This is a genomic window from Candidatus Krumholzibacteriia bacterium, assembly GCA_029865265.1.
Lineage (GTDB): Bacteria > Krumholzibacteriota > Krumholzibacteriia > WVZY01 > JAKEHA01 > JAKEHA01.
This window is the reverse complement of record JAOUHG010000005.1, coordinates 1-57,671: the sequence shown is the minus strand read 5'-3', so window position 1 is coordinate 57,671 and position 57,671 is coordinate 1. Positions and strand designations below refer to the sequence as shown.

Genomic DNA, 57,671 nt, shown 5'->3' with positions numbered 1-57,671 from the left:
CTGCCGGTGCGCGGGGGCGACGATGTGCCTTCCCCATCCGATGCCCGCGTTCGACAGCGCCTCCTGCACCGCGCGCTGACGCGGGTGCCTTGCGGCGAGAATGTGGAACACCGGCTCGGAACCCGGCAGGCGGCGCTGGAACACAAACTCCGTCCCGCGCAACCGCTCCTGATAACGCCCCGCGATCTCCCGGCGGCGCTGATTCCAGCCGTCGAGATGCGGGAGCTTCACGCCCAGTACCGCGGCCTTCATCGTGTCGAGCCGGTAGTTGAACCCGGTGCATGGGAATACATTGGGTTCGAACTGCCCGTGGTGCCGGAGGGCCCGCACCTTCTGCGCGATGTCGGCATCGTTCGTCGTCAACGCTCCTCCGTCGCCGATCGTCCCCAGGTTCTTCGTCGGGTAGAACGAGAACGCGGCCGCGTGGCCGAACGAACCCATCTTGCGCCCTTCGAGAGTCGCCCCGTGCGCCTGGCATGCATCCTCAACGACCGCGATACCGTGGCGGGATGCGACCGACATGATCGATTCCATGTCGCACGGCTGGCCGTAGAGGTGAACCGGGATGATCGCCTTCGTGCGCGGGCCGATGGCCCGCTCGAGTGCCCTGGGATCCAGACAGAAGCTATCGGGGTCGACATCCGCCAGCACGGCCGTCGCGCCGGTGTAGAGAATGGACTCCACCGTCGCAATGAACGAGTTGGGAACGGTGACGACCTCGTCACCCGGCCCGACACCCAGCGCAACCAGTGCGAGATGCAGCGCCGCCGTACCCGAGCTCACGCCGATGGCGTGCTCGCAATCACAGTAGCGCGCGAACTCCCGCTCGAAGTCGCCGAGCGCAGATCCCAGAATGAAATCGCCACGGTCGAGCGTGCGTTGCACGACCGCTTCGATTTCAGCCCGGAGCGCCCGGTGCTGAAGCGACAGGTCCAGAAAAGGAACCGCTGGCTTAATCCCCATTTAGGACACCCGGAAACGTTGACCCTTGCCCCTGACGCGAGTCGATTGATTTTAGCACACTTACAGGGCCCGCTACCAGCCTCTTTTCCGCGCCGGTACGGGCTGTCAGGCGTGTCCCCGCCGCACCGCAGCACCCACCAGGGCGCGGATGCCCTCGCTACGGGCCCGGGGCCCGTAGCGCGTCCGGACGGCCTCCCGGGCCCTCCCGGACAGGGACGCGGCAAAGGCGGGGTCCCCCAGCAGCCGTTCGACGTGGTCGCGGTACTCCTGCGGGGTCCGGGCCACCAGAACCTCGCTCCCCGCCACCAGGTCCATGCCCGCCACCGCGGCCGGCGAGGCCACCACCGGGAGCCCGGCCGCCATGGCCTCGATGATGCGGATTCGAAGGCCCCCGGCGTAGCGCAGGGGCACGATCATGCAGGTGGCCCGGCGCAGGTAGACGCGGGGGTCCGGCGCGTGTCCGGTGACGGTGACGCCGGGGGCGTTCCCCAGTGCGGACGCCTCCGGGGGCAGCGCTCCCCCGACGATGGTAAAGCGGATGCCGGGCAGCCCGGCGAGGAGCGGATGGATGTCGCGCTCGAAATGGACGATGGCGTCGCGGTTGAAGACCGCCCCCATCGCCCCCATGAAGAGGATCTCACCCGGCTCGCGCGGCGTTGCGGATTCGGTGAATGCGTCATTCGGAAGTCCGAACGGCAGCACGTCGACCGGTGTGCCGCCGGAAAGTGCCCGCACCGAATCCGCATCGCGCGCGGTCAGGGCCCACACGCGCCCGGCACGCCGGTAGGCGCGTACCTCCTCGCGCCCCTCGGCCCGGTTCCGCCACGCGGCCAGGGCACGTCGCAGCGCGCCGCGCTCCAGGGTGGCGCGGTCGCGGCTGACCTGGAGATCGATGTCGTGGGTGAGCAGAACGGTGCGCGCCGCCGGAAACACATCCAGCAACGGATACAGCTGCCAGTACTCCACGATCACAAGGTCGAACGACTCGCGGGCCAGTTCGCGCGCGCGGCGCAAGAAGGCGCCGGGGCAGTCGTAGAGACTTTTCAGGGAACGCCCTGTCACCAGTGCGCGGGTGCCGTAGACAAGCTTGTAGGCGATGCGCGCGCCCATGCTGCGGCGGTTGTCGGGAAGCACCGTCACCACCCGCGAACACCAGCGTTCCAGCGCACGCGCCTGCGCTTCTTCACCGGCATCCAGGATGCGGGCGAGCACGGTGACGTCGAACGCCTCCGAAAGCGCTTCCACGATGGCAAACGAGAGCACGCGGGTTCCCTGCTCGGGCGGGAACGGCAGCACGGGTTTCACCAGGAGTACGCGGGGACGCTTCACCGTGCGCGCGCCCCGGTCGCCAGTTCGCGGTAGATGGCACTCGTGTCATTCACCTGGCGTTCGAGTGTGAACATCTCCTGGTAACGCGCGCGCGCGGACTCCCCCATGCGCCGGCGCAGCGCCCCGTCTCCCAGCAGTGTTGCCATCGCGCGCGCGAGCGCGGCCACGTCGCCCGGCGGGGTAAGCAACCCGGTTTCCCCGTCGCACACCGCCTCGGGAATACCGAACACCGCGCACGAAACCACGGGCAGACCCGCAGCCATCGCCTCGAGGATGGTGTAGGGCAGTCCCTCCATGTGTGACGGCAGGGCGAGCAGGTCTCCGGAGGGCAAAGCGGCACGCACCGCTTCCGGCGGCCTGCGCCCCAGAAAGACCACCCGATCCGAGATCCCCGCCGCGGCGGCCAGGTGCTCGGCGCCATCGCGCTCGGGTCCGGCGCCCAGCACAGCGAGACGCCAGTCGCGCCGGCCACAGATCGAAAGCGCCTCAACCAGTTCCCGCAATCCCTTGTGAGGAAGAAGATTGCCCACGAACCAGATGAGGCTTTCCCCCTCCCTCGCACCCACCTCCCGGCGGATTGCGGCGCCCGCAGCGCTTGGGGCGGGCGCGTCCGCGATGCCGTTGTGAACCACGCGAATACGCGACGCAGCCACCCCCTGGCGTTCGTGCAGGTAGGCCACGTTGGCGTGCGACACGGTGATTGCCAGATCCAGCGAGCGGTACGCGAGCGCCTTGAGTGCAACCCGTTTGCGGCTTCCCTCCACCATGGGCAGGTGCTCGGTGACGACGGTCCTCGCGCCGAACAACCGGCCCAGCGGCACCAGCAGTGCGTTCTGTCCGCTGTGGGGTCCCGGCATGTTTACATGAACCACCTGTGGCGCCAGTATGTCGAGCCCGCGCAGGATGGCGAGTGCGTCCGCGGGCCGGTAGGGGAGGTTCATCGGCGCCGACAGCACGCGCACGTGCGTCTTCTGCAGATCGGCCACCCACCCGTCGAGATCGGGATGGCGGGGCGTGCGCACGATCACCGACGCCTCGAAGGCGCCGCGGTCGAGTGCGGTGGCAAGCTGGGAGATGTACAACTCCGCGCCGCCCAGAAAGCCCGCGTCCACCATGTAGCACACGCGGATCATCGCGCCACTCCCGGACGCACCTCGATGGTGGCGCACGCCACCCCGGAGTAGTGGTCACGGTTGAAGAGCAGGTCGGTCACGTCGAAGTTGGGCAGGAGGGTCGTCTCCACCGCCGTCACCTCGACGCGGTACCTGCCTGGCGCCGCTCCGGAAGGTACCGCGATACGGAATTCCTCTGTCAGCGGGGTTCCCACCGGCCAGAGGTCGGGCTCGTAGATCCCGTGCCCCGCCACCAGATCCGAACGAAAACGGTAGCGAACGTGAAGCCATCGCTCGCGCATGCGGCGCACGTACTTGTCGCCGGGTACGCGCGCCGCCCCGGCCAGGCTCTCGTGGTCGAAGCGGACGTGAAAGATCACGTCGGGCCGCAACGCCGACACCCGGTCGCGCCGGTATCCAAAGGTGACCATAAGTGAATCCCCCGCGGACACGACCGCCGGCGCCACGCCAAAGCCGGTAACCTCAAAGCGGTCGTTTGGAACCGCGATGCGGCATGTGGCCGGCGGCCCGCCACCCGTCTCGACCGGCGCGCGCACGCCGTCGAAATCGTTCGACTCGCGGGCATCCGGGTCGAAGCGCAAGACGACAAAGTCGTCTCCCCGGGCGAATTCTCGAAACGAGTCAGGCATCGACGCCAGGCGCAGCCAGGCGGCGTCGAACGTGTCGGGACGTCCCGGCGTGAGATATCCGGGGCCAATCCCCCACGCGCGGCCCGACAGCACGACGAAATCCACGCGGTAACGCCTGCACGCCTCGACCGCCGACTGGGGCAGTGCGAACGGGGAGATCACGTCGCGAACCGCGGCGAGGCGGTCGAGCGCCCACGGATCGCGCGGGTTGGCATGCTGGTGCAGCACGGCGACGAAGCGGTGGCTGGTGAACGCGCTCAGCCGGTACGACGTCACCGGGTCGGAAAGCACGGTTGCCCCGACCGGGAGTCCCGCAACCAGCGTGTCGAGGTCAAGCGGGCGGGGCGCGGCCGTGCCCGCCGCGCTGCGCCGGCCCAGTTCACCGGCACCTGCGCGCAACGACGGACCCATGAAGACGATACCCCACAGCACCAGCACGATTGCACTGGCCACGCGCAATGCCGGACCCCGCCGTCGCGCGCCGCGAATCATCCACGCCACCGTCACCACGATGGCCGGAAGGAGCGGTGCGTTGAGAAGCACGCGAAAGGCCATGTAGCCCGCGTACTGGTACGACAACGTCGCCAGCGGCGGCACGAAGGCGATGCACACCGGAATGAGCGAGAGTGCCACCACCGCGCGCGCACGCGCGTCGGTGCGTGCGGCCACGGCGGTGAACGGCAGGAGGGTGATGCCGCCCAGGAACAGCAGCCCGTGCTGGCGCAGTATCTCCATGGGACTCATCACGAACCACCGCCCCGTCACCGTCATGATTCCATGCACGTGCGTGTGGATCTCGTTACCCGCACCGGCGCCCCACGCGCCCGCGGTGCGCAGCGCAAACGCGGCCGCCACACCGGCCAGCATCCACAGTGCGTCGCGCCGGGCGTTTGCGCGCGCGATACCCAGCATGCCGCCGAACACCAGCAGCGTCAACGCGAGCACCGTTGCGTGCATGGCAACCCCCAGGTGCGCCAGAACACCCCCGCCCGCCAGAAGGAGGACCATTGCCTTGCGCGCGCGGCCCGCCCCGCCACCGCCCAGCACCAGCACGGCCAGGGTCCAGTACCACGTCGCGGCCAGACCCTGCCCGTAGGCGGCGGCATCGGCAAAGCGAACGGCGTTGCCCGCATACGAGAGCAGGAAGAGGCCCATGCACAACGCAAGCGCCACGCCGCGCGTAAACAGCGAGGCAAACCCCGCGAATGCCAGAACGCCCAGCGGGTACATCAGCAACCGCAGCATCCACCAGACCGGCACCGCATCGGCACCGGCGAGGTCCGCAACCAGCGCCACCAGATCATGAAACCCGCCCTTGCGGGGATCGGGCGGCAACGCGTCCACCGCCTCCACCGGAAGCGACAGCACCCCGTCCGGCCGCATCGTGTCGAGGGTGATGACGCGGCGTACGTAGCCCATGTGATCGAAAGCGTCCTCGGCGCCGGTGTAGCGCGGCGCCAGAACAGCGGCGAGGCCGACCAGCAACAGCAGCGGCGGGATCATGCGGTGCAGGCGCAACCCGCTCACTCCGGGGAGCGGCCGCTCCGGCCGGCGTAGCCGCGCCGCCAGCACGCCGGCGAAACCGGCGAGCGTTCCCCATATGACGGTGGTTGCGTAGGCGGAGAAGGGGACGCCGGACAGCGCGAAGATCGTTGCCACGCACGCGTGCAGGGACAAAACGCCGACGAGCGAAACCGGCAGCACGCCGCCCAGCAATCCCCCGGCGGTGACGACGCCCCGCAGGCGCGGGGCAAACACCAGCGCCGGCGCGACGATCAACCCGGCCAGTGACAGCACGATGCGCACCCAGGCCGGCGTCGCGTCCAGAAACCCCGCGGCGAGCGCCCCCACGAAGACGAATCCGGCCGCCGCGGCGCCGGCGCCGCGTGGCAGCGGGGTCAACTGAAGCGCTTGGTCACGAGGAACATCAAGTTGCGGAACCCGTCCCGCCACTTCTCCAGCTTCACCTCGCCAACCCGAGGGTGGTAGTTGATCGGATACTCCCCGAATTTCACATCGCGGTGCCGGATGGCCTGGATCTTGATCTCTTCCGAGAACGCCATCCCGTCGCTGGTGACATTGAGTCCCGGATAGACCGCCGAGCGGTACACCCACATCCCCGACTGCGAGTCGCGCACCACGCGCGCATACAGGACCGCCATCGCAACCGTGAGCACCATATTGCCCACCTTGTTGGAGAAGTTCATCGCCTCCGGGTTCTGCAACGGAAAGCGCGATGCACTCACGAAGTCGAGCTTCTCGTCCACCAGGTGATCCACCAGTTCGGCGATCTGTTCCGATGGATACGTTCCATCCCCGTCCAGCGTGACCGTCACGTCGCCCGTCACCGCGGGCAGCCCGGCCTTGTAGGCGGCACCGTATCCTTTGCGTTTCTCGTGGACCACGCGCGCCCCCAGCGACGCGGCCACTTCCGCGGTGCGATCGGTGCTGTTGTTGTCCACCACGACGACTTCGTCGACATACGCCGGTAGGCGCTCGATGACGTGGCGAACGCCCTCTTCCTCGTTATAACAGGGGATGACGACGCTGATCTTCAGGTCACGATGCATGGTTCTCCGATCACTTTCTGAAGAAAGCCGCGAGTCTCGCGGAGCCCGGCAGCGGGATGGCACCCACCGCGTCGATTTCATCCCCACCCAGCACACCCGCCTCGCGGTATGCGAACACCACCGCCACGCCCGCCACCACACCCGCGGCGGCCAGCCCCGGCACGCCCGGAAACAGGTGCAGCACCGGCAGGGCCACCACAACCGCGGCGGAGGCAAGGAAACACCGTCCGATGAACGCGAACGGAATGCCGATACCCGCGATCTCGCGCCGCGCGGCGAGGTAGTAGGCCAGCGGCTGCAGGGCGATGGCGATCGCCACCGGCACCACTGCCCCAAAAACGCCGTACTTGGGTATCAATAGAAGGTCCAGACCCAGGTTGATGACGGTGAGAGCACCGTAGATTACCAGATTGATGTGTGTCTTTTCCAGAACGTACAGCGACATCGACAGCGGGGTCGATAGGAACGACACCGTCAGGATAAGAAAGAACAGTTGCATCGGCACGGCGGCCGGCATCATGTCCTCGCCGAACATCACCGCGACCGCGCGAGGGGCGAGCACGGCACCCATCGCGCAAATGGGAGCGCACAGCACGAAGAGCATGCGGTAGTAACGATCCACCGCGCGCCGGATGCTGGTGCGGTCGCGCGCGAATGCCTCCGACATCCCCGCCATCACCAGCGGCCAGACCGTCCCGGGCACGAACTCCAGAATGGTCTGCGGCAGACGGTACGCGAGGTCGAAGTATCCGGTTTCCTCGGGCGAGCGGAAATGCCCCAGCAGCAGGACTTCGGACTGTCGCCACACCACCAGGTTGAGGATTCCGATGGCCGCGAAGGGCGCCGAGTAGCGCAATATGCGCCCCGGGCCGAACTCGCCGCCCGCCGCGTTGCCGTAGTCGACGGACGGCCGCAGCCGTCCCGCCACAATCGCGCACGCCACGGCACTTCCCGCGGCGGCGGCCACCAGCACATCGATCACTCCCAGCCCGCCGCGCAGCGAGACCAGCAGTACGCCCAGATACACGGTGTGACTCGCGGTGGATGCAAACGCCAGTCTGCGCGCCTCGAAGCTGGCGTTGAGCACCTGTCCGGCCAGCGTGAACAGGATCTCAAAGAGCGCCAGCGCCACCGCCGCCACAACCACCACCCCGATGCCATCCACGTGGAACAGCCGCTCGGTCCCGTGGCGCGCGGCCAACGCCACCACCACCAGCACGCACCAGCCCGTGAGGTGGACGAGAACGACGCGCCGCAGCAGCCGCCGGGCCGCCACGCCCGACCCGACCACGCGCATGGCCGGGAGGAACTTGAGCAACGCCTGGCCGGTGCCGGCACCCGCCAGCATGATCACGAACATGAGCACCGAGCGCACGACGCTGAGCACGCCGTAGTCGTGCTGCCCGAGGCCGCGCACCACGACGACACTTGACACCAGCCCCAGCAGAAAGCGGATGCCGCGAGCGGCCACGCTCCACGCCATGGCGTTTCCGATGCGCCGCGCGGTGCCCTCCACTACACGCTCCCCCGCAGCAGGCTCTGCAGGAACGTCTTGAACCCGAGGACCGATTCAGGAGCGGTCGCGCCCGCGTCGGTGAGGAAGCAGCCGCGCGAGAACGCGTCGTCGGGATGGTAGCCATGCATGGCAGCGATGGCGCGCGAACCCATGAAGCTCGGGACGATCAGTACGCCGGGGTCGGCGAGGAAGACGCTTTCGCCGTACTCACGTCGTGGAAACAGGCACCCGAGGGCATCGAGTTCCCCGTCGCCGAGGCGCCGGCCGCACCCCTGCAGGGCCCGGGTCGCAATCTCCAGTGCGCCGCCGTCGCCCCAGAAGCGCGCCATGGTGGAATCGAAGAAGGCCAGGTAGTCCTTCCCGGCGCGCAATCCCGCGGCATCCAGCGCGCCCCACACGTCCACCGTGGCGGTCACGTCGGTCATGCCGTGGTCGCTGAGCACGACAGTGGTCATCCGACGTCCCGCGCGCGACGCCGCCTCCTGCATGTCGCTCATGAAGGTTGCGTACGCCTGCAGGCGCGCGCCGACCGAATCGTGAAAGATACCGACCCGGTGCATGAGCGCGTCCAGCTCCGCCGTGTACACGAACACCACATCCAGACCATCGGCCACCGCCGCAACCGCCTCCGCGAAGTTCTGTTTCTCATCGCCGCGGTAGTCCCACAAACGGTAGCGCACGCCGCGCGCGGCCATCCAGTCGAAGACCGTCTCCGCGTCCAGACCTCCGAGATCGAACGGATTGCCCTTCTGTCCCACGTCGAAGGCGTGCAGCAGATGCAGGGGTATTTCGTAGAGATCGTAGTAGGCGCGCACCGCGGCGCGGCGGTCGACCAGGCGGCGCACGTAGCGGCGGGCGCGCCACTCCAGTGCGTTGGGAAGCCGCGGGACCCCGCGCATGAAGGAGAAGGACCCCTTACGTTCCGCGCGACGGAACATGGACCACGACCCGTGCTCCACCGGCCGCGCGCCCGAGAGCAGGCTGGGGATCGCCGCCGAACTGTAGCCCAGGACCGTTCCCAGCGCCCCGCGCGAAGGCAGTGTGCCCCGGCCGAAGCCGAAGTGTTCGGCAATGGGCCAGCCGAGCGCATCGATGAGAAAGACGAATACAAGGGGGCGCTGCAACACAGACTCCTAGGAAATGGCAGCGTGCGCGGCGCGCACGCGCTCATCCAGCGTTCCCAAACCGAAACCGAGCGCGGCGGTCACCCGGCGGGCATTGGCCGCGTGGACTTCAAGCGCGTCCCCGCGCAGGAGTACCTGCGCCAGCGGGTGCAACCGGAGCACCGAACGGGGTGAACGTGCGCTGCAACGCCACACGGCCAGCAGCGCCCGCGGCTTCGCCACCCCCGCGCATCCCGCGGTGCGCACCCATTGGCGCGCGTTGGCTAGGCGCCGCCCCTGTGCGCAGCGGGCCGCAAACAGCGCGGCGGCATCCGCACCGGGAGCGTCCAGCGGCCACGGCGCCAGGGCCAGCCACGCCCGGCCCACCCGCTGCAGCGGCGACTCGCCGTTCTCCTCCAAGTCCGCGAGCGCCCCCGGATCACACCGCGCGTCGATCGCACGGACCCCGGCCGCGCGCACGTCCTCATCGATCGCAAACGTGGCCGGCGCACGCAACGCCGGCGCCGGATTGGTGATCGATGCCACCCCCGCGCCGGCCACGATCATGTGCGCGACGGCGATGTCCAGGTCGAGCTTGAGCGACAGCACCCGCCGGAGGCGCTCGCGGGACGCGTCGCCGCGTGGCGGGCGCCACGCGTCCCACGCACGGTTCTCCAGCAGATAGAGCGCCTCCACCCCGTCCATCTCTTCCGGCGCGGGAAGCATCCCCGGCAGCCGTCCCGGGTCTCCGTACAGCACCAGGTGGTTCGTGCCCAAATCGGCGGTCCCGGGACGCACGGGCTGCGCGCGCAGGTCTTCGCGCGTATACACACCCACATCGACGCCCCGCAGGAAGAGGACACCCGGTTCCCTGCCCGCCTCCACTTCCGCGATCGCGCGTCGCGCCGCCGCCTGCACCGCGGCCACAAACGACGGGTCTTCCACCACCACGTAGAGATCGATATCCGAGTAGACCTCCAGCGTCCCCGCGACATCGCACGCCCACACCGCACCGCGCGCAAGACTGCCCCCGGCAAAGATCAGCGCGACCGACCCGGCCGGGGCGCGGCGCACAATCGACTCCGCAATCGTCCCGGCACGGCGGCGGAGCACTGCGAGGGCGGATTCCACGAAGGGTGGCGACGGTGGCTAGAGCCGGCGGTAGATGAACTCGGGGATGAAGTAGCGCTTGCGGTTGAGCGCCACACCGAGCACGCGGCCATCGAACTGCCGCACGAGGTTGATGGAACGCTGCACGACTTCGCGCTTGGTGCGTCCGGACAGCACCACCATCACCACACCGTCGGCCTGGCGCGCAATGGGCGGCGTCTCGGGATACAGGACGATGGGCGGCGCGTCGACGATGACCGTGTCGTGGGTCTTGAGCGCCTCCGCGAAGATCCTGGGCAGCGCGCGCTCCAGGTTCACCTGGATCTTGGTGGGGCTGGCCTCTCCGACGTGGATCGCGTCGAAACCAGACTGAGGCGCGGCCTGCGTCAGCGCAGTCAGCGGGGCCTGCCGGGTGAAGTAGTCCGTGACGCCTTCGCGTGCGGCGAGTCCCAACCGCGACGCGAGCGAGGGTGTGCGAGCGTTGAGCTCGATCAGCAGGACGCGCTCTCCCCCGTGCAGCGCCAGCAGGCGCGCGTAGCTCGTGGCCAGGGTGGTAACGCCCTCCTCAGGCAACGCGGATGTGAACACGATCACCCGCTTGCGCTTCTCGCCCAGCTGGGATTCGATTGCGTTGCGCAGAATCCCCAGTTCGCGCAGCAGGTCCCCGGGGAACGGATCCGCCCCGTTGACGTGCGGCGCCGGATGCAGCGGCGCGTCCGGGTCCACGGGCTCCAGACGGTGGGCCGGAATTTCCACCCGCGGCTGCTCCTGCGCGGCGCCGGCGCCGGCACGCCCCGCCTGTTCGTTGTCGGACTTGCGGCGACGTTCCGCCTCCGCGCGGCGCAGCGCGTCGAACATCTTGCTCATGCCGCACCACCCCCGCCCATCGCCCGGCGCGGCGTCGCCGCGCCCGATTCGAGGATGCCGAGCTCGCGCGCCGCTTCGATGACGATCTCCGGTTCAATGGCGCGCGCACGCTGCAGGTACCCGCGCAGGAGCACGCGATCACACAGCATGTTGATCAGGCGGGGAATGCCGCTTGAAAGGTCGTAAACCCCGTCAATGGCGGACTCCGCAAAGATCAGCTGTCCGTTGCCCAGCCCCGCGGTCGTCAGCCGGTAGCGGATATAGCGATAGACCTCTTCGCGTGACAGCAGCTTCATCTGGCACACCCCGGGGATGCGCTGGCGCAGCTGGCGCAGGTCCTCGCGCTCCAGGAGGTCCCACAACTCCGGTTGTCCCACCAGCACAATCTGGATCAGCTTCTGCTGGTTGGTCTCCAGATTGGAGAGCATGCGCAGTTCCTCCAGTACCTCGGGCGACAGGTTCTGCGCCTCGTCTATCACGATTACCGGGTTCCGGTTCTCCGCGAAACGGCCGATGAGATACTCGTTGAGCTGGGTGAGCATCGCAACCTTGGACTCGCTCTTTATGTCGATGCCGAAATCCGACAGGAGCATGTACATCATCTCGCGGAAGTCGACCTTGGTGTTCAGAACGAACGACACATCGAGACACGGATGGAAGGTCTGCACGAACGCCCGCACCACGGTGGTCTTCCCCACCCCCACCTCGCCGGTGAGCGCGAGGAAGCCCTTCTTCAGGAACACGCCCTGGGCCAGGTACGCCAGCGCCTCCCGGTGTGCCTTGCTCTTGTAGAGGTAGCGCGGGTCCGGTGTGGTCCCGAACGGGTTCTCGTTCAATCCATAAAAGGCTTCGTACATCAGCCGTCGTGCCCCACGGTCTTGCGCGGCCGCACCGACAGGTCGGCGATGGTCACCAGCACGGGCGTATCCAGGTACTCCTCGGCCTCCGCCGCGTTCTTGATGGAGTGATCCATGCTCTCCATGAAGAAGGCAATGCCAAGGCCCACGATGAGGCTGAGCAGCGGACCGATGGCGAGCCTCACGTAGTCCCGCGTCTTCTTGGTGTAGGGAGCACTGGCCGCCGCGAGGATGACCACGTCCCAGTCGGTGTGCCCGGCCTGTGCAATCTGCGTCTCGCTCTGCCGCTCGAGCATCAGCGCGTGCCTCTCTTCGAGCTTCTTGATCATCGCGTCGATCTCGGCCAGCCGACGTTCCTTGTCGGGGACGGTCTCCAGTTCCGCACGCACGCCGTTGAGTTCTTCGAGGAGCTGGGACCGACGGGCCTTGAGCTCGTTCAACCCCGCCACTTCGATGGTATAGGCATTCAGCACCTGCTGCTTGAGGTCGGCGTGCAGGCGCGCAATCTGCTCGTCGACCGCGATCACTTCTGGATGCCGATCGGTATACATCTGAATGAGCTCGTCGCGCTTCAGGTTCAGGTTCTGCAAGGCAAACTTGATGTTCTGCAGAATGCCGCCCTGCAGCACGTACTGCGACAGCGAGAAGGCGAGCTCCGTCTCCAGTTCCACACCCGACTTCTCTACCAGCTTCGCAAAGGTCTCCGTGCGCATCGCCTGCGAGGAAACATCCCCGTTGAGGTCGGAAAGACGCTGTTCCAGCGCGGTGATGCGATTGAGCAGGAAACGGCTGGTCTCGGTGGACCCATAGTAGCGCTCTTCGTCCATGAAATGCTGCCGCCGCACCCGCCAATTGTCGAGCTCGTCGCGCACGTCCACGATTTCAGCAACGAAGAAATCGGACAGCTCCGGAGGATTCTTGCGCTTGCGGTAGAAATCGTGGTAGCCGATGGTCACCGCCTGGCAGCCGAGTTGTACGACGGCGGGGTCCACGTCCGTATAGCGGATAACAAACGCGTTGGACTCTCCAATGACTTCCGCGCGCACCGCGCCGGCGTTGAAGGTCCAGCCCGCGGGATATCCGTTCATGCGCACCGAGTCCGCGAACACATCACGCGCCCGCGAAAACACGTCCTCGGAGAGGATCACCTGGATCTCCGACGCCACTTCCTCTTCCCAACCGACGTAACGCACGTTGGTGTTCAGGACACTGGGTTGCTCGCCGCGGCGTACCAGAACGCGCGAACTCGACTCCCACGCTTGGGGTTGACGCGCGTTCAGGACGGCGACCAGTCCCGAGGCCAGCACCACGATGGAAATGATGATCCACTTGCGCCGGAACAGGACGTCCAGGAAGTCGCGCAGGCTGGTTTCCTGGCGGGTGGCGTTTTGCGAGTCCATCAGCGTTGCCCCGCGTTGTTCTGGAAGAACTCGTAGCTGGCCGACAGGTTGGCGATCTGCCAGCCCTTGAAAACGATGTCCAACGGCGCGCCGATGATGGACGTGGCAGCCTTGATGAAGTCGGACGCCGAATAGATGGGATGTCTGGGCATCAGAACCACGTCGTAGTTGCGCAGCAGGATGTCATTGGACATTCCCGAACCATCCATCACCGACTGCAGGTCGATCTCGATGCCAACGATCCTTGACAGTCCTTCGCGGCGAATCAGAACGGCGTGGCGCGGCAACGCCTCGTTGGTAAAGCCTCCCGCCAGCGCAACGGACTGCAGCACGCTCACGTCGTCCGTCACCTCGTACGCGCCCGGCAAGCGCACCTCGCCGAGAACGAAGATCTTCTGCGGCGCGGCCTGCGTCACGATCACGGAGATGTTCGGATCGCGCAGGATCTCCGCGAAGCGCACGGTAAGAACCGAATCCAGGGTCATGGGGGTGATGCCCGCCGCCATCTGATCGCCGACATAAGGCAGCGAGATACGGCCGTCCCGCCGCACCAGCAACCCGCGCGTGGTCAGGTTGCTGTGGAACAGGAACACCACGTCCATCTTGTCGCCCACGCCGATCACGTACTCGGAGCGGGGGGTGATGCGGAACGGCGTCTGCGTCTCGCTGGCGAAGGTCGCGACCGAGTCGGCGTGGTACCAGCCCGCGGAACGATCCGCCCCGCGCGGGCCGGACGCGCAACCCAGGGCCGCGGCGAGCAACCCGCAGGCACCCCATACGGTCGCCCGCCGAAGCGGCTGGGCGCTTGGGCCGAAGCGGCGGGAGCGGGTGCGCCGAAACGCCCATTTCTCAAAACACGAAAACATGGAACTTACTACCATTATTAAGGTTGCGACTTGAGGCCGGGAACCGCAAGCATTAAAACGGCAAAGAGCATGCCACCCGGTCAGTACGCTCCGCGCCGAGCCATAACCGCCGGTATTGTCTTTGCCAGGATCACGACGTCCGTCCACAGGCTGCGCGTCCGCAGGTACTCGACATCCAGCCGCATCCACTCGTCGAAACCGATGTGGCTGCGGCCGGATATCTGCCACAGGCACGTCAGCCCCGGACGCGCCTCCAGCCGCCGCCGCTGCCACGGCTCATACTTCGACACCTCGGCCGGAAGCGCCGGCCGCGGGCCGACGATGCTCATATCTCCCCGCAGGACGTTGAGAATCTGAGGAATCTCATCCAGGCTCGACCGGCGCAGGAAGCGCCCCACCGGGGTTATGCGCGGGTCGTCCCGCATCTTGAAGATCGGGCCCGCCTGCTCGTTGAGCGCCGCCAGTTCGTCGAGTTTGCGATCCGAGCCGGCGTACATCGACCGGAACTTGAGAAACGTGAAGCGCCGTCCCCCCTGCCCGATCCGCGTCTGGCGGTAGAGGATCGGGCCCGGGCTGTCCAGCCGGATCATGACCGCGAGCAACGGTACGACCGGCGCGATGAGCAGCAGTATCAGGAAGCCGAAAACGAGGTCGAACAACCGCCGGGACACGCGGTACCCGAACGGCTCGGCCGTCGCCATGACGTCGACTGCGGGGAACTCCGGGGCAGCCCTCGACGGGGACAACGCGGCGCGCGTCCCGCCTTCCTGCTGCAGAGGCGAATGGTGCTTCATCTGGGTCGCTGCCAATTAAAAACCTGTGGAACCGCACACCAGGCTTCGCCGGGTGGCGCCCACGTCGTTCGCGGACTTGCGGGGTCACGCCCCGCGGCAAAACCAACTGTACCGAGAATCCGCTAGCAAACGGCCCGAAAGGCACCTCCTGTAGACGCTAGAGGATATCAGACCCGGGCGCGCCGGTCAAGGTCGCACGCCGGGGGGGGCGGACCAGGTGGGGACTCGTTCGCGGCCGCGCGATCTGGTATGATTAACGGGTCGTGACCGCCACACCAGGGGGCCGGTCGTCCACCAGCGATTCGCAGTTGTCAGAGGAGTACTGATGTCCCGCATCTACACGGCGGTCTTCGCCGCTTTGCTCATGCACTCGTTCGTCTTCCTGGGCAATGCCCATGCATATCTCGACCCGGGCACGGGAAGCTACATCCTGCAGATGCTCATCGCCGGCCTGCTCGGCGCAGCCTTCGCCGTAAAGATCTTCTGGATGCGAATCCGGCGCTTCTTCACGGGCGTCTTCTCCCGTGGGAACAGAGACGACTGACGAATGAGCCGGATCGACGGCGGCTCCTTTCGAGACCCCAGCGGATTCATCTTCGAGACCAACGGACGCCTGTTCAGACAGGTGAACCGGAGCTTTGCCCCGGCGTTCGACGGCTTCGTGCAGGGTGGTCTCTACGACGCACTCGTGAAGGATGGACTCCTCGTCCCCCACCAGGACGTCCCCCTGGATGGCATCGACTCCCCGCGCCCGGAAATCGCCCACCGCATCATCGAACCGCGGCGAATTCCCTTCGTATCCTACCCCTACGAATGGTGCTTCTCGCAGCTCAAGGACGCCGCCCTCACCACGCTGGCCATACAGCGCCTGGCACTCGAGCACGACCACATTCTGCGGGACGCGAGCGCCTACAACATCCAGTTTCTCGACGGGCGCCCGGTATTCATCGACACGCTGTCCTTTGAACCCTACCGCGAAGGCGAACCGTGGATCGCATACCGGCAGTTCTGCCAGCACTTCCTGGCGCCGCTGGCACTCGCCGCCCACACCGATATTCGCCTCACCCGGCTGAGCCGCGAGTACATCGACGGGGTTCCCCTCGACCTCGCCAGCCGGCTGTTGCCGTTCCGCACCCGGCTGTCCCCGCCGCTCTTCCTCCACCTGCACCTGCACGCGGGTTCCCAGCGGAGGTACGCGGGCACCACCGCGGTCCGCCGGCGCAAGGTGAGCCGCCTCTCCATGCGCGGGCTCATTGACAACCTGAGCGCCGCGGTGAACCGCCTGCACTGGCGGCCGGGCGGAACCGAGTGGGGCGACTACTACGACGCCACCAACTACACGGGTACCGCAGCGCAAAGCAAACCGCGCATCGTGGCTGACTTCATCGCCCGAGTTGCACCCCGCTCTGTGTGGGACCTCGGCGCCAACACCGGCGTGTTTAGTCGTATCGCCGCGGACCAGGGCATCCACACCGTGGCCTTCGACGTGGACCCCGCGGCGGTGGAAAAGAATTACCTGGAGACCCGGCGCCGTAACGAGCAGCACATTCTCCCCCTGGTCATGGACCTCACCAACCCCAGCCCCCCTCTCGGTTGGGCCCACGCCGAACGCGCCTCACTGGGCGCCCGCGGGCCGGTGGACATGGTCATGGCACTGGCATTGATCCATCACCTCGCCATTTCCAACAACGTGCCGCTGGAGCGGATCGCGGCCTACCTGGCCGGCGCGGGCGAAAGTCTCGTCATTGAATTCGTGCCGCGGGAGGACTCGCAGGTCAGGCGACTGCTTGCCACCCGCGCAGACATCTTTCCCGAGTACACCATCGACGGGTTCACGGTGGCGTTCTCGCGCTACTACGACATCCTCGATACCCGCCCGGTCGAAGACTCGGAACGCACGATGTTTCTCATGCGCCGCACGCAGCGATGAGAACACGCACCCTCCTGCTGCCCTTCCTGTTTGCGGTCGCGCCGGTGCTCTCGCTCGCGGCCAGCAACGCCGGGCAGTTTCAGGCGTCCGAAACGCTTCTCCCCCTGGCGGCGGTGGTGCTCCTGACCGTGCTGGTACTGCCCCTGCTGACGTTCGCCCTGCGCGGACTGCAGCGGGGTGCGGTGGCCCTGGCGCTGGGATGGTTCGTCTTCTTTGCGTACGGGCACGTGGCCGCCGCCATCGGCGGCGCCGGACTGACCGGACTGGCCGGTCCCAGTGTGCTCCTGCCCTTATTCGTTCTCGCATTCCTGCTGGCTGTGGTGGCGATTGCGCGCGCTCCGGCGCCCCCCGCCCGCCTGGCTTCCGTCCTCTTCCTCGTCGTCTCCGTCATGATCGGGTTCTCGGCGGTCACCCTGGTACGCTTCGCCGCCACCCAGCGCACACCGCCGGCCGGCAACCTCCTGCCGGAGGAGTCCATCGTGGCCCGGCGTGTGGAGCGCCGCCCGGACATCTACTACATCATCTTCGACCGCTACGCATCCGCGCAGACGCTGGCGGACCGGTACGGTTTCGACAACGGACCCACGCTCGACTTCCTCCGATCGCGCGGTTTCTACGTGGCCGACGACAGCCGCGCCAACTACCTCGTCACGGCCCAGTCGCTGGCGTCGTCGCTCAACATCGCGCACGTTGACGTCCTTGCAAACACGGTGGGGCCCAACTCATCGGACTGGAGACCGGTCTTCGGCCTGTTGACCGACCACCGTGTCGCGCGCCTGCTGAAGTCGCTGGGTTACCGCTATCTCCACGCCGGCCCCGCCTGGAACGCCACCGCCGAGAACCCCTATGCCGACCACAACTACGTCTACGAGTTCCTTCCCGAATTCACGGCGATTCTTCTGAGGACGACCGCGGCGTACCCGGTTCTCCACCGCATGGGGATTGGACGCCTCGACGTGGAGAAGTACCGGCGGATCAACTACCAGCTCGAACTCTTCGGCGGGCTGGCGCGCACGGAGCAGCGCCCCTTCTTCCTGTTCGCGCACCTTCTGGTGCCGCATGGACCATTCGTTTTCAATGCGGACGGGTCTTTCCGGGATCCGGGCACGGCCACCTCCCACACCGAGCCGGAGAACTACCTGGCGCAGATGCAATTCATCAACCAGCGTATCCAGCGCCTGGTGGACGAGATACTCTCCCACTATCCGGCCGACGATCCACCGGTGATCGTACTGCAGGGGGACGAGGGTCCCTATCCCGCGCGCACCCAGCCGCACGGCTTTGACTGGTCACAGGCCACGGATGAGGAAATGAATGAGAAGATGAGGATACTCAACGCGATTTATGCGCCGGGGTGCGAGGACGCGTTCTACCCCTCACAGACGCCGGTAAACACGTTCCGCATGCTCTTCAACTGCCTCTTCGACACCGGTCTCCCGCTGCTCCCCGACCGCAGCTACGCCTACCTCGACCTCCAGCACCTGTATGATTTTCAGGACGTGACCGACCGCATCAACGCGACGTCGCACTGACGCCGTTGGCCTGCGCCGCCAGCTTGCGGCGCACGAGCGCGGCCGTCGCCACGACCACGCCGAAGCACATCCAGACGATGTAGGGATAGATGTCGTCGCGCTGGTGATCGGTGCGCAGCTGCTCCACTGCCAACACGACAAACCATATCTGCCCGAGGGCCAGAAATGTCCCCAGGGGCGTGCCGCGCACCCCAGGAAGCCGCCACAGCCGGGACTCCCGGAACACGGCCCACATCACCCACAGGAACCCGCCCAGCCCAAGCAAGCCCAGCGTGACCAGGTAGAAGAGGTAGCCGTTGTGCGGCCAGTAGCGCTTGGTCAGCCCGATACCGGTTCCGTAGTAGGGGCCGTGACCGATGAGCGGGCTCTCCATGGCGTAGTCGAGGGCCGGCCTCCAGGTCATGGTTCTGTTCTCGGGGACGAAACCCTCAAATTCGGTCTGCTGGAAACGATCGAACACCGACACCGCGATTGTCCGCTCACTGAGCACGCTGTCCATCACGTACAGCGTCGAGAGCCCGAAGACCACCAGCAGGATGACACGCGCCGTTCCGATGGTCCGCCTGAAAAAGAAGAGCGCCATGGTCAATCCGATCAGCAACCCGGTGGTCGCGCCCCGGTTCGCCGTCGCGAGAATCGCCACCAGCGTGGTCCCCACCGCCACCAGCCAGAAGCTCTTCTCCGCCGGATTGCGTGCGCGCAGGAAGTAGAAGACCATGAACAGAATCATCTGCGTCCCGAAGTCCGCTAGCATCCCGTGGCTTTCAAAAGCACCACCGACGCGCAACCCCTCGATGCGGCGGGACAGCTGTCCCTCGCCAAAGTTCCGGGCCAGGCCGATCCAGCCGGGAATGAGGGCCGCTCCGGGGAAGAACAGCTCCATGACCGCCGTGATCATCACCAGGAAACACGCCACGCACATGATCTTGCCGAGGCGGAACAGGCGCGTCTCGTCGTTGACGAACATCATGATTGAGTAGGCAAACGCGCACGCGGTGAGGTTCCGCCACAGCACTCCGACTCCCCGCGCAAGGACCAGCGAGTCGCTGATGGTGATCATGGACACCACGAACGCGAGCAGGAACAACGCCACCGGGCGATCGATCGGCGTGCGGTGGGTCAGCGGAATCTTCGACGAGGACGCGCGCACCGCCCAGATCATCGGAATGATCGTCATCAGCACGTTGTTGGAACTGCCAATCGAAATGCCGCTGGGGAACGGAAACAGGAGCGCAAAGAGATACACCGACCACACCATGTCGAAGCGAAACATCAGCGTCATCAGGCCCATGATGACCAGGGCCTTGATGGCACGGTGGGAGGGACGCACCGCCTGCTGCGCGGCGAAGAAGGCTCCGACCGCAACCAGCGCCGCCACCGGGACCACACGCAGCGCGATGTCGAGCCCGCGGTCGAGCACGCGCGGAACCGCACCGCGGCGGGATTCTGGGAGTGTCTGTGACTTCATGGCTGTGGAAGCCGCGTGGCTCCCTGCCGGGGTCTGCAATCTCCGTGCCCCCGGCGGACTACCGCCCGCCCTTTCCGGGCGCGATCTGGTAGGACTTCAGAATCGCCGCCACGTGCCCGATGACCACCTTGCTCTTCATGAGCACGGGCATGCGCACGGCATCGTCGGTCAGCCACACGGTGAGACGCCCCTTCTGGGTGAAAACACCGGGGCCGCGCAGGATCGGCTCCACCACCAGGCAGTCGAACTCGCCCGCGTCCACCTTGACGCGCTCGCGCCGGTGCACCTTCACCACCAGGGGGTAGTTCTTGCCATCGATGTGATTAGCGATGGCGATCGACTGCCCCACCTCCAGCGGCAGGGTGCGAACGTAGTAAAGCGCCGAGAGGACATCCTGCGCCATCGGCGGGATGGGCACGGTCTTGTCCTTGTAAATGGCCTTGTGTCCGATCTGGTCGAATTCCACGGATTCATCGCGTTTGAACTTTCCCTCGCGGACATGTTTCTCATAGTGAAGGCTGTACAACTCGGTGGTGTCCACGAATGACTCGTAGCGATCGCGCACCTCGTAGAACTTGGAAAAGAACTCGTTGGTGCGGGCGTCCGATACGATTCGATAGGCGGGACGACCGCGGATGGTCGCCACGTTGCGCACCTCCAGTGTCGCCTCGCCTGCGGTAATCAGACCGTACTGCACCGAGAACACCAGCTTCTCACCGGCGCCAAAACCCACGTGGGACGGCGCCAGGATGATGGTGCTGTCCGGCGGCAGTTCGTCCGCGTACAACGAATCATAGAAGGTATAGCTGGAATCCACGGGGGCTGCGACACCGTCCCCGGCAGCAGGACGCAACGTTGCAAAGACGGCTGGAATCAGCAGGCACAGGAACATCGCAGCGTGCTTCATCGGATGGCGTCCTTTTCTCCAGGGGGGTGATTCGCGTGACAGAGGCGGCGATAGACGTCCAGGGTCTTGTACACCGTGTTGCGGTAGTCGTATCCGTGCGATCGTTCGCGACCGCCCCGGATGCACGCCTCACGCAGGGTTTCATCGTCAAGCATGCGCAGAATCGCGGCCGCAAGCAAGTCCGGGGAACGGGGCGGAACCAGGAGCCCGCTCTCGCCGTCCTCGACGATCTCGGGAATGCCACCGGTGCGCGTGGCCACCACCGGGATTCCCACCGCCTGGGCGTCCATGATCGAAGTTCCCAGCCCTTCCAGGTAGGAACTCATCACGAACACATCGAACATTCGCAACAGATCCAGCGCGTCGGGCCGGAACCCGGTGAACACCACCCGGCCAGCGATGCCCAGGCTCCCCGCGAGCCGCTCAAGGTCCGCGCGCAGGGCCCCCTCCCCGACCACGAAGAAGCGAACATCGTCGCGCGTGGCAAGCACGTGTCCCGCCGCACGCAGCAGGTCCGACTGTGACTTGTGCGGCGCGAGCGCGGCGATGTTGCCCACCACGCGCGTGGCACCGTCGAGACCGAACTCGGCGCGCACCGCCGTCGCCTCGCGGCCGCGGGCGAACTTGTCCAGATCGATACCGCTGGGAACCACGTCGATCGACGCGGGCGGCACGCCGCCGGAGATCAACACCTCGCGCACCTGGCGTGAGATGGCGATGTACGCGTCCGCGCCGCGGCGGTACTTCCAGCGCCCGGGCAACCCCTTGCCCACCGGAAAATCCACCCGGCGGCTGACCACGTGCGGCGGCCGCGCCGCGAGCCCCACGCGCGCGGCCGACACGGCGCCGTGCGCACGCGACGCGTGCGAGTGGACGATGTCGAAGCGCCCCGACGCCATGGCGCGGCGCAGCGCACCCAGGCCCGTGGCACGGCCGTTCCAGGCGATGCGATCCACATCGAGCGCTGCGGCGCGCTCGAACAACGCACCCTCGGGCGGCGCCGCCAGCGTCACCGCCGCGCCCTCGGCCACCAGCCCCTTCATGAGCAGGCGCACCTGCTCCTGCCCGCCACGCCAGGAGCGTTCCGAATCCACCATCAGCACGCGTAGCCAACTCATGCCGCCGCCTCCAGCGTCCTGCGCAGCACGGTCATCACGTCATCCACGGCAAGGTCCATGCAGGGCGCACCGTATGGACACGACAGGCGCCGACACGGTGAGCACGACAGTCCCTTCCACAAGTACGCGTCTCGCGCGCCGCCCATGTGCCATTCGCGCGGATCGGTGGATCCAAACACGGTGACGGTTGGAACGCGCGCGCATACCGCGAGATGCTTCAATCCGGAATCGATGCTCACCAGTGCGGCCAGGTTGGCCAGCGCGCCGGTGACGTCGCGCAGCGCAAACGACGGCGACACCACCGCGCCCGACTGCGACGCAATGCTCTGCGCCAGCGCTTCTTCGCCCGGCCCCCACATCACCAGCGCCTGGCCACCGTCGCCCGCGATGGCACGCGCGAGATCCGCGAAGCGCCCGGGCGCCCAGAACTTGGACGCAACCGGTCGGCCCGGGTTCAACCCCACCAGCCGGCCGCCGTCGATCACCGCGGCGTCCACACCCGCCTCGATCAACCGGGTGCGCGCCTGCTCACGGCTCTTCTCGTCCACCCGCAACGCCGGCGGCACGCTGCCGGCGGCGGCGGCCCCGGCGTGACGCGCCAGGCGCGCGCCCCACACCAGCGGGGTGTGCGGAATGCGCACGCCGTCATGAAACTCTCCCCGCGGCTCACGAACGGTGTAGGCGAGACCGCGGCCGCGCACGTCGTACCCGGCGCGCATCGGCGCACCCGACATCAGCGAGATCAGCGCCGAACGGGCGCTGCCGTGAAAATCGATCGCCGCCACCGGGTGCAGCGCGCGCAACTGGCGCACGAATGGGATCCACGCCGGCGCGCCGCCACGCCGCGGCGCCACCATCACGCGGTCGATATACGCCAGTCCCTTCAGCACCTGGTCGAACGGCGCGTCCACCACGTAGGCCACGCGGCGCTGCGGTGCAAATTGCCTGAGCGCGCGCACCGAGTCGAGCGCCGCCAGCACGTCCCCGAGCTGACGCAGGCGGATCGCCACCACCCACTCCTCGCGAACGCTCATGCCGACGCCCCGCTGCGCTTCCACGCGAGCACGTCACGCACCTGTGCCAGCACCGCCGCAGCGGAGAGATCGTTCAGGCACCGGGTGTGTCCCAGCGGGCACTCGTGCCGATGGCACGGCCGGCACGGTACGTCGATGAACGCCGCGCGGTACGGACCGTGCCCCGCGTACGGAAACCACACCGACGGTTCGCTGCTGCCAAAGACTCCCACCGTGGGCGTTCCCACCGCGGCCGACACGTGCATCACGCCCCCGTCGCACGCCACCATGGCGTCCAGACGCGAGAGCATCGCGGCCAGCTCGCGCACGGCCATCGGCGGCGCGTAGCGGGCCTCGTCTCCGATCTCCGCTCGTACCGCCTCGGTGGCCGCCACCTCCCCCGGCCCGGTGAACACGATCACCTCCGCACCCAGCTGCGCGCTCAGCGTGCGGATGAGTTCCACGAACCCCGCCGTCGGCCAGCGCTTGACACTCCACTTCCCCCCGGGGTGCACGCCGACCAGCGGCCGGCGAACCGCCCCCCGGCGCTCAAGCGTGTGATCCGCGCGCGCACGTTCGTCGGCGCGGATCGAAAGTGACGGCAGCGTGGCGCTTCCGGTGACACCCAGCGGTGCACCGTACTGCATGAAGATGTCGGTCACACGCCGGATCGACTGCGGCACGCTGACCGGATGCGTGTAGAGATGGCGGCGTCCGCGGCGATCGCCGCCCACGCGCAGTGGTGCGCCCGTGCTCCACGTGAGCCACGCACTGCGCGGGTTGGAATACAGGTCGATCACCGCACGGTAACGGCGGGCGCGCAGCGCGCGCACCAGGCGCAACGCCGCGAGCACGCCGGGGCGCTGTTCAAAAACCGCGGCAAAACGGGTATCGCCGGCGAGCAATTCCGTGCCGGGGCGGCGTGTGAGGTAGTCTATTTCGGCGCCGGGACAGGCGTCGCGCAACGCATCCACCAGCGGCAGCGACAGCACGACGTCGCCGAGGAAGTTGAGACGCGTGACGAGGATGCGGTCCCGCGGCGGCTTCATTCGCCTGCGGGACCCGGCGGCCCGTTGCGCGAAACGGCGCGCACCCGTGCCACGACCTCCCGCGATGCGTGGGTCTTGGGATCGCCCGCGATCACGGTCTCGATGCCGAGTTCGCGTGCAATCTCACGCTCCGGAACCGTCTCGGCGGTATAGTCGGTTCCCTTCGCGTGCACGGCGGGTCGAATACCGCGCAACAATCGCTCCACGGTGTCGTCCCCGAACAGCAGCACCGCATCCACGCAGGCCAGCGCGGCAACGAGCGCCGCTCGGTCCCGCGCCGGCACCACCGGGCGGCCCTCCCCCTTGATGCGCCGCGTGCCCGTGTCGTCATTGACGGCCACCACCAGGAAATCACCATGGCCCGCCGCGTCGGCCAGGTAGCGCGCATGCCCCACGTGCAGCGGGTCGAAACAGCCGTTGGCCAGCACGACGCGCTTCGCCGCCGCGGCGGCGATCACGGCGCGAATCGCCTCGATGTCGCCACAGACCGACACCACCCCGCCCTTCATCGCGCCCCACCGGATTCGATCGCGGCGCGCACCTCCTCCGGAGACGCCGTAGCCGTGCCGCGCTTCATCACCACCACCGAGGCGGCGAAGGTCGCCATGCGCGCGGCTTCCCCCACCGTCGCACCCGCCGCCAGCGAAAGCGCCACCACCGCCGACACGGTGTCGCCCGCGCCGGTCACGTCGGTCGCCGCGGTGTTGCCCGCGATCCCGACGCTTTCGACACCGTCAGCACCGCACACGACCATTCCCTTGCTGCCACGCGTCACGATTACGCTCTCGATCCCGGTCTTTGCCGCCGCCCGGCGCAGCGCCGCCGGATCGGTGAGTGCGCTCTCGTCCGCGAGTTCCAGCGCGGCGATCGCCTCCACCTCGTTGGGCGTCGCCACGGTGGCCCCGCGGAACGCCCGCATGCGATGGCGGCTGTCCACCACCACCGGAACCGCGCGCGACCGGCACGCGCCGATGGCGAGTTCGATGGTTTCGCCGTCCAGCACACCCAGCCCGTAGTCCGCGAGCAGCAACGCGCCGCAGGACTGCGCCGCGTGCGCAACCGCCGCGTGCAGCCGCTTGCGCTGTGCGGCGTCCAGTGTCACGTGGTGTGACCGGTCCACGCGGGCCACCTGTTGCTTCTGTGCGTTCATCTCTCCGGCCAGAATGCGCAGCTTGGTCGACGTGACCGCGGACTCGGGCCGCATCAGGTGCGCCGTGTCCACCCCGCGGCCGGCCAGCAGGGACTGCAGCGCGTCGCCCTCGCGGTCCGCCCCGAGCACCCCCACCGCCACCGCCGCGCCCGCGAGCGCGGTCACGTTCTGGGCCGCATTGGCGGCACCACCCGGGTGGTACACCGTGTCCTGGTAGTCCACCACCACGATGGGCGCCTCGCGCGAGACGCGCGCGGTCGTGCCCAGCACGTACTGGTCCAGAAGGAAGTCCCCCACCACGCCCACACGGAGCCCGGAGAAGGACGCAAGAATGTCCAGGAAGCGGTTCATCGGTTTCGAGCGGGAATATTAGCCCAGCCAGCGGGGCCCGGGCGAAGGCTTTCTCGGCCCGTCTTTCAGGCCCGCGGCGTGACGCCGGCGGCCGGCCGGGCCAGGAAGGCGCGCACACCCGCCTCCACGTCCTCCACCGCAATCCCGTTGAAGCACTCGAGTTGCGTGGGACACCGGCGGCGGAAGCAGGGGTTGCAGTGCACCGCGTGCTGGAGCACCTGCACCGGTCCGCCGCGCGGCGCCGTCCAGGCGGGCGCCGTTGAGCCGAACAGCACCACCGTCGGCGTCGCGAGCGCGGCCGAGACGTGCGGTGCCCCGCTGTCGTTTGCCACCAGGGCACGCGCGCCCTTCACCAGCGCGAAGAACTCTCCCAGGGTGGTGTCTCCGGCCAGGTTGACCACCCCGGCCCGGCCACCCGCCACCCGCTCGCAGACGCCGCGGTCGCCCGACCCCCCGGTGACCACCACCGGAACATCCCGCGCCAGACGTCCGCACAGGTCGTTGTACCGCTCCCATGGCCACGCCTTCGCGGGACCGAAGGCGGCCCCCGGAACCACCACCACGTAATCCCCCCCCACGCCGGCGTGCGACAGCCGTGCGGCCACCGCCTCCCGTTCCGCCGCCGACACCCGCAGGCGCGGATCCCCCGAGCCGCCGGGTGGTGCGCCGAGGCGCCACGACAGCTGCCGGTACGCCTCGCTCAAGTGGAGGGTGCGCGGCGGCACGGCCGGCGCCTCGGAGAGGAGCGGGCGCCGCCCATCGCTGGCGAATCCAACCCGCGTTCGAACGCCGGCCAGCCAGGGCCCCAGCGCGCTGGACAGCGACGGGGGCAGCACCAGCGCCGCCGACGTGCCGTAGGCGCGCAGCGCGCGCGCCCGTTCCCGGATACGACTCAGACGCCCGGCGGCGCCGTCGACCCACACCTCCGCCACACCCGGGGCGCCCCAGAAGACGCGCGCCGTGTAGCGCGGACAGAGCACGGCGACGTCCGCGTCCGCGCCCAGGCCGGCGATGGCCGGCAGCGACATGACCGCATCGCCCAGCCAGTTGGGGGCGATTACCGCCGTCCGGCGGCGTCGCTCCGGTGCGCTGAACGATGGCGTCATGCGGTGGCGTGGCCGAACTGCAGCTGGTAGAGGCGGTGGTAGACACCGCGGCGTTCGAGCAGTTCGACGTGGGTTCCGTGCTCGGTAAGGCAGCCGCGATCCAGCACCAGGATCTTATCCGCGTGGCGGATGGTGGAAAGCCGGTGGGCGATGACGAATGTGGTCCGTCCTTCCAGCAGGCGGTCCATGGCGTCCTGCACCAGGCGTTCGCTCTCGCTGTCGAGCGCACTGGTGGCCTCGTCGAATATCAGGATCTGCGGATCGCGCAGAATGGCGCGCGCAATGGCGAGGCGCTGCTTCTGTCCCCCGGAGAGCTGCGCGCCGCGATCACCCACCACCGTGTCGTAGCCGTGGGTGAAACCGGTGATGAAGTCATGCGCGTTGGCCGTGCGCGCCGCGTTCTCGATCTGTTCGCGCGTGGCGCCGGCGCTCCCGTAGGCGATGTTGTTGGCGATGGTATCGTTGAACAGAATGGTATCCTGGGTGACGATCCCCATCAGCGCGCGCAGCGACGACAGCGACACCTCGCGCGTGTCCACGCCATCCAGGGTGATGCGCCCGCCGCTGGGCTGATAGAAACGGGGGATGAGATCGACGAAGGTGGTCTTGCCCGCACCGCTCGATCCCACGATGGCCACCACTTCCCCGCGCGCGACGCTCACGCTCACGTCGCGCAGCACCGGCTCGCCGCGCTCGTATTCGAAATTGACGTGCTCGAAACGCAACTCGCGCTCGAACACGGCCTCGCGGCCGCCGCGGTCCAGAGGTTCACCGGGCACATCCAGCAGGTCGAACACGCGCTGCGCCGACGCGTTGGCCTGTTGCACGACGGTGCTGAGCTTGCTCAGGTTCTTCAGCGGCGTAATCACGAACAGCATGGCCGCCACGAACATCACCAGGTTCTCCGCGGGGATGCCGCCGGCCAGCACCCGGTGCCCGCCGTACCAGAGCACCACCGCGAACGAGGTGGTGCCCAGCAACTCCGAGGTCGGCGCGGAGAGCGCCGCATACAACTTCATCTTGATGAACTGCATCATGTGGCGATAGCTGTAGCGGCCGAACCGCGCCTCCTCCTGCTCTCGCGTCCCGAAGGCCTTGACCAGGCGCACGCCGCCGATGGTCTCCTCGAGACTCGCGGTCATGTCGGCCATGCCCTCCTGTGCCCGCCGGCTGCGCCCGCGCAGCTTGCGCCCCACCAGGTCCATCAGCAGCACGTTAATGGGAATGATGCACACCACCAGCAGGGTGAGACGCCAGCTGACGGTGAGAATGATAACCACCGCCAGCAGGGTCATGAGCACGTTGCGCATCACGCTGGCTGCGACACCGATCACAGCGCCGTGCAGCATGGACACGTCGTTGGTGACACGCGAAATCAGATGACCGGCGCGCTCGCGGTCGAAATACGACAGCGGCAGATCCAGGATGTGGCCGTAGATGTCACGCCGCACGCGGAACAGGACGCGTTGCTCCAGGTACTCGGTGAAGTAGGTCTGGATGTACCCAAAGATGTTCTTCACCAGCATGAGCGAGATGAGTGCGATGATGAAGCGGGCCAGGCGCTCGTTGGCATCCCCTGCGTACATCCATCCCTCGAACGCGGTCTTCACATCCACCCGCGCGCTCTCCATCCACGCCGGCAGCGGCAGCCCCTCACCGCTGGGTGCGCTGGCCGCGGGCGGTTCCTTGTCGAGGATCACGCGCAGGAAGGGCGGAATGAGCGTGAGCGACACCCCGCTCAGGGACGCGAACATCGTCACCGTGATCGACAGCAGGACCAGGCGCTTCCAGTACGGGCGCACGTAACCGAGCAGGCGTTGGTAGGTATTCATGGAGCGGGCTCCCCCCCGGGGGGCACCGACGCACAATATGCAGGAAGCGCCCGCGCGGCGCTAGCGCTTTGCGAGTTGCAGGAGCGTGTCGATCTTGGAGCAGACCTCGTCGACCGACACCTTCTGGCCCCGCACACCCTGGATGATCTGGACGTGTGGGGCGGATCTGGGGAACCAGTTGATGCCATCGAATCGCGTGAAGAAACCAATCGTCGGCCGTCTCATGCTGACCGCGAAATGGAAATAGTCCGTATTGCCGGCCAAGACTAGATCGGCGCGAGAGAGGAGCGCAAGGGCTTCCTTGACGTTCTTGGGCTCGACGTCCACCACCGGCGCCTTGACCAGCGAGCGGAAACGCGCCATGCCCTTCGCGTCCAGATTGTGGGACAGCAGCAGCAGTTTGGCCCCGTTGCGCCGCGCCACCTCGCTGGCGACGTAGGCCATGGCCGTGTCCACCAGACGGTGGTTGCCCTTGCCCATGCCGGGATCCACCGCAATGATCATCCCGTCCTTGTCGGTGCGGCGGAAATGAATCATTTGCGTGGCCCAGCGCACGTCCGCGTCGGGGAGCTTCCACGCCATTACGTTGTCACCCGGGCTCTGCCCCAGCACGGAGAGGAAACTGAGCGCACGCGGGGCTTCGTACTGCCCGCTCTGGCTGGAGCGGATCTCGCAGTTGACGAAGGGATAGGTGAAGCGCTGCGAGAAACCGACGCGCAACTTCGCGTTGGAAACCAGCGCCGCGAGCGAGCGGGCGAAGCTGAACTCGCGACCCAGCAGGAAGACCACGTCGAAGCCGCGGCTGCGGATACGGCGCAGCAGGCCGAAGAACGTGCTGGAGAACAACGTCAGGTGTTCGGACTCGTAGCTGATCATCTCGCTGATGGGCTCCAGCGTACGGATCAGTTCGCCGTTGCCCTCGCGCACCAGCACGGTGATGCGCATGCCCGGATAACGGCGCTTGAGGTGGTTGAGGACCGGTGCAAAGAAAAGCAGTTCGGTGAGGTCTCCGGAGTCGACCACGAGCACGCGGCTGCGGTCGTTGATGTCCGATGGCAGCGAGAACGGCTCGTGGCGAACCATACGCCCCAGCAGCGGAGTCAGAAACTCCACCGCGCGGTCCCGCGAATGTGTCAGTGCTGTGGTGGTCACGGTCCGGTCCTCACCCAAAACCGTCTAAGGTATTGCAAGACAAGGGCCAATCAGTCCCAGATCAGGGTCTTGTCGATGGCCTCGGCCGCACGGTTCAGGGGCACCAAGTTCAAGTCCTTCTTGATGATATCCGGAATTTCGTCCACATCCCGGCGGTTGGACTCCGGGAAAAGAACGGTGCGGATGCCGGCCCGGTGGGCGGCGATCACCTTGTCCTTGAGCCCCCCGATGGCCAGAACCTGGCCTGTCAGGGTGATCTCACCCGTCATGGCGACATCATTCCGGGCAGGCTTGTCGAACAGGAGCGAGGCGATGGTGGCGGCGATGGCCACGCCCGCGCTGGGTCCGTCCTTGGGGACGGCACCGGCGGGGACATGGATGTGGATGTCGTACTTCTGGAAGAACTCCTTGTCCTTGGCGCGCGGCAGGTACTGGGACGCGATGAACGACATGGCCGCCTCCGCGCTCTCCCGCATCACGCCCCCGAGCTGCCCGGTGAGTCGCAGGTGCCCGCTGCCGCGCATCTTCACCGCCTCGATGAACAGGATCTCGCCGCCGTCAAACGTCTTCGCCATCCCGGTCACCACGCCCACCGCCGGCTTCTTGCGCGCGATCTCGCTGCGGTACTCCTCCTGCCCCAGGTAGTTGGCCACCGTGCGCTCGCTGATGCGCACCGGGCGCTTGTTGCCGCTGGCGATGCGGCGTGCCACCTTGCGGCAGATGCCGGCCAGCTTGCGCTCCAGTTCGCGCACCCCCGCCTCGCGCGTGTACTTGCGGATGATAAAACGGTGTCCCTCGTCGGTGACCTTGAGCAGCTTGGGTGGGATGCCGTTCTCGTCCAGCTGCCGCGGCAGCAGATACTTCTTCGCGATCTCAATCTTGTCGATGGTGATGTACCCGGGGATCTCGATGATCTCCATGCGGTCCAGCAACGGGCGCGGAATGGTTTCCAGCACGTTGGCGGTGGCGATGAAGAGCACCTTTGAGAGATCGAACGGGATGTTCAGGTAGTGGTCCTCGAAGCTGTCGTTCTGCGCGGGGTCGAGCACCTCGAGCAGCGCCGCGGCCGGGTCGCCGCGGAAGTCCGCGCCGAGCTTGTCGATCTCGTCCAGCATGAACACGGGGTTGTTGCTGCCCGCGGTGCGCATGCCCTGGATGATGCGACCGGGCAGCGCGCCGATGTAGGTGCGGCGGTGACCGCGGATCTCCGCCTCGTCGCGCATGCCGCCCAGCGAAATGCGCACGAACTTGCGTCCCATTGCGCGCGCAATGGACTTGCCCAGCGACGTCTTCCCCACCCCCGGCGGGCCCGCAAAACAGATGATGGAGCCCTTCATGGACTGCTTCAACTTCTTCACCGACAGGAACTCGAGGATGCGCTCCTTGACCCGCTCCAGGTCGTAGTGGTCCTCGTGGAGCACCTTCTCCGCCTGCGTGATGTCGAGGTTGTCGTCGGTAGTGGCAACCCAGGGCAGTTCCAAAATCCAGTCGATGTACGTCTTGGAGACGGTGTACTCCGCCGCCCCGGGCGACATCTTCTCCAGGCGGTCCAGCTCCTTCATGGCCGTGTCGCGCGCGACGTCGGACAGCTGTGCCGCCTCGATCTTGGTGCGCAGGTCCTCGGCTTCAACGGTGCGGTCGTCGTCTTCGCCCAGTTCGCGGCGGATGGCCTTCAACTGCTGGCGCAGGTAGTACTCGCGCTGCTCGCGATCCATCTCTTTCTTGACGTCCGCCTGCAGCTTGCGCCCCAGCTTCATCACTTCCATTTCATCGGCGAGATAGCGTGCCAGCAGCTTGAGACGCTCCGTGCTGTCGATCTCCTCGAGGAGTTTCTGTTTGCGGTCCAGCTCGATGTTGAGGTTGGTGGCGATGACGTCCGCCATGCGCCCACCCTCTTTGATGTTGTTGATGATGATCTTCAGCTCGTCGGCGAGGGTGTCCGATTCGTCCACCATGCGCGAGAAGGTCCGGATCACGTTCTGCGCGTACGCCTTGTGCACGTCGTTCTCGACGTCCACCTCGTCCAGCGGCTCCACCCGCCCCTTGAGGTACGGAACCACCTGTGTCACCTCGGCCAGCCTGACCCGCGAGATCCCCTGCGCCAGCAGGCGCATTTCGCCGTTGGGAAAACGGATCATCTTCTGGATGTGGATGGCCGTGCCCACCGAGTAGATGTCCTCGGGCCCGGGGTGTTCGGTCTCCTGGTTGCGCTGCGTGAACGCGCCGATGATCTTGTGCTCGGCCAGGGCTTCGTCGGCCAGGCGCAACAATGCGGGATCGCGGAGAATCAGCGGGACCATCATCAGCGGGAAGACCACCGCATCGTTGATGGGCAGGATGGCCAGTTCGCGGGGAATGCTCCCCGCCTGGATCCCCGTATCTTCGAACTCGAGCGTGCTGCGAGACTTCACCGGTAACTCCTGGTTGGTGTGCGCTACTCGATCTCTACGCGACGACGCCCCGGCCCTTCGGCCGACTTCTTGAGCCGGATCTCCAGCAGGCCGTTGTCGTAGCGGGTCGTCAGGCTGCCCGCGTCCACCGGGGACGGAATCCCGATCATGCGCTGGAACGGTCCCACCTGGATCTCCAGCGAGTGAAACTGCTTCTTGCCGGGAGGAATGAGATCCTTGCGCACGCCGCTGATGCGCAGGATCGCGCCGTCGGTTGCCACCGCGATGTCCTTGCGCGACATTCCCGAGATGTCCATGATCACCACGAACTCCCCGTCCGTCTCGAATACGTTCATGGGAGGCTCCCAGCCGAAGCTGGTCTTCATCTTGATCTTGTGCTTGGCGGGGGTGTGCTCGGACATGAGCATTTCGAGCAGTTCGCGGATATTGTCGAATTCGCTCGTCGAGAGCCTCTCGAGCGTCACGGGCGGCATCTTGGGATTCATGGCTCCATTCTCCTCACGAAGGCTGCCCCTCTTGCGGCGGCGCCTGTAAACATCGTTCGCGTCGCGGATTACGACGCAAGTGCACTGTAGCGGTGGGTTCTGGCAGTGTCAAGATAAGCCCGGCCCCACGGGCGAACCGTGGGACCGGGCGAGGGCGGCAGCGGGCAGGGTCAGCGACGGACCACGCCCCCGGCGGTCAGCCCGGCGGAGCTGGATGCGGGAAGCGGCGGCGCGGCGGGTGCCGCGCCCCGTTCGGTCAGGGCGTGGCTGGAAGCCACGTTGCGCATGGTTTCCCATGACGCGAGCGCCTTCTTCTCGAACACGAGGTCGTAGCGCACCCAGTCGCCATTCCAGCGATCGGTGACGCTGTAGGTCCACCGCTCGTGAACCCCGTCGCCGTTACGCTCGCGCGCGTCCGGGATTCCCCAGGAGGCGACGACGTCCTCGAAGCGCATGCCCAGCGCCACTTCGCTGCGCTGGATGTTGGGATTGAACTCACCACCCGGGTTGGCCTGGAGGTATTCGGCCCGCAACAGGCGGACGGAGTCGTCGGCCTCGCGAACGGGTGGGCGGCTGGCGCACGATGCAAGAGCAAGCGTCGCAATCAGCCACACGCAACTGGCGCGACGACGGTTGTGGGGCGAAGTCATCTGTGTCTCCTTCGAACAACGGATTACCCGCGATTCCGCGCGATGCCTCGCACGGGCGGCAATGAAACCCTGGCCGGCGGGACATGTCGTCCGCCGAGCCCGTCCGTTGCACGAATCGTCCCAACCGGAGGAAGCGCGGGGAGCGGGGTTTCTCCCGGCTCATTACAGTGGGATGTTTCACGTTGCCGTGTACGATTACCGCTCCTCCGCTCATGGTCCTCGCGCGAAGCATTTGAAATCGCGCTGCGGAAATCGCGTCGGATCGGTAATCGTCCACGCCCGTCGAGCCGACAATGAGAAGGAGCTATTCGGGAGCGAGAGGTTGCTTCACGCGGTAGCGGGTGGCTTCGACACCGGCGGTGCTGAAATGATCCAGCGGTTCGCAGCGTCGTTCAATCTCGTCGCGCACACGACCGTCCGGGTCATCGACCCACGGGCGCGCGCGCAGATACCAGAACGTGTCGCACTGTGCGAACATCGCGTCGAGTTGTCGTTGCGCCACTCCCGGCGGGCCCCCGTAGACGAAGTGGAGCGGCGCATCCGTGGTGAGGTAGTGCCGCACCACCGGCCACACCGTGGGCGCGAAGATGCACTCCCGTCCGTCCGCGCGGGCTTCAACCCCTGCCACGGCGCGCTTGACGTCTTCCCTGGCGAAGCGCGGGTTGAAGTAGTGGTTTCCGAGCGAGAGCAGGCTGGTGGCGGCCAGCGCCCCGCCCACCCACAGCCGCCTCGTTGCGCGCAGCGACGTCACACCCGCGGCGAGAAAGGCGACGTACGCGGGCAACCCCACCAGCACGTAGCGGACATTGAACGCCTTTGCGTTCTGCCAGTTCAGCAGCAGCGTCGCCACCAGTGGAATGAGCAGGTATCCCGCCATCTCCAGCAGGCCTCCCCACCCCATGGCGCGCCGCACCGCGCGCAGGCCCGCCAGGGTCACGGCTCCGAACAGCAGCCCCACCCACAACACGACCGCGGCGTGGCGCTGCACCACCGAGCCGAGCGAGGCGTCACCGTGCAACTCGCGCAGCGATGGCCCCAGGGAAAGACCGACCGAGTAGGCGTACACCGCGTAGGGGATGGATTCGAAACGGAACGTGGTTTCGCCGCGCAGGCGTTCGGATGGATCCAGCTGCCCGGGCATAACCGGCGTGGCCAGCCTTCCGAAATCGATGTAGGTGGTGACTCGATAGATCCACGGCGATAACAGCGCGGCGGCCATCAGGCCAACAGCCGCCCAGCGTGGCAACCAAACCCGCAACCTCCCCGCACCGCGCAGGAATGCAATGCTCTGCGCCGCGAATGCGAACACGGCCGAGAAGTTCGACAACACCGCCGCCGCAACCAGCGATGACAATCCGAATGCGCGCCCGCGCGACCAGCCCGCCGTCAGGCGGTCGATCTGCACGCAACCGGCCAGCACGAAACAGACCACGAACGCGTAGTTGCGCAGTTCCTGCGAATAATGGATGTGCAGCGGATTGATAGCGAGCAGCAGCGCACTCCACAGCGCCGTCCTTGCGCCCAGCCGCGGCCGCAGCCACCCGAACAGAAGCGGAATCGACACAATGCCGGCGATGGCGCTGGGCAGCCGCAGCCATGCATCGGACTCCGACACACCGCGGAACAGAAACACGACGAACGTGTGCAGCGGGCCGTGGATATTGTGAAGCAGCAGCTGCCAGATGGGATAGCCGGGCTTGGGGGTCGCCACCTCGAGCGTGAGCATCTCGTCCACCCACAGGCTCTGGTAGCCGATGTGGAACAGGCGCAGGATGGCGCCGATCGCAACGATGGCGAGCAGCGCTCGCCTTGCGCGCCACTCGGTGATTCCCGCTGCGTCCGGACGGTGTGGGTTCATCGTGCGTGTGATCGCTGCAAAGCGCCGTCTCGTGTTATAATCCGCAGCGCCCGCGACGCGGGCGGACTCCGGGAGCACGGCTTGTCGGTTGATCTCCAAGAGCGCCTGCACATCGGTCCCGCCGGATGGCAGTACGAGGACTGGAACGGGATCTTCTACCCGTCACCGCGTCCCCGCGGTTTCGACGCGCTCGAGTACGTCGCATCGTACTTTAACCTCGACGAAATCAACAGCACCTTCTACCGGGTGCCCGCGCCGGAAACATGCCGGCGCTGGGCGGAACGCGTCACGCACAATCCGCGCTTTCTCTTCACCGCCAAGGCCCACCAGTCCATGACGCACGGTCCCCTCGACCGCCCGCGCGAAGTGGACGCGTTTCGCGCCGCCATGCAGCCCCTGCTCGACGCTGGCCGCCTGGGCTGCGTTCTGCTCCAGTTTCCCTGGTCGTTCCGTTTCGAAGACGCGGCGCGACGGCGGGTCGACGCGTTGGTCGCATCGCTCGATCCGCTTCCGCTGGCACTGGAGGTTCGTCACGCCAGTTGGAACAGCGAACCGGCCGAGTCGTTTCTCGAGTCGCATGACGTTGCGGTGTGCGGTATCGACCAGCCCGTGATCGGCGAGTCGCGTCCACCGTACCGGTTTCGTCCCGGTCCGGCCGGAGCCTACTTCCGCTTCCACGGCCGCAACTACCGCAACTGGTTCGGCGCCGAGGCGGGCCGCGACGCCCGCTACGACTATCTCTACTCGGCCGATGAGCTCTCGCCCTGGGCCGCTGTGATCCGCCGTGCGGCCGCCGGCAGCGAGCGCGTCTTCGTGGTGTTGAACAATCACTTTCGGGGCCAGGCGCCTGCCAACGCCTTCGAGCTGGAAGCGATCCTTACCGCCCGGCGGCCACCGGCCCCGGCGCCCCTGCGCCGAGCGTACCCGCGCCTGCTGGAGACCACGGTTGCGGATCCCGGCGACGCGGCAACGGACGATCTCTTCGGTGCCTGAACTCAGCGACCGAGGTTTACCAGGAAGAGGATGATCGGCAGGAGGAGCAGCGCCGCGCCGATGCCGATGACCAGCCCGCCGGGCACTTCCGCGTGCCACCTGCGCCGGGACTGGTGCACCAGTTCGGGGCTCTCGTCGGTCGACAGCGGATTCTGCGCGGGGTCAGCGAAACCCGGCTGGCGCATGGCATTGAGGTCGATCTTGTCGGTCTTGTTGAAGGAGTGGCGGCACATGGTGCAGAACTTCGCGCCCATGTCCTCCTCCCATCCGCAGCTCGGACAGACGATCGCGCCCTTGGGGACGCTGCGTGGACTCTGCACCTTCCCGGACGGTGACTCCGGTTCTGGCTGTGCCGGCACCGGCGGCACCGGCGGCGGCGGCGCTTCCGGCCGCGCGCTGGCCACGGCGGACGGCGGCACGATGGCGTCCATGCGCGCCTCCCCGCCCAGTTCCTTGACCACGTTGACCAGCCAGCGGGCCTTCTTGTAGGGGAGCCGCTCCACCAGCACGCAGGGGGCGCGCGCGGCCAGCGACCGCATGCGCGGTACCGGCGCCTTCAGGCGCATGGCCAGCTTGAGCGCGAAGCTGTCCGGCGTCTCCAGTTCGCGGTCGATCTTCAGGAGCGTGATGCGGTAGTCGAGGGTTGGGTCGAGTTCCACCTTGGCGGGCGGGGGCACCCGATCCACGCCGGCGTCCTCCTCGATGGCGGGAACGGTGCCCAGTCCCATACGCCCGAGGAAGTTGCGCACGCGCTCGGTGCCGCTCTTGCTGGAGCGTGCGCCCTTGTATCCCTGCGGGTCGGCGCAGAAATCCTTGAGGCCGCGACGGTCGATCTGGAATTCGTGGTCGCGCATCACCGCATCGATGGCGGAGCACACCATCTGCATCGAGGGCATGCGCTGCAGCGGCGACTTGGCCATCATGGCGTTGACGATGCTCTCCACGGAGGCATCGACCTCGGGGTTCAACGACGACGGGGATGGCGGCTGGAACGACTGGATCCGATCGATCACCTCGGAGAAGCTGCTGCCCTCGAAGGGCCGCTTGCCCGCCAGCATCTCGTAGAGCACCACGCCCAGCGAGAATATGTCGCTGGGCTTGTCAACCGGCTCGCCGCGCGTCTGCTCGGGCGACATGTATGCCGGTGTCCCCACCACCTTGCCGTCGTGGGTGACCAGCGTGATCTTCTCGACGTCCTTGGCGAGGCCGAAGTCGGCGATCTTGATGGCGCCCTGGCGCGTCAGAATTATATTCGCCGGTTTGATGTCACGGTGCACCAAGCTCTGTGCGTGCGCAGCATCCAGACCGTAGGCCACGTGCAGCGCGATGCTCAGCGCGATGTCGACCGGGATGCGCGGGCGCGCCCGCAGCAGTTCTTCCACGGTCGGGCCGTCGTAGAACTCCATCACGATGTAGTAGGCATCGTCCTCGTGGCCGTAGTCGATGACGTTGACGATGTTGTCGTGCTGGACGCTCGCCGCCGCCTCGGCCTCCTGCTGGAAGCGCATGACGAAGCGCGCGTCGGCGGCCAGATGCGGGAGCAGCACCTTGACGGCGACGGTCTTCTTCAATGACTGCTTGCGCGCCTTGAAGACGACCGCCATCCCGCCCACGGCGATCTGCTGGAACGAGTCGTACCCTGGTATCCGGATGGTGGCTTGCATTCCCAAGTGCACCCCGGGAAAAGACGGGGGGCATGCGGGGCTTGCACGGATCGTACCACGGACGCAGGGGGAGACCCCGCGCCTTACAGGTTACTCAAAGGTACAACTATAACAGACTGATTTGTATGGCGTTATCAGGGGGCGATCTTCTGGGCCTGGCTGCCTTCGACGTTTTCGCTACTCACCGCGGACACCGCGAATCGGAGTCCCTGGATCGAAAACGGGAATGAGGTCAGCAGCGTGGTCTGGTCGGTCTCCGAAAGCAGCTCGTCGGCCGAGAACTCCCCGCCCACCAGGTAGATGCGGTAGCGGTCCACGATCCCGTTGGGGTCGTCGATGGTCCACTGGAAATCGTAATCGTTCACCTGCGGGTCCGGCTGGGTGATGACGAAGTTCTGCGGGACCGGCACGGGCTGCACGTCCAGGGGCTGGGGAAAGTCCTCGTGCTTGGGACAGGCAACGAGCACGGGCAGCACGGCTACGAACGTCAGCGCCGCCGCGAGCGTGGGGATCTTTCTGGTGATCAGGGGAACTCGCATGAGGGTTGGCTCCTAGAAACGAATGGTGCGCACGACCCGCATCTGCTCGCCGGTCCACTCGAGCGACATGGCCGGGTCCTTCTGGACCTCGCCCGTCTCGGGCTGGGAGATGATGATATCGACGATGTTCACGGCGTAGGTGACGATCAGCGCACCGACGAAGAAGTTGCGCCACGTCTCGTCGCTGTCGGCCTCCGAATACGCCTTTGACATGCTGTCGTACGTGGCCTGGATGTCGGACTCGAGGATGACCTGCCCGGCCGCCAGCTGGTCATTATAGTAGAGGTAGGTGTTCTTGTAGCCTTCGTAGCGTTCCGTCGTGCGCGAGTACTCCACCTGGGTTGCGAACAGCCCCACCCACGAAACGATGGCCGCGGAGGCGAAGATCGTGGCCTTCGTGTAGTGGCCGTCGTGCGCCTGGCCGAGTCCCGGCAGCAGGATCGAGCGGACCACCGACCCAGTACCCGACCCCGCGAGAGCCGGTGATGCGACCGAGAAAACAAAAAGTGCGGCCGCAAAGGCCGCCGCTGCGCGCATCGTCTTGCCACGAGTCATGAATGAGCCTACGTTTCCTTCAGGTTGCCAGGAGAACACCGGGTCCCGGCGGACCCTCCGCCGCTGGAACACGAGGTTCTACGCGGTCGAGCGCAGAATGTTACGGGCAAAGCCGGCCCCACGCAATTTTTTTCTCCCTGCCCCGGATGAGCCGCGTTGACGGCAGATGGAGGGCGCGATAGCATACGCGCCTGTTCAGCGGTGGAGTATGATCGAAGTAACTGGACTCACCAAGCGTTACGGGGCCCGGACCGCCGTGGACGACGTTTCCTTTTCCATCGAAAAGGGCGAGATTGTGGGTTTCCTGGGCCCCAACGGCGCCGGAAAGACCACCACCCTGCGCATGCTGACCGGTTTTCTTCCACCCACCGCGGGCCGGGCGCGTGTGGCCGGATTCGACGTCGAATCGGACTCCATGGCGGTGCGCTCCCGAATCGGCTACCTGCCGGAGACCGTCCCGATCTACCGGGACCTGTCCGTGTCCGCGTACCTCGACTTCGTCGGCCGCCTCAAGGGCATGGGCCGTGCGCGGCGCCGCGAGCGGACCGCCGAGGTGGTGGACGCCTGCGGCATCGGCGACGTCTTCACCCGGCGCATCGGGGCGCTGTCACGGGGCTACCGACAGCGGGTGGGTCTCGCGCAGGCGCTGCTCGACGACCCCGACGTGCTCTTCCTCGACGAGCCGACCGTGGGGCTGGACCCACGCCAGATCGTCGAGATCCGCGACCTGATCCGCGGTCTCGCGGGAAGGCGAACCGTGGTCCTCAGCACCCACATCCTCCCGGAGGTGAGCCTGCTGTGCCGGCGGGTCCTCATCATCCACCACGGGCGGCTCATCGCCGACGCCCCGCCTGAGAACCTGCGAACCCATGGCAGTGACGCCCTGCGCGTCGACGTGGAGGCGCGCGGAGAAGCCGATGCGGTACGCGCGTGCCTGGCGCGCGTCGGTGGCGTTGCCTCGGTCGATATCTCCAACGCCGCGCAGGCCGGCGTGGTGCGCGCGCATGTGACCGCCCGGCCCGGCGCCGACCCCCGCGAGGCCATCGCCGCCGCGCTGGCATCCGGCGGCATCGGTCTGCGCGGTCTCTCGGCCGCTTCCATCACCCTCGAAGACGTGTTCGTAGAACTCGTCACCAAGGAGGCATGATGGCGGGCCGTGTTCTCGCACTCTACCGGCGCGAAATCGCGTACTACTTCCAGTCACCGGTGGCCTACGCCGTGATCACCATCTTCGTGCTGCTGTCCGGGTACTTCTTCTACAACCTGCTCGGCTATTTCAATCTCTCGTCCATCCAGGCCATGCAGAGCCCGCTGCAGGCGCGCTCGCTGAGTCTCACCCTCTCCGTACTGCAGCCCCTGTTCGGCAACATGAGCGCCGTCCTGCTGCTGCTGCTGCCGCTGCTTACCATGCGCCTGTTCGCGGAAGAGCGACGCAGCGGTTCCGCCGAGCTGCTGTTCACCTATCCGGTGGGCGACTGGGACGTGATCCTGGGGAAGTTCCTGGCCGCGGCCACCGTGTACTTCGTCATGCTGGCCATGACGATCCCCGCCGTCTCCTTGCTGTACTACTTCTCCACGCCGGAGACCGGCGCGGTGGTGTCCGGGTACCTGGGGCTCTTTCTGATGGGCCTGACGTTCCTCGCCATGGGGATATTCTTCTCGTCGCTCAGCGACAGCCAGTTGGTCGCGGGCGCGGCCACCTTCGGCTGCGGCCTGCTGCTCCTGATCGTGGGATGGATCACCCCGTTCGTCTCGCCCGGTGCGGCCGCCGTGCTGAACGAGATCTCCATCGTGCGCCACCTGGACGGCTTCTCGCGCGGCATCATCGACACCAACGACCTGGTCTTCTACGCGAACATCACCGTCTTCTTCCTCTTCCTGTGCGCGCGCGTGCTCGAATCCGCGCGCTGGAGGAGCTGAAGCGCCGTGCCCACGCCCTCGCATACCCCGGACCGCACCGCGCTGTGGCGCCTGCTCGCCGGCACCGGCGTGGCCCTGCTCTTCCTGGGGGTGGTTCTTTCCGCCGCCCGCGTGGCGCCCGTGGGCGCGCGCGCTGCCCTGGTCGTGGCGGGTGCGGCCATCATGGTTCTGGCGCTGGTCGCCAACCGCTCCGCGGTGGCCGCGTTCAGCCGGCGGCGGGCCACCCGCCGCGGTGCCGACACCGTTCTCGCAACACTGTTCTTCGTGGCCATTCTGGTGGTCATCCAGGCGACGTCGGTGCGCCGCTCACACCAGTTTGATCTCACCCGCAACCAGCGCAACACGCTGGCACCCCAGTCGGTCGCGCTGCTCGATTCGCTCGATCACGACGTGACCGCAACCGGGTTCTACCGGCAGAGCAGTCTCAATCGGAGCCGCGCCGACGAGTTGCTCTCCCTGTACGCGCGCGCGTCCTCGCGATTTCGCTACGAGTTCATCGACCCGGACCGCAACCCCGATGCGGCGGAACGCGCCGGCGCCACCGTGGACGAGGTGGTCATCGAGTGCAACGGTGTGGTGCGCCGCATACACACACTCACCGAACAGGACGTGACCAACGCGATCCTGCAGGTGACACGCGTGCGCGAGAAGGTGCTGTACTTCGTCAACGGGCATGGTGAGCGCGACGTGGACGGCTCTCCCCGCGAGGGCTATCGCGCCGCCACCCGTGCGCTCACCGGCCAGGGTTACGCGGTCCGCACCCTCTCGCTGCTGACCATGCGCGAGGTGCCCGCGGACTGCGACGTGCTGGTCATCGCCGGCCCCCGCGAGGACTACCTGGCCGACGAGGTGACGGCGATCGACCGCTACCTGCGCGCGGGCGGGTCCGCGCTGTTCATGCTCGACCCCCGCTTCGACTTCACGCGCCTGGCCGGCGCGCTGGACCGCTATCGCCTGCGGGTGCTCGACGCCGTCATCCTGGACGACCTGGTGCTCGACGCGGGTGAGCGCACCTTCGACGCCACCGTCGCCAAGGTCCGCCGCTACGAGAAACACCCCATCACCGAGGGCTTCAACTACGTCACCATGTTCACCCGCGCGCGCCCGGTCTACATTCCCGAGGACACCCTGCGCGCGGGGCTCGACGTGCAGTACCTCGCCATCACCGACGCCGAGGCGTGGGGTGAGACAGACATGAACAGCTTCACGGTTGGCCGCGCCACCCGTGACGGCGTTGACATCGCCGGGCCCATGCCGCTCGCCGCGGTGGCCACCCGGACCCCGGTGCCGGCCGGCTCCGCGCGCACCAGCCGCGTCGTGCTGGTGGGAGATTCCGACTTCGCCAGCAATTCGTTCTACGGTGTGCTCGGCAACGCCGATTTCTTCCAGAACATCGTCGCCTTCCTCTCCGAGGACGAGGATCTCATTCGCATTCGCCCCCGGGCCGCGACCGGAGACACCGTCTACATCTCCGCGGCCCAGGGGCGCATGGTCTTTGCGGTCAGCCTGGTACTGGTGCCGCTCATCACCCTCATCGTCGGCGCCAGCGTGGTCTTTCGCCGCCGCGCCCTGTGACCGTGGCCTCGCGACGCCTGCTGATTCTCTTCGGTGTAGCGCTGCTCGCGGTGGGCGCCTACCTGGCCATCGAGCTTCCCCGGCACCGGGCAGAACTGCGCGAACAGCGTGAGGCCGCGCGCCTGTTTGCGTTCGACCCGGCGGAAGTCGAAGCCATCGAGGTGGCGCGCGAGGATACACGACTCGCCTTCCGCCTCCAGGGCACGCACTGGATCATGACCGCACCGCTCGCCGACGACGCAGAGGTGGGAACGGTGGCCCCCATTGTAACCACGCTTGCGGATGCCGAAGTGGTGCGCGACCTGGGTACGGACAACGCCCGGGACCGCTTCGGGCTCGATCCCCCCGCGGCCACCGTCCGCCTGGCCGGCGCCGGCGGCCGCGCCGTTGCCGCGCTGGAGATCGGCGACTACACCGTGGACCGTTCCGCGGTCTACGCTCTGCGCGGGGACGGCCACCTGCTGCTCGTTCCAACCGCCATCCACCGCGCGCTGACCCTCGCGGTCGAGGACTACCGCAACCGGCGCGTGGTGGTCTTCGACCTCTCCGTGGTCCGCGCCTTCGAGATCGACTCGCGGCTCACCGGCCGCAGCCGGTGGACACGCCGCGGCGCCGGGTCGTGGTTCACCGTGATCGCCGGCGACACGGTGCGCGGGGATTCGGTCGCGGTACCGGCGGTGCTGCGCAGGTTGCGCGGCATGCGCGTGCGAGCCTTCGTGACCGCACCCGACACCACCCGCCCGCTGGTCTCAGTCACCATTGACAAGGACGACGGCTCCACCCAGGCCGTGCGCTTCTTTGACGCAGGCCAGTATGTGTTTCAAGCGCGCGTGTCGGGCAACCCGCGCACGGTTGAGATTGGCGAGGACCCCGGCGACATCGCCGCCCAGTCGGTGGCGACACTGCGTGACCGGCGCTTGCTGCACTTCGACCCCGCCCAGGCACACCGCATCACCTTCACCACGCCGGACACCAGCGCGGTCATGGTGCGCGCCGGCGACGCATGGGCGCTCCCCAACCCCGCGCTGGGAACCATCGACCGCGAACGCGCCGCCGACCTGGTGCGGACACTGCGAGCGTTACGCTACGAGCCTCCGGTGGGTACCACGCCCGCCGACCCGCGTCCGCATCCGCGCTTTTCGCTTGTGATTCAGGACGCCGGTGATACGATACTCGAGGAGTTGTTCTGCGCACCCGGCCCCGCGTCGCGCTGGGCCGCGTACAGTCGCTCGCTGGGCGGCGTGTGCGAAATCGACGGAGCCGCGCTCGACGCGATAGCCGACCGCCTTTCGCGCCTGCGCGATTGAGCGTTCATGCACCCGACATCCTACATCCGCCCTCCCGCCGTGGCGGGCATGTTCTACCCGGCCGATCCCGTGGTGCTCGCCCGCGACGTCGACCGCATGCTCACGGCCGCCACACCACCACCCGGAGCCGCCCCCCCCCACGCGCTTCTCGCCCCCCACGCCGGGTACCGCTACTCCGGTGCCATCGCCGCGCGCGCCTTTGCCTGCATCGACGCCGAGCGGGTGGATACCGTGGTGCTGGTGGGACCCTCGCACGTGGAGGCATTTGACTTCACCTCCGTCTTCGACGGTGACGCGTTTGCGACACCGCTGGGAGAGGTCGCTGTCGACGCCGCGCTGGCCGCCGCGCTGGCCGCCGCAGCACCATCCATCCGGCGCTCGCCACGCGGTCACGCCGCCGGGCGCGGCCGCGGTGAGCACGCGCTCGAGGTCATGCTGCCCTTCCTCCAGCGCCGATGTCCGCGCGCGCGCATCGTCCCCATCACCATGGGTTCGCAATCGCACGCGGCCTGCACAGACCTCGCCGACGCCATCGCGCGCCACGCCGACTTCGCGCGGACCCTGATCGTGGCCAGCTCCGACCTGTCGCACTTCCACCCCTACGACGAGGCGGTTCTCCTGGACACGGAGTTCTGTGCACGCGTGGCGGCCATGGATGGCGAGGCGCTGCTGACGGGCCTGGCCCGGGGACGCTGCGAAGCCTGCGGCGGCGGACCCACCGCCGCGGTGATGCTTGCGCTGGCGCGCGTGCACCGCGGCACCGCGCGCGTGCTCGCGCGCATCAATTCGGGTGACGTGACGGGTGAGCGCGAGAGCGTTGTGGGCTACGCCGCGGCCGTCTTCGGGGAAGCGGCGTGAACACGCCCGGCGACCAGCGCGTCCTCACCGGCCTGGCCCGCGCCAGCATCGCCGAAGCGCTCAGGCTGGCCGTGCCCGTACCGCCCGACTCGCCCATCCTCGACGAACGCCTCGGCGCCTTCGTCACGCTCACGCTGCGCGGCAATCTTCGCGGATGTATCGGCCAGACCCAGTCCCGCGAGCGGTTGCGCGCGCTGCTGCCGGCCATGGCACGGGCCGCCGCCTTCGAGGACCCCCGCTTCCCGCCCCTCGCCACCGCCGAGTTCCCGATCGTGCGCATCGAAGTCTCCCTGCTCTCGCGGCCCGTGCGAGTGGCATCCCCCGATGACGTGGTGGTGGGAACCCACGGCGTCATCGTCAGCGCGCGCGGACGCCGCGGCCTCCTGCTGCCCCAGGTGGCGATCGAGTGGAACTGGTCGCGGGAGGAACTGCTGGAGAATGTCTGCGCCAAGGCAGCGCTGGACCGTGATGCGTGGCGCCACCCCGGAACGCGCCTGGAGACGTTTACCGCGCAGGTGTACGCCGAAGAAGAAGAAGAAGAAGAAGAAGACTAGGCCGCGTTGGAGGCCTCGAAGGGGCGCTCGCGGTGCGTGCCGCCGTCGTAGGAGAGCAGCACCGCGCTCTCACCCACCATCGTCTGCACGTGCACCGGCCGCGTCCAGATCTTGAACAGCGCCTCCATGGTGGCCTGGGCGTAATCGAGGCGCAGCTCGACGCCGTCGAAGCGGTGCTTGAGGTAGAGTTCGCCACGGTTCTCGTGGTTGGCGTCGACCACCGTGATATAGGGCTGCCCCATGTTGGTGAGCTGGAACAGGAGCTTCTCCTTTACCGCGCGGAACTCGCGGTCCGCGATCTCGTAGCGGCCGTTGCGCTCGTTGAGCGAGTAGGTGAACAGGCGGTTCTCCCGGCAGAATTCCTCGGTGAGGAACTCGTCCACGAAGGTCATGTCGTTGTAGATGGCCCGCACCTGGAAGATCTTCTCGCGCCCAGCTCCCGTGCCCCGGTTCCAGGCGGCACGCGCGGCGGCGTCGTCGCACTCCTCGTAGTCCTTGCCGAAACGCCCCGTGTTCCAGCGACGCTCGATGTCGCAGTAGAGTTCGTAGCCCAGCTTGTAGGGGTTCAACTGTCCGGGCTGCACGGCGAGGGTGGACGAGTGGTGGTCGGCGAAGTCCACGATCTCGCTGGGCTCCAGCGCCTTCTGGGTCATGATCTTCTCGTGCCAGTAGGACGCCCAGCCCTCGTTCATGATCTTGGTCTGTGCCTGGGGCGCAAAATAGTAGCTTTCCTCGCGCAGCATGGAGAGAATGTCGCGCTTCCAGTTGGGCAGCGGCGCGTATTCGATGAGAAAGCGCAGCACGTCCTTGACCGGCTGTGCCGGGAAGGTGCTCACCGCGTCCCGCTCGCTCTGCTCACGCCGCCGCGCCTCCAGGTACTCCGGCGGGTTGATGAACGGCTCCATGTAGCCCTTGCTGCGCAGTCGCGCCACGTCGCGCGGCGCGCTCTCCGCGGTGGGCGCCAGCTCCCGTGCACGGCCGGAACTGTCGAACAGCGCCCCGGGGTCGATCAGGTTCTCGATGGACGAGCACACGTCGATGAAGTCCTCCACCACATCGTGCCCGTACTGGGACATGTAGTCGTGGATGCGGTTGCCGTGGTTGGCCAGTTCGTCCATCATGCGCCGGTTGGTGTTCTTGAAGTACGCGTTGTTCTTGAAGAAGTCGCAGTGCGCGAACACATGTGCGATGACCAGCTTCTGATCCACCATCTGGTTGGAGTCGAGCAGGTAGGCGTAGCACGGGTTGTTGTTGATCACCATCTCATAGATCTTGTGCAGACCGTAGCCGTAGCTCTTCTGCATGTACTCGTACTGCATGCCGAAGCGCCAGTGCGGGTAGCGGGTGGGAAATCCGCCGTACGAGGCGACCATGTTGATCTCCTCGTAGTCCATCATTTCGAAGATCACCGGGAAGAAATCGAGGCCGTAGCCGCGCGCGTACCCCTCGATCTCGTGGATCATGTCACCCAGTACGGCCCGGTCGATCATGCTCAGCGCCCCTTTCCCAGGAACTTCTTGATCGAGTCGTAGATCTCATCCTTGCTGGCGATTTCGGTCAGCACGACGTTGTCGATCTCCTTGAAGGTAGCGCTCAAATCGTTGATGAAGGCCCCGCTGCCATACGGGCTCGCCACCTGTCCGTAGCAGAACAGGTTGACCGCGGGCAGCACGCGCTCGCCCAGGATCTTCACGCACAGCTGCGTGTCCCCGCCCCCCCAGTTGTCGCCGTCCGAGAAGTGGAACACGTAGACGTTCCACTCGCTGGGCGGGCATTGCTCGTCGATCAGGTCGGCCACCAGCTGGTAGGCCGACGATATGCGCGTGCCACCACTCTCGCGGGTATGAAAGAAGGTCTGTTCATCCACCTCGCGTGCCTCGGCATCGTGCACCACGAAGCGGGTCACGACTCCCTTGTACTGGCGGCGCAGCCAGGTGTTGATCCAGAACGACTCGTTACGAACGATGTCCTTCTGCTCGTCACCCATCGAACCGGACACATCCATCACGTAGATCACGGCCGCGTTGGTCTCCGGCGCGCGGATGATGCGTCGCGCCCGGTAGCGCTTGTCGTCCTTGATGGGAACGATGACGGGGTTGTTGAAATTGTAGGCACCCGAGGCGATCTGTCGCTTGAGCGCCTCGCGAAAGGTACGCCGGAAATGGCGCAGCGATTCGGGACCGCTGCGGTGGATGCCGCTGAAGCGGCCGTGCTCGGCCTCGATGACGTCGCGGGCGCGTGGCTGGATATTGGGCAGCTCCAACTCCTCCGCCATGATCTGCGCCAGCTCGTCCAGGGTGACGTCCACTTCCAGGATGTGCTCGCCGGCGCCGTCGCCGGCCGCGCCCTGCCCGTCGCCGTCGGCCTGGCCGATGGGGGTGCCGGGTTCACCCTCGCCCTGCCCGACGCCACCGAACTTGCGCGTCTCGTGGCGGAAGTTGGGGATCTCGATCTGGCGGATGGGGATGGACACGTAGTCCTTCCCCTGACGGCCCACCAGCTCACCGCTCGTCATGTACTTGCGGAGCTCCTTCTTGACGATGCCCCGCACCACCTGGCGGAATCGGTTGAGATCGCGATCGATGCGCTGGACCATGCGCCCCTACCCCGACCGTTTCACGTCTCCGCGGGCAAAGATGCTCGCCACGAAGTTGAGCACGTCCGTCGCGCAGATGTCGCAATAGTGCATGTTGCGGATCAGGCGCTGCTTCACGATGTCGATCTTGGCCTGCGTCTCCTTGTCCACCACGCTGGATACCAGGTTGGTGAGCTTGATGGAGTCCTTCTGGTCCTCGAACAGCTTGAGCTCCAGCGCCTTCTGCAGGCGGGCGTTGGTCTTGTAGTCGAAGGTTTTTCCGTCGATGGCCAGCGCGCCGATGTAGTTCATAATCTCGCGCCGGAAATCGTCCTTGCGGTTCTCGGGGATCCCGATCTTCTCCTCGATGGCGCGCATCAGCCGCTCGTCCGGCTCTTCGTCCTCGCCCGTGTACTTGTTCTTGACCCGTTCCTTCTGCGTGTACGCCTTGATGTTGTCCACGTAGTTGGCGCACAGCTTGGTGATGGCCTCCTCGTCGGCCGAGATGGCGCGTTGGACCTCGTTCTTGACGATGTCCTCGTACTCCTCCTTCACCTGCGCCAGCAGGTCGCGGTAGCGCTTGCGCAATTCCTCGGAGTTGATCAGCGAGTGGTGCTGCAGCCCCGACTCCAGTTCGTTGAGAACCATGAAGGGGTTGATGCAGCGGTCTGCCTCGTCGCTGACCAGCGCGTTGGAGATCTTGTCCTGGATATAGCGCGGCGAAATGCCGTCCAGTCCCTCGCGCACCGTCTCCTTGTGCAGTTCCTTCACGTTCTCCTCGGTAAAGCCCGGCAGCGACTGGCCATTGTACAGGCGCAGCTTCTGGATCATGTTGATCGAGGCCTTCTTGGGCTCCTCCAGGCGGGTCAGCACGGCCCACATGGCCGCCATCTCCAGCGTGTGCGGCGCGATATGGGTGTGGCGGATGCGCGACGGGTTGAAATCGCGCTCGTAGATGCGCACCTCGTCCTTGAGACGGGTGATGTAGGGTACATCGATCTTCACCGTGCGATCGCGCAGCGCCTCCATGAACTCGTTGCTCTGCAGCTTGCGATACTCCGGCTCGTTGGTGTGTCCGATGATCACCTCGTCGATGTCGGTCTGCGAGAATTTCTTGGGCTTGATCTTGTGCTCCTGCGACGCCCCCAGCAGGTCGTACAGGAAGGCCACATCCAGCTTGAGCACCTCGATGAACTCGATGATGCCCCGGTTGGCCACGTTGAACTCTCCGTCGAAATTGAACGCGCGCGGGTCGGAGTCCGAGCCGTACTCGGCGATCTTGCGGTAGTTGATGTCGCCGGTCAACTCGGTGGAATCCTGGTTCTTCTCGTCCTTGGGCTGGAAGGTACCGATGCCGATACGATCCTTTTCACACAGCACCAGGCGGCGCACCTCCACGTGCCGCACCACCTTGGTCCAGTCGCCGTCGTAGCGCCGCATGAGTTCGTTGAACTGGAATCGGCACGCCGGGCACAGCTCGCCCTGCACCGCCACCCGGAAGGAACCGTCGGGCAGCTGTTCGTTTATCTGCCCCAGAACCTCTTCGCGCAACGCATCCGGGATGAGGTGCAGGGGCTCCTCGTGCATGGGGCAGTCGATGTAGCGCTCGCCTTCCGCGGTCTCGTCGCGCCACCCGAAGGTGTACAGCGCGCCCTCGGGCGTGCGGGAGTAGTTCTCGATCCCCTTCTTGAGCAGGCGCACCATGGTGCTCTTGGCGCTGCCCACTGGCCCGTGCAGCAGCAGGATGCGCTTCTCCGTGCCGTAGCCCTGCGCCGCCGACTTGAAGATGTTGACCATCTTCATCAGCGACTGCTCGAGCCCGTAGATGGCGTCGGCGCCCTGGTTCTCGACATCGTCGAAGAACTTGTAGCGCAGTGTCTTGCGCTTGTGCTCGGTGTACTCCTCCACACCGTGCGACACGATCATGTCGTACATGCGCTGGAACGCCGTGCGCGTGACGCGCGGGCTACTCATGACCAGCTCGAGATAGTCGTCGAAGGTCCCCGTCCAGTTCAGCTGCTGAAACTCTTCGACGTTCTGCCGGGACCGAATGAGGGTAATGATGTCGTTGGCGGCGCCCATGAATCCTCCTGCTCGCGTTCAGGGGGCGTTAACTAACTTGTAATCACAATATAGGTCGGGCATCCACCCCGCGCCAGCCACATCACCCCGGGCCGCGACCCGCCGATATCCCGTTGCCCAAAAGGCAAGAAGCGTACCAATGCGTTCCCGTCGCACCGCATCGTGCCCCGGACGGCTTCCGCGGCTCCCGCGATTCCACCCCGCGGCTGGAAGCTCCTTGCGGGACACGCTATAATGCCGGGACGATGCCGACCCGGCGCTTTCCCGGGCCGGCACAGACAAACCGTCCTGAAGGAGAGACAGGTCGATACATGACCGAGTGTATTTTCTGCCGCATCGTGGCGGGTGAGATTCCTGCCACCCGTGTCCAGGAGGACGCGGACACGCTCGCATTCCGTGACGTCAACCCTGCGGCGCCAGTCCACCTGCTCGTCGTTCCAAAACGCCACATCGCATCGCTGGAAGCGGCCGGTGATGACGATGGCGGGATACTGGGGATGCTGCTCCTGAGCGCGCGGCGCGCGGCCCGGGCGGAGGGACTCTCAGAAGGCGGGTACCGGGTGGTCGTGAACGTGGGGCCGGATGCCGGGCAGGCGGTGTTCCACATCCACCTGCACGTGCTGGGGGGACGGCCGCTGGACTGGCCGCCGGGCTAGCGGCTATCCCGTCTCGAAGTAGCGGTCGACGAGATCCGACGCGAGGCTGCCCACCTCGTCGAACGCCTCGCGCGAATCATCATCCTGGCGGGAGAGGAAGCCTTCGTCGATCAGCTGAAACACGATCTCGCCCACGTCGGAACCGGTGCGGACACCCCACTTCTCCAGCACGGTGAATGCGAGCATGCCGTATCGATCGCACGCCGCGCGGCGCAGCCCCTCCACCAGTTCCGCCGCGGAGACGTGGCGCCAGACACCCAGCGAACGCACGGTGTAGTCCACCGCCTCCATCACGAAGGCATAGGCATCCGGCTTGTAACGCGCATCGCCCTCCCGGATGCGGTCCACCGCCAGCCAGAACTCCGCCCGCTGACTCATCCCCCGTTCACCAGCCGGTGGTAGCTCTCGACGTAACGGCCCACGATCTTCTCCCGGTTGAACTGGGTCACGGCGCGCTCGCGCGCCGCGCTGCCAATCGCCCGCCGCAGTGTCTCGTCGCGGAACAGGCCCAGCACGATGGCGGTCATGCAAGCGACGTCGGTGGGCTCACAGAGAAATCCGGTTTCCTCGTTCACGATAACCTCGGGCAGCCCGCCGATGCGGGAGCCCACCACCGGCACCCCACAACTCATCGCCTCCAGCGCGGACAGGCCAAAACTCTCGTGCTGGCTGGGGAGCATGAAGACGTCCGCGGCGGGCAGCACATCGGCGATGTACTCCTGGTCGCCGAGGAAGTCCACCGCTCCATCCAGGCCCATCTCCACCGCCAGCCGTTCGGTCGACTCGCGTTCCGGGCCGTCCCCCACCAGCACCAGCCGGGTCGGCTCGTACTTCCGCACCTCATCCAGCACCTTCAAGATAACCGGCAAGTTCTTAACTTTACGGAAGTTGGAAACATGCATCAGGACCCTCTCGCCGTGCGGTGATAGCCGCTTGCGCGTACAAGGGTCGTCCTGGGGGCGGAACTGTTCGGTGTCCACGAAGTTGTGGATCACCTCGATGGGCCGCTCGGTCTTGAACTCGCGGATGGTTTCCCGGCGCAGGAACTCGGAGACGGCGGTGACCGCGTCGCTCTGGTCGATGCTGAAACGGGTGATCTCGTAGTACGACGGCATGAGCCCCACCAGGGTGATGTCGGTACCGTGCAGCGTGGTCATGGTGGGCAGGCGCTTCGGCTTGAGCATCTCGCGGGCAAGAAACGCCGACGTGGCGTGCGGGATGGCGTAGTGAACGTGGACGAGGTCGAGGTCGTACTGGTCGGCCACCTCGCGGATCTTCACCGACAGGCTCAGCGAGTACGGCGTGTACTGCTGAAACAGCGGGTAGTCCCCCGTGACCACCTTGTGCAGGTACACCCGCTCGTCGTACCCGGACAGGCGGGTGGGATGCCCGCTGGTGATGAAGTGGACCTCGTTGCCCAGCGCGGCCAGCGACTTGCCCAGTTCGGTGGCCACCACCCCGCTTCCACCCAGCGTCGGGTAACACACGATTCCGATCTTGAAGGGCACGCCTCAGGGCTCCCGTCTCACCAGCAGCTCGAGATCATCGAGTGCTACGGGCGCGAGCAGTTCGAAGGCCTCGCCGTGGGTGACGCCGATGGTGCGCCCTGCCAGGCGGTCGCGCGCGTCGACCACGCCGAGGAAACGCGGATCGGTGAGGGGGGTCGGCAACGAGCCGGAGGCCGCCGTCACCTGGCTCGCGTGCGCGCGGATCGCGGACATCTTGGTTTCGTAGTACGCGGTCACGTCCACCACCGCATCCGGGCGCACCTCGCGCCGTCCCGGATACACCAGCGCGCGGGCCACCTTCCAGCGCACCTGCTTTCCGCCGGCGCCGTCGGTGGCATAACCGTTCACGTTGGCCAGGAAGATGGCGTGCCGCGCGAGCAGCGCGCCCGCCGCGTGGTCGGGGTGGGGATCGTCGGCGTGCGGCACCAGGACCACATCGGGACGGTGCGCGCGCAGGATACCCACCAGCGAACGGATCTGGGCAGCATCCGCGCTGTGCACACCCGTGTCCGGCAGCCCCGCGTTGACGCGCGACGCCCCCAGGATACGCGCCGCGTCGGCGGCCTCGGCCGCGCGCTGTTCGACGGTACCGTTGCTGGACGACTCGCCGCGGGTCAGATCCACGATCAGCACGTCGTGACCGCGCGCCGCACAGAGCGCCACGGTTCCGCCGCATCCGATCTCGACGTCGTCCGGGTGTATGCCGATGGCCATGACTCGCATATCAGATGGAATATACACGAAGCCCGACCCGGCCGTCTAACGCCGCCGTCACGGAATCGCCGGCGATGCCGCGCAGCCCATTCCAGGCGGCCGGGCCGTGGAAGCTGTAGGGCGCCGTCATGGAGAGGTAGCGTTCCTGCGGTACGCCGCCACGCACGAACAGCTCGGGCAGGTGCGACAGAAATGGAAAACGCGCTGCCGCGCTGTGCGTGTCCTGCTCCACCGCCATGTCCACCGATTGGCGCAGTCGCTGCGTAAGATCCCCGAACCGCTTGCGCAGCTTGTCCAGCGCGCGCGCGTCCAGCCGCCCGGCCGCGGCCGACGCAAAGCGCTCCGCCAGTTCCGCAAACGCCACCTCCGCCTGGCGGGCGGACGCGGCGAATGCGTCGTCGCGCAGACTCGCCCGCGCCGCATCGGCGGCCGCGGCGGGATCCAGGGCCAGGGTTGCAGCGTCGATGCCCGCCGCCCGCGCCAGGTCGGCGACCGGCGGCGGCACGAACGTCGCCATCATGCGTGGAAACACAACCGGGCACGAAACTCCCAGCGCGTCGTACACACCCGCAATCTGTGCGCGGTAGGCGATCTCCGCCGGACCCAGCACCACCGCGACGGGATGGAATACCGAATCCTGCACGAGATTGCGCGCGATCACGCCCGGCGACACCGCGGTGGGGTCGGCCTGGAAGCGTGTGCGCGCCGCCGCCCGCTGATCGGCGGGGATTCTGCGGCGCACCCCGTCGGCGACCAGGAACAACCCGGAGGAGTCGCCGGGATCCAGCTGGGCGTGGTATCCGGCGGATGCCAGCGTCGCCCCCGCCGAGCGGACCCGCTCGCGCAGCGCGTCCTCGCCGTCGAAGTACCCGAGCAGGAGATCGCGCGCGCTCTCGCGCAGCACCGGTTCCCGCCCGTCGATCAGCGCCACGTCACCGCCGCACAGGTGCATGATGCAGCGTGCGGCCGCGTCGCCGAAGTCGCGGGCACCCGCCAGCAGGGCGGCGATGTCCTCCCCACCCGCCGTCGCCGGCGGCAGGTACGGCGCCACCGCACCCCACACCTCACGGGCCGCGGCCGCATCGATATCGCCGATGCGCCTTCCCGGCACCGTTACCCCGGCGGCCAGCGAGGCGGAAACCAGCGAGATGTCGCCGCTGACCACCACCACGTCGCGAACCTCGGCAAAGTCATCGTCGTCGGCACCCAGCCAGAAGACGGGTACGCAGGGAACACCCTGCCTGGCCTCCACCTCACGCGCAAGCGCGCACGTGGTCGCAATCTTGTGCAGGCTCATCAGCGGCCCCCCGGCGACACCGGGCTGCTGTCCGCTGATGACCGCGCGTACCGACCCATCGCCGAGCCCGCGCAGACGTTCCAGAATCCCGCTGGAGGCACCCAGCGAGCGGTTGCTCTCCACCATGCGCTCCACCACGCGCGGGTCGACGCGTGCCGTGCGCGCCGTGGCCGCCGCCCAGCCGGCGCCGTCGGCACGAAACTCTCCGAGCAGGGCATGCACGGCTGTCCCCCGTCCCAGCGCGTAGTCGCGGTACAACCTGCTCCCGCCGGGAACGCATTCCAGTGGAATCATCTCGCGTACGGGCGTCACGAAGGTCCTTCTCTTTCTGCGAGCAGGATGATGCGTGCCGATGCGGCCGCCACGAACGGTCCCGCGTCATAGTCCCCGAAACGTTCCACGACCCGCAACCCCGCCGACGCGAGCAGTGCCTCCAATTCCGCGGGCGCGTACAGGCGCACCTGCTCCCGGTAGGAGACCTCCTCACCGTCCGGCCGCAGGACGCGCACGTGCTTGCACAGGTGGCGCCCGGAGGCGTCCCGTTCGCGCCGCTCCTCGATCTGAACGTCGCCTTCGTGGCGGCGCGTTGTCTCCGCGCCCACCCTCCCCACCGTGGTGGCGTTGATGAAGTCGATCAGGAAACGCCCGCCGGGCCGCAGCACGCGGGCAACTTCCGCCACTGCGCGCGCGTCGTCGGCTTCGTCTTCGAAGTAACCGAAACTGGTGAACATGTTGATGGCCCCACCCAGTGCCCCACTGCGAAACGGCAGGCGTCGCATGTCGCCGAGTACCATGCGGCCCGAGAGTACGCGGCGTTCCACCGCCTCGACCAGCAGGAACTCGGAGAGGTCCAGCCCCAGCGTCTCCAGCCCCGCCGCGGCGAACGCGGCCGTGTGCCGGCCCGCGCCGCAGGCCACGTCGAGCACCGGCATCGCCTGCCGAAAGCAGCCCGCGTACGCCGCCGCGGCCCGCGCCGCCTCGGCATCGTCGCGGTGCGCGTAGACCAGCGGGTACACCTCGCCGAACGCCACCCGGTACCACTCCACGCTCATTGCGCATCCTCCCCGGCGCACAGCACGGTGTCACGGCGAAAGTGCACGTCGTCGCGGGCCGGGTGGCTCTCCGTATAGTGCAGCCCCCGGCTCTCGAGCCGGCGGATCGCCGATTCGATCACCAGGCGCCCCACCAGCACGATGTTACGCAGCTCGAGCAGGTCCTGGGTGACGCGGCTGCGCCAGTACTGCGCTTCGACCGTCTCGAACAACTCCTGCATGCGGCGGCGCGCGATCTCCAGGCGCGCATCACTGCGCACGATCCCCACGTAGTCCCACATCACCCGCCGCGCGTGGTCCCAGTCGTGCTCGAGAACCATGGCGTCCGGGGCACCGATTCCCCCCGGTTCCACCCAGGGCTTCGGCACCGGAAGTGGCCGCGCGGGGTCGAAACCATGCAGTGCCCCATCGTACGCCCGGCGCGCGTACACCAGCGCCTCGAGCAGCGAATTGCTGGCCAGGCGGTTGGCGCCGTGCAACCCGGTGTGGCTCACCTCGCCGACCGCGAACAGGCCGGCCACGGAGCTGCGTCCCTCCAGATCGACATCGACACCACCGCAGAAGTAGTGCGTGGCGGGGACGACCGGGATCGGCTCAACGCGCGGATCGATGCCGTACTCCAGACACCTCGCCAGGATACTGGGGAAGCGCCGCTCAATGAACCCCGGCGAGAGGTGGCGGATGTCGAGGTACACGCACGCGGCGCCGCTGTGCTTCATCTCCGCGTCGATGGCGCGCGCAACGATGTCGCGCGGCGCCAGTTCCCCGCGCGGATCGTAGGCTTCCATGAAGCGCTCGCCACCGGCGTGCACCAGGCGGCCACCCTCTCCGCGCAGGGCCTCGCTGAGCAGAAACGACTTCGCCTGCGGGTGGAACAGACAGGTGGGATGGAACTGCACGAACTCGAGATTCGCCACCGTCGCACCCACGCGGTACGCCATGGCAAGCCCGTCGCCGGTGGCGATGTCGGGGTTGGTGGTGTAGAGGTACACCTTTCCCGCACCGCCGGTGGCGAGGATGGTGCGGTGCGCCACAAACGGTTGTACCACCTGGCTGCGCGTATCGAGAACATACGCGCCCCACACCACCGCTTCCGGCGCCGCCCGTTCGAGATGGCGCGAAGCGATGAGATCAACCGCCATGTGATACGGGTAGAGGGTGATGTTCTCGTGGTCGGCGACGGCGTCGAGCAGGCGGGTTTCGATCTCGCGGCCGGTGTGGTCGGCGCTGTGCACGATGCGCTTGCGCGAGTGCCCGCCTTCGAGGCCCAGGGCGAGGCGCCCGGCATCGGTGGTGAACGCCACGCCGATGGTGCGCAGGTCGCTGATCCTCGCCGGTCCCTCGCGCACAACCGCATCCACCACCTCGGGCCGGCACAGGCCGTCCCCAGTCTCCAGGGTATCCGCCACGTGGAGATCGAAGCTGTCATCCGCCCCCGCAACCACCGCCACCCCGCCCTGCGCGTGGTTGGTGTTGGAGTCGGCCAGGTCCTTCTTGGTGACGACGGCCACCCTGCCGTGGCCGGCGAGGTTCAGTGCCAGCGACAGCCCGGCCACGCCGGAGCCGATGATGAGAAAGTCGGTCTGGATCACGTGAATGCGCAGCTCTTAACTCGCGGTTTCACTGTTAGATAGCGGGCCACGCCGGCGGCCGTCCTTCCCAGATGCTAGGCAAGCGGGGCGCGGATTGCAACTGCGAAGCCGCCCGCGGGCAGATTGCAGTGTCCCGGCGCCGGTTCCAGTGGCAGCCCGGCGAGTTCGCCACGCTCGCCCGGCTAACCCCTTGCGGACCTTTACGTTGGTTAATCACACCCGCTCCCGGCGCTGGCACGGTGATTGCGTATGCTGGCCTCGGATTCCCGACACTCCACCATGACGATCCGGTGAGCGGTCGGGCGAACACCATTCAGGAGGTAGGTTTCATGGTGAAGCGAAACATCGCGCTCGCGGCACTTTTTGGCGTCGCGCTGGCATTTGTGGCCTGCGACGACCCGGCCGAGAAGGGGCGTTTCATTGTCGACATCAAGGATTTCAATGGCGGCATGCCCGTCCAGAGCGACGTGCTCTTCAACAACTTCACGGATCCGCCGTACATCCCCGAGGATCTGATTCCGGTGACGTTCTCCGCGCGTCCGTACAACGAATATATCGTTGGCAACACGCACAACCAGATCATCATCGAGAAGTACACCGTCACCTGGACGCGAACCGACGGTGGTTCCGGTACGCTGGCGACGCGCAACGAGTCCTCGCATATCGTCGTGGGTTCGGGCGGCGACACCGAGGCGGCCATTCGTCTCACCACGTGGGCGGACAAGACGGGTCCCGTCCTCTCTCCCCTCGCCGGAACGTCCAACAGCATCAGCATGCAGGCGAACATCCGCTTCACCGGCCGCGAAATGGGCACCGAAAAGGAAATCGAAGCGGTTGCCACCGTCAGCGTGAACTTCGCCGACGCCGTCAACGAGTAGCCGACGCTCGGCCTACCTCCACGCGTACCGTGGTACGCGAAGTGAGCGCCGCAGACCCAGGTCTGCGGCGCTTTTCTTTGGTTGTGGCCATGAAAATGTCCCTGGCACGGGGTGTGCCTGTGCGGGGACATGGGACCGGGATCGGCGGGATGGGTTCCTCCCCATTGCCCCAACCCCAACTGCACATACTTCAACACCTTGAC

The 57,671-nt window shown here is 66.8% G+C and carries 51 protein-coding genes (1 of these 51 running past the window's edge); 12 read left to right on the top strand and 39 right to left on the bottom strand.

Annotated elements, in window-relative coordinates; genetic code table 11:
• From OEX18_03875 to OEX18_03815, 13 genes are all read right to left on the bottom strand, one after another.
• On the bottom strand, positions 1–963 hold the 5' portion of the coding sequence (locus OEX18_03875) for a DegT/DnrJ/EryC1/StrS family aminotransferase (protein MDH4336400.1). The gene continues 156 nt to the left of window position 1, outside the view; only the first 963 of its 1,119 coding nucleotides appear in the window; its start codon is at positions 961–963; its stop codon lies beyond the left edge, outside the window.
• Positions 964–1,068: 105 nt separating this feature from the next.
• On the bottom strand, positions 1,069–2,292 hold the full coding sequence (locus OEX18_03870; protein ID MDH4336399.1) for a glycosyltransferase family 4 protein: 1,224 nt from the start codon (positions 2,290–2,292) through the stop codon (positions 1,069–1,071).
• Positions 2,289–3,425 (bottom strand): glycosyltransferase family 4 protein, encoded by a 1,137-nt coding sequence (locus OEX18_03865; protein MDH4336398.1) that lies wholly within the window; start codon positions 3,423–3,425, stop codon positions 2,289–2,291. The genes OEX18_03870 and OEX18_03865 overlap by 4 nt, the downstream gene beginning before the upstream one ends.
• Positions 3,422–5,956: a hypothetical protein gene (locus OEX18_03860; GenBank protein MDH4336397.1), complete on the bottom strand. Its 2,535-nt coding sequence runs from the start codon at positions 5,954–5,956 to the stop codon at positions 3,422–3,424. The genes OEX18_03865 and OEX18_03860 overlap by 4 nt, the downstream gene beginning before the upstream one ends.
• Complete coding sequence (locus tag OEX18_03855; GenBank protein MDH4336396.1) at positions 5,953–6,624, bottom strand: glycosyltransferase family 2 protein; 672 nt, start codon at positions 6,622–6,624, stop codon at positions 5,953–5,955. The genes OEX18_03860 and OEX18_03855 overlap by 4 nt, the downstream gene beginning before the upstream one ends.
• Positions 6,625–6,634: 10 nt before the next feature.
• Positions 6,635–8,140: an oligosaccharide flippase family protein gene (locus OEX18_03850; protein MDH4336395.1), complete on the bottom strand. Its 1,506-nt coding sequence runs from the start codon at positions 8,138–8,140 to the stop codon at positions 6,635–6,637.
• Positions 8,140–9,264, bottom strand: a complete 1,125-nt coding sequence (locus OEX18_03845) for an alkaline phosphatase family protein (GenBank protein MDH4336394.1) — start codon at positions 9,262–9,264, stop codon at positions 8,140–8,142. The genes OEX18_03850 and OEX18_03845 overlap by 1 nt, the downstream gene beginning before the upstream one ends.
• A 9-nt stretch (positions 9,265–9,273) precedes the next feature.
• Positions 9,274–10,356: a nucleotidyltransferase domain-containing protein gene (locus tag OEX18_03840; GenBank protein MDH4336393.1), complete on the bottom strand. Its 1,083-nt coding sequence runs from the start codon at positions 10,354–10,356 to the stop codon at positions 9,274–9,276.
• A 36-nt stretch (positions 10,357–10,392) separates the two neighbouring features.
• Positions 10,393–11,220 carry a CpsD/CapB family tyrosine-protein kinase gene (locus tag OEX18_03835; GenBank protein MDH4336392.1) on the bottom strand — a complete coding sequence of 276 codons (828 nt, stop codon included), beginning with the start codon at positions 11,218–11,220 and terminating at the stop codon, positions 10,393–10,395.
• Complete coding sequence (locus OEX18_03830) at positions 11,217–12,077, bottom strand: AAA family ATPase (GenBank protein ID MDH4336391.1); 861 nt, start codon at positions 12,075–12,077, stop codon at positions 11,217–11,219. Before OEX18_03830 ends, OEX18_03835 begins: the two co-directional genes overlap by 4 nt.
• Entirely contained in the window at positions 12,077–13,477 is a 1,401-nt protein-coding gene (locus tag OEX18_03825) for a Wzz/FepE/Etk N-terminal domain-containing protein (protein MDH4336390.1), read from the bottom strand. The genes OEX18_03830 and OEX18_03825 overlap by 1 nt, the downstream gene beginning before the upstream one ends.
• Entirely contained in the window at positions 13,477–14,238 is a 762-nt protein-coding gene (locus OEX18_03820) for a polysaccharide export protein (protein MDH4336389.1), read from the bottom strand. The genes OEX18_03825 and OEX18_03820 overlap by 1 nt, the downstream gene beginning before the upstream one ends.
• A gap of 185 nt (positions 14,239–14,423) precedes the next feature.
• Positions 14,424–15,137, bottom strand: coding sequence for a sugar transferase (locus OEX18_03815; GenBank protein ID MDH4336388.1), 714 nt, complete (start codon positions 15,135–15,137; stop codon positions 14,424–14,426).
• Positions 15,138–15,462: 325 nt separating this feature from the next.
• Between OEX18_03815 and OEX18_03810 the strand changes: the two genes are divergently transcribed.
• The 3 genes from OEX18_03810 to OEX18_03800 are packed head-to-tail and all read left to right on the top strand — an operon-like array spanning position 15,463 to position 18,599.
• The gene (locus OEX18_03810; GenBank protein ID MDH4336387.1) at positions 15,463–15,681 is read left to right on the top strand and encodes a hypothetical protein; all 219 of its coding nucleotides are present in this window, start codon (positions 15,463–15,465) and stop codon (positions 15,679–15,681) included.
• Between the two features lie 3 nt (positions 15,682–15,684).
• Positions 15,685–17,067, top strand: a complete 1,383-nt coding sequence (locus OEX18_03805; GenBank protein MDH4336386.1) for a class I SAM-dependent methyltransferase — start codon at positions 15,685–15,687, stop codon at positions 17,065–17,067.
• The gene (locus tag OEX18_03800; GenBank protein MDH4336385.1) at positions 17,064–18,599 is read left to right on the top strand and encodes a sulfatase-like hydrolase/transferase; all 1,536 of its coding nucleotides are present in this window, start codon (positions 17,064–17,066) and stop codon (positions 18,597–18,599) included. The genes OEX18_03805 and OEX18_03800 overlap by 4 nt, the downstream gene beginning before the upstream one ends.
• Here OEX18_03800 and OEX18_03795 read toward each other — a convergent pair.
• The 14 genes from OEX18_03795 to OEX18_03730 form a co-directional block, all read right to left on the bottom strand.
• The gene (locus OEX18_03795) at positions 18,580–20,067 is read right to left on the bottom strand and encodes an O-antigen ligase family protein (GenBank protein ID MDH4336384.1); all 1,488 of its coding nucleotides are present in this window, start codon (positions 20,065–20,067) and stop codon (positions 18,580–18,582) included. The two genes, OEX18_03800 and OEX18_03795, sit on opposite strands and share 20 nt — an antisense overlap.
• 58 nt (positions 20,068–20,125) lie before the next feature.
• Positions 20,126–20,974, bottom strand: a complete 849-nt coding sequence (locus OEX18_03790; GenBank protein ID MDH4336383.1) for a DUF3108 domain-containing protein — start codon at positions 20,972–20,974, stop codon at positions 20,126–20,128.
• Positions 20,971–22,092, bottom strand: a complete 1,122-nt coding sequence (locus OEX18_03785; protein ID MDH4336382.1) for a glycosyltransferase — start codon at positions 22,090–22,092, stop codon at positions 20,971–20,973. The genes OEX18_03790 and OEX18_03785 overlap by 4 nt, the downstream gene beginning before the upstream one ends.
• Positions 22,089–23,126: a glycosyltransferase family 9 protein gene (locus OEX18_03780; protein MDH4336381.1), complete on the bottom strand. Its 1,038-nt coding sequence runs from the start codon at positions 23,124–23,126 to the stop codon at positions 22,089–22,091. Before OEX18_03780 ends, OEX18_03785 begins: the two co-directional genes overlap by 4 nt.
• Positions 23,123–24,154, bottom strand: coding sequence for a glycosyltransferase family 9 protein (locus tag OEX18_03775; GenBank protein MDH4336380.1), 1,032 nt, complete (start codon positions 24,152–24,154; stop codon positions 23,123–23,125). Before OEX18_03775 ends, OEX18_03780 begins: the two co-directional genes overlap by 4 nt.
• The gene (locus OEX18_03770; GenBank protein ID MDH4336379.1) at positions 24,151–24,663 is read right to left on the bottom strand and encodes an adenylyltransferase/cytidyltransferase family protein; all 513 of its coding nucleotides are present in this window, start codon (positions 24,661–24,663) and stop codon (positions 24,151–24,153) included. Before OEX18_03770 ends, OEX18_03775 begins: the two co-directional genes overlap by 4 nt.
• A complete protein-coding gene (locus OEX18_03765) occupies positions 24,660–25,655 on the bottom strand; it encodes a PfkB family carbohydrate kinase (protein MDH4336378.1) in 996 nt (331 codons plus the stop codon). Before OEX18_03765 ends, OEX18_03770 begins: the two co-directional genes overlap by 4 nt.
• A gap of 65 nt (positions 25,656–25,720) precedes the next feature.
• Entirely contained in the window at positions 25,721–26,761 is a 1,041-nt protein-coding gene (waaF, locus tag OEX18_03760; protein ID MDH4336377.1) for a lipopolysaccharide heptosyltransferase II, read from the bottom strand.
• Entirely contained in the window at positions 26,758–28,593 is a 1,836-nt protein-coding gene (locus tag OEX18_03755) for an ABC transporter transmembrane domain-containing protein (GenBank protein MDH4336376.1), read from the bottom strand. Before OEX18_03755 ends, waaF begins: the two co-directional genes overlap by 4 nt.
• A gap of 60 nt (positions 28,594–28,653) precedes the next feature.
• Positions 28,654–29,745, bottom strand: a complete 1,092-nt coding sequence (locus OEX18_03750) for a hypothetical protein (GenBank protein ID MDH4336375.1) — start codon at positions 29,743–29,745, stop codon at positions 28,654–28,656.
• A 50-nt stretch (positions 29,746–29,795) separates the two neighbouring features.
• The gene (gene lon / locus OEX18_03745) at positions 29,796–32,156 is read right to left on the bottom strand and encodes an endopeptidase La (protein MDH4336374.1); all 2,361 of its coding nucleotides are present in this window, start codon (positions 32,154–32,156) and stop codon (positions 29,796–29,798) included.
• A 23-nt stretch (positions 32,157–32,179) separates the two neighbouring features.
• On the bottom strand, positions 32,180–32,641 hold the full coding sequence (locus OEX18_03740) for an Hsp20/alpha crystallin family protein (protein MDH4336373.1): 462 nt from the start codon (positions 32,639–32,641) through the stop codon (positions 32,180–32,182).
• 170 nt (positions 32,642–32,811) lie between these two features.
• The gene (locus OEX18_03735) at positions 32,812–33,291 is read right to left on the bottom strand and encodes a hypothetical protein (GenBank protein ID MDH4336372.1); all 480 of its coding nucleotides are present in this window, start codon (positions 33,289–33,291) and stop codon (positions 32,812–32,814) included.
• Positions 33,292–33,595: 304 nt separating this feature from the next.
• Entirely contained in the window at positions 33,596–35,149 is a 1,554-nt protein-coding gene (locus OEX18_03730; GenBank protein MDH4336371.1) for a glycosyltransferase family 39 protein, read from the bottom strand.
• Between the two features lie 81 nt (positions 35,150–35,230).
• Between OEX18_03730 and OEX18_03725 the strand changes: the two genes are divergently transcribed.
• A complete protein-coding gene (locus OEX18_03725; GenBank protein MDH4336370.1) occupies positions 35,231–36,142 on the top strand; it encodes a DUF72 domain-containing protein in 912 nt (303 codons plus the stop codon).
• A 2-nt stretch (positions 36,143–36,144) separates the two neighbouring features.
• Here OEX18_03725 and OEX18_03720 read toward each other — a convergent pair whose 3' ends face one another.
• The 3 genes from OEX18_03720 to OEX18_03710 all read right to left on the bottom strand — a co-directional run bounded on the left by OEX18_03720 (position 36,145) and on the right by OEX18_03710 (position 38,798).
• Positions 36,145–37,806 (bottom strand): serine/threonine protein kinase, encoded by a 1,662-nt coding sequence (locus OEX18_03720; protein MDH4336369.1) that lies wholly within the window; start codon positions 37,804–37,806, stop codon positions 36,145–36,147.
• Between the two features lie 134 nt (positions 37,807–37,940).
• The gene (locus OEX18_03715) at positions 37,941–38,345 is read right to left on the bottom strand and encodes a hypothetical protein (protein ID MDH4336368.1); all 405 of its coding nucleotides are present in this window, start codon (positions 38,343–38,345) and stop codon (positions 37,941–37,943) included.
• Positions 38,346–38,357: 12 nt separating this feature from the next.
• Entirely contained in the window at positions 38,358–38,798 is a 441-nt protein-coding gene (locus OEX18_03710) for a DUF5683 domain-containing protein (GenBank protein MDH4336367.1), read from the bottom strand.
• Between the two features lie 310 nt (positions 38,799–39,108).
• On the opposite strand from OEX18_03710, the gene OEX18_03705 reads away from it, so the two are divergent.
• The 6 genes from OEX18_03705 to amrA are packed head-to-tail and all read left to right on the top strand — an operon-like array spanning position 39,109 to position 45,114.
• The gene (locus OEX18_03705; GenBank protein MDH4336366.1) at positions 39,109–40,047 is read left to right on the top strand and encodes an ABC transporter ATP-binding protein; all 939 of its coding nucleotides are present in this window, start codon (positions 39,109–39,111) and stop codon (positions 40,045–40,047) included.
• On the top strand, positions 40,047–40,820 hold the full coding sequence (locus OEX18_03700) for an ABC transporter permease (GenBank protein ID MDH4336365.1): 774 nt from the start codon (positions 40,047–40,049) through the stop codon (positions 40,818–40,820). Before OEX18_03705 ends, OEX18_03700 begins: the two co-directional genes overlap by 1 nt.
• A gap of 6 nt (positions 40,821–40,826) precedes the next feature.
• A complete protein-coding gene (locus OEX18_03695; GenBank protein MDH4336364.1) occupies positions 40,827–42,395 on the top strand; it encodes a GldG family protein in 1,569 nt (522 codons plus the stop codon).
• Between the two features lie 2 nt (positions 42,396–42,397).
• Positions 42,398–43,702: a DUF4340 domain-containing protein gene (locus tag OEX18_03690; GenBank protein MDH4336363.1), complete on the top strand. Its 1,305-nt coding sequence runs from the start codon at positions 42,398–42,400 to the stop codon at positions 43,700–43,702.
• A 6-nt stretch (positions 43,703–43,708) separates the two neighbouring features.
• Complete coding sequence (amrB, locus tag OEX18_03685) at positions 43,709–44,560, top strand: AmmeMemoRadiSam system protein B (GenBank protein ID MDH4336362.1); 852 nt, start codon at positions 43,709–43,711, stop codon at positions 44,558–44,560.
• Positions 44,557–45,114, top strand: coding sequence for an AmmeMemoRadiSam system protein A (amrA, locus tag OEX18_03680; GenBank protein MDH4336361.1), 558 nt, complete (start codon positions 44,557–44,559; stop codon positions 45,112–45,114). The genes amrB and amrA overlap by 4 nt, the downstream gene beginning before the upstream one ends.
• On the opposite strand, the gene OEX18_03675 is transcribed toward amrA, so the two are convergent.
• The 3 genes from OEX18_03675 to OEX18_03665 are packed head-to-tail and all read right to left on the bottom strand — an operon-like array spanning position 45,111 to position 49,771.
• Entirely contained in the window at positions 45,111–46,604 is a 1,494-nt protein-coding gene (locus OEX18_03675) for a SpoVR family protein (protein MDH4336360.1), read from the bottom strand. The two genes, amrA and OEX18_03675, sit on opposite strands and share 4 nt — an antisense overlap.
• Before the next feature lie 2 nt (positions 46,605–46,606).
• Positions 46,607–47,710 carry a DUF444 family protein gene (locus tag OEX18_03670; GenBank protein MDH4336359.1) on the bottom strand — a complete coding sequence of 368 codons (1,104 nt, stop codon included), beginning with the start codon at positions 47,708–47,710 and terminating at the stop codon, positions 46,607–46,609.
• A 6-nt stretch (positions 47,711–47,716) separates the two neighbouring features.
• Positions 47,717–49,771 carry a serine protein kinase gene (locus OEX18_03665; protein MDH4336358.1) on the bottom strand — a complete coding sequence of 685 codons (2,055 nt, stop codon included), beginning with the start codon at positions 49,769–49,771 and terminating at the stop codon, positions 47,717–47,719.
• Between the two features lie 311 nt (positions 49,772–50,082).
• Between OEX18_03665 and OEX18_03660 the strand changes: the two genes are divergently transcribed.
• Positions 50,083–50,427 (top strand): histidine triad nucleotide-binding protein, encoded by a 345-nt coding sequence (locus tag OEX18_03660; GenBank protein MDH4336357.1) that lies wholly within the window; start codon positions 50,083–50,085, stop codon positions 50,425–50,427.
• A gap of 3 nt (positions 50,428–50,430) precedes the next feature.
• On the opposite strand, the gene OEX18_03655 is transcribed toward OEX18_03660, so the two are convergent.
• From OEX18_03655 to nadB, 6 genes are read right to left on the bottom strand one after another with little or no spacing between them, the layout of a single operon-like run.
• Complete coding sequence (locus OEX18_03655) at positions 50,431–50,805, bottom strand: hypothetical protein (GenBank protein MDH4336356.1); 375 nt, start codon at positions 50,803–50,805, stop codon at positions 50,431–50,433.
• On the bottom strand, positions 50,802–51,935 hold the full coding sequence (gene bshA, locus OEX18_03650; protein MDH4336355.1) for an N-acetyl-alpha-D-glucosaminyl L-malate synthase BshA: 1,134 nt from the start codon (positions 51,933–51,935) through the stop codon (positions 50,802–50,804). The genes OEX18_03655 and bshA overlap by 4 nt, the downstream gene beginning before the upstream one ends.
• A gap of 3 nt (positions 51,936–51,938) precedes the next feature.
• On the bottom strand, positions 51,939–52,649 hold the full coding sequence (gene bshB1 / locus OEX18_03645; protein MDH4336354.1) for a bacillithiol biosynthesis deacetylase BshB1: 711 nt from the start codon (positions 52,647–52,649) through the stop codon (positions 51,939–51,941).
• A 10-nt stretch (positions 52,650–52,659) separates the two neighbouring features.
• On the bottom strand, positions 52,660–54,258 hold the full coding sequence (bshC, locus tag OEX18_03640) for a bacillithiol biosynthesis BshC (protein MDH4336353.1): 1,599 nt from the start codon (positions 54,256–54,258) through the stop codon (positions 52,660–52,662).
• Entirely contained in the window at positions 54,255–54,998 is a 744-nt protein-coding gene (locus tag OEX18_03635; protein ID MDH4336352.1) for a class I SAM-dependent methyltransferase, read from the bottom strand. The genes bshC and OEX18_03635 overlap by 4 nt, the downstream gene beginning before the upstream one ends.
• The gene (nadB, locus tag OEX18_03630; protein MDH4336351.1) at positions 54,995–56,590 is read right to left on the bottom strand and encodes an L-aspartate oxidase; all 1,596 of its coding nucleotides are present in this window, start codon (positions 56,588–56,590) and stop codon (positions 54,995–54,997) included. Before nadB ends, OEX18_03635 begins: the two co-directional genes overlap by 4 nt.
• 329 nt (positions 56,591–56,919) lie before the next feature.
• On the opposite strand from nadB, the gene OEX18_03625 reads away from it, so the two are divergent.
• Positions 56,920–57,468 (top strand): hypothetical protein, encoded by a 549-nt coding sequence (locus tag OEX18_03625; protein MDH4336350.1) that lies wholly within the window; start codon positions 56,920–56,922, stop codon positions 57,466–57,468.
• The last annotated feature ends 203 nt before the right edge of the window (positions 57,469–57,671 follow it).

Coding starts and splice junctions, on each gene's coding strand:
- OEX18_03835 (MDH4336392.1), bottom strand. CDS start 11,220: ATGAGCAAGATGTTCGACGCGCTGCGCCGCGCGGAGGCGGAACGTCGC.
- OEX18_03780 (MDH4336381.1), bottom strand. CDS start 23,126: ATGAGCGTTCGCGAGGAGTGGGTGGTGGCGATCCGCCTGCGTCAGCTC.
- OEX18_03830 (MDH4336391.1), bottom strand. CDS start 12,077: ATGTACGAAGCCTTTTATGGATTGAACGAGAACCCGTTCGGGACCACA.
- OEX18_03740 (MDH4336373.1), bottom strand. CDS start 32,641: ATGAATCCCAAGATGCCGCCCGTGACGCTCGAGAGGCTCTCGACGAGC.
- OEX18_03790 (MDH4336383.1), bottom strand. CDS start 20,974: ATGAAGCACGCTGCGATGTTCCTGTGCCTGCTGATTCCAGCCGTCTTT.
- OEX18_03815 (MDH4336388.1), bottom strand. CDS start 15,137: ATGAAGCACCATTCGCCTCTGCAGCAGGAAGGCGGGACGCGCGCCGCG.
- OEX18_03700 (MDH4336365.1), top strand. CDS start 40,047: ATGGCGGGCCGTGTTCTCGCACTCTACCGGCGCGAAATCGCGTACTAC.
- OEX18_03735 (MDH4336372.1), bottom strand. CDS start 33,291: ATGACTTCGCCCCACAACCGTCGTCGCGCCAGTTGCGTGTGGCTGATT.
- OEX18_03765 (MDH4336378.1), bottom strand. CDS start 25,655: ATGAACCGCTTCCTGGACATTCTTGCGTCCTTCTCCGGGCTCCGTGTG.
- amrB (MDH4336362.1), top strand. CDS start 43,709: ATGCACCCGACATCCTACATCCGCCCTCCCGCCGTGGCGGGCATGTTC.
- OEX18_03705 (MDH4336366.1), top strand. CDS start 39,109: ATGATCGAAGTAACTGGACTCACCAAGCGTTACGGGGCCCGGACCGCC.
- OEX18_03785 (MDH4336382.1), bottom strand. CDS start 22,092: ATGAGTTGGCTACGCGTGCTGATGGTGGATTCGGAACGCTCCTGGCGT.
- OEX18_03795 (MDH4336384.1), bottom strand. CDS start 20,067: ATGAAGTCACAGACACTCCCAGAATCCCGCCGCGGTGCGGTTCCGCGC.
- OEX18_03730 (MDH4336371.1), bottom strand. CDS start 35,149: ATGAACCCACACCGTCCGGACGCAGCGGGAATCACCGAGTGGCGCGCA.
- OEX18_03810 (MDH4336387.1), top strand. CDS start 15,463: ATGTCCCGCATCTACACGGCGGTCTTCGCCGCTTTGCTCATGCACTCG.
- OEX18_03720 (MDH4336369.1), bottom strand. CDS start 37,806: ATGCAAGCCACCATCCGGATACCAGGGTACGACTCGTTCCAGCAGATC.
- OEX18_03770 (MDH4336379.1), bottom strand. CDS start 24,663: ATGAAGGGCGGGGTGGTGTCGGTCTGTGGCGACATCGAGGCGATTCGC.
- OEX18_03825 (MDH4336390.1), bottom strand. CDS start 13,477: ATGGACTCGCAAAACGCCACCCGCCAGGAAACCAGCCTGCGCGACTTC.
- OEX18_03660 (MDH4336357.1), top strand. CDS start 50,083: ATGACCGAGTGTATTTTCTGCCGCATCGTGGCGGGTGAGATTCCTGCC.
- OEX18_03655 (MDH4336356.1), bottom strand. CDS start 50,805: ATGAGTCAGCGGGCGGAGTTCTGGCTGGCGGTGGACCGCATCCGGGAG.
- OEX18_03675 (MDH4336360.1), bottom strand. CDS start 46,604: ATGATCGACCGGGCCGTACTGGGTGACATGATCCACGAGATCGAGGGG.
- OEX18_03755 (MDH4336376.1), bottom strand. CDS start 28,593: ATGAATACCTACCAACGCCTGCTCGGTTACGTGCGCCCGTACTGGAAG.
- OEX18_03665 (MDH4336358.1), bottom strand. CDS start 49,771: ATGGGCGCCGCCAACGACATCATTACCCTCATTCGGTCCCGGCAGAAC.
- OEX18_03865 (MDH4336398.1), bottom strand. CDS start 3,425: ATGATCCGCGTGTGCTACATGGTGGACGCGGGCTTTCTGGGCGGCGCG.
- bshB1 (MDH4336354.1), bottom strand. CDS start 52,649: ATGGCCATCGGCATACACCCGGACGACGTCGAGATCGGATGCGGCGGA.
- OEX18_03670 (MDH4336359.1), bottom strand. CDS start 47,710: ATGGTCCAGCGCATCGATCGCGATCTCAACCGATTCCGCCAGGTGGTG.
- waaF (MDH4336377.1), bottom strand. CDS start 26,761: ATGACGCCATCGTTCAGCGCACCGGAGCGACGCCGCCGGACGGCGGTA.
- OEX18_03715 (MDH4336368.1), bottom strand. CDS start 38,345: ATGCGAGTTCCCCTGATCACCAGAAAGATCCCCACGCTCGCGGCGGCG.
- OEX18_03635 (MDH4336352.1), bottom strand. CDS start 54,998: ATGAGCGTGGAGTGGTACCGGGTGGCGTTCGGCGAGGTGTACCCGCTG.
- OEX18_03855 (MDH4336396.1), bottom strand. CDS start 6,624: ATGCATCGTGACCTGAAGATCAGCGTCGTCATCCCCTGTTATAACGAG.
- OEX18_03625 (MDH4336350.1), top strand. CDS start 56,920: ATGGTGAAGCGAAACATCGCGCTCGCGGCACTTTTTGGCGTCGCGCTG.
- OEX18_03805 (MDH4336386.1), top strand. CDS start 15,685: ATGAGCCGGATCGACGGCGGCTCCTTTCGAGACCCCAGCGGATTCATC.
- OEX18_03775 (MDH4336380.1), bottom strand. CDS start 24,154: ATGAAGCCGCCGCGGGACCGCATCCTCGTCACGCGTCTCAACTTCCTC.
- OEX18_03800 (MDH4336385.1), top strand. CDS start 17,064: ATGAGAACACGCACCCTCCTGCTGCCCTTCCTGTTTGCGGTCGCGCCG.